The organism is Agrobacterium tumefaciens (genome assembly GCF_013318015.2).
Lineage (GTDB): Bacteria > Pseudomonadota > Alphaproteobacteria > Rhizobiales > Rhizobiaceae > Agrobacterium > Agrobacterium tumefaciens.
Window position 1 is genome coordinate 173,015 of the sequence record NZ_CP115842.1, and the last position, 57,671, is coordinate 230,685.

Consider the following 57,671-nt stretch of genomic DNA (forward strand, 5'->3'; position numbering starts at 1 on the left):
ATATCAGCCATGAGTTTTCCCGCCGCCGGGCCGATGCCGAAACCATGGCCGGAAAAGCCGGTTGCAACATGAAAGCCCGGAATGGCGTCGATATTGTCGATGACCGGAATAGCGTCGGGCGTCACATCGATCATGCCCGCCCAGCGCTGCGAAATTTCGGCCTTTTCGAAAACGGGGAAGGCCTTCTTCAGCTTGGCAAAGGCGCCGTCCGTCATGTCCATGGCCGGAACGGGATCGAGCACGCGATTATATTCGAAGGGTGAAGCCTCATCGAGCGCCCAGCGGCGCGGAATGCGCCATTCATCGTAAAAGCGGCCAGTCAGGCGCAGGTCGAGCGAGCGCCACTCATGCCGCAGAGCCGGCAGGAATTTCAGTGCATAACGGAAAGATGCGGGCACGATGTCGACGATGTTCTGGAAGCCGTTCGCGATCGTATATCCGCCGTCGAGGCGCTTGCGGATCGCAAAACCGTTCGACCAGATTGCCTCTTCCGGGCCGCCTTCCAGCGGCTTTGTGCGCAGCACGGAATTCATGACCTTGAGCTGCGGCAGATCGAGACCGTTGTTGCCGAGAAACAGGCTGGACCACGCGCCACCCGCCATGACCGCCGCCTTGCAGGCAATTTCACCGCGCTCTGTCACGACACCCGACACCTTGCCGCCGGAGAGCTGCAGACCGCGCACGGCGCATTCGGTCAGAATGAAAGCGCCGCGGTCGCGGGCAGCTTCCGCAATGGCAGGCGCGGCGCGCTGCGGCTCGGCCCGGCAATCACCGGCAGTATAGAGCGCACCGGCGACATCCATGTTGGAATGAGGATATTTCGCCTTGAATTCCTTTGCACTCAGCATGCGGCTTTCAATCTGGTAGCCTTCCAGATTGCGGTTCCAGCGTTCGTGCTCGGAAAATTCCTTTTCGTTTGCGCATGTAAAGACGATGCCGGAACGCTTGAAACCAGTCTCCCGCCCTGTACGACGATTGAGATCCGCCCAGATGCGCAGCGATTCTGCCATCAAGGGCACCTCGCGTGGATCGCGGCGGGAAATGCGCACCCAGCCCCAGTTGCGGCTCGACTGCTCGTGGCCGATACCGCCCTTTTCGCAAAGCGCAACACGTAGCCCCTGATCGACGAGTTCAAGCGCGGTGGAGGTGCCGATAATGCCGCCGCCAATGACGACGACATCGACTTCTTTCGGCAATTCCGCATCGCCATGGACGGGAACGACATAAGGACCGGGCATGTCAGAAAAACTCCTCAAGCTGGCAATTGATGGCGAATTCGGCGACGGAAGCCTCATTCGGTAAGGACAGCAGCATGGCAATGATGCGGGCAAGATCGGCGGGCTGGGTCATTTGATCCGCCGGCCGTTCGGATAAGGCGGTCGCCATATCTGTCGCAACGAAACCGGGGCATACGGCTGTCGCGCGCACGCCGCTTTCGAAGCCCGCCTGTCGGATGGCATGCGCAAGCGCGACCGCCGCGAATTTGGAGAGAGAATAGCTACCGGCAGATGCGGACTTCACCCGCTTGCCGGAGAGGGAAGCGAGGATGATGACCCGGCCACGACCGCTCTCGCTCAACGCCTCCCAGGCGGCCTTAACCAGCCTTCTCGGTGCCTTGACGTTGACCGCAAGCATGGCGTCGATGTCTTCGTCATCCGCTTCGATCACTGTCTTCGGTATCATGATGCCGGCATTGGCCACGACAGCGTCGATACGACCGAAATGCTGATACGCTTCATCGGCCCAGCGCTTCTCCGCACTCGCATCATTTGCGTCATAATGGGCAAGATGGACCTGTCCCTCGTGACCCACAGCCCATTGCGGCAGCGACGGGCTGCGCATACCAAGCGATACCGACCAGCCTTCGCCAAGAAGAGTAGCAGCGATATGGTCGCCTATACCCCGGCTTGCACCGGATATGAGAGCAACGCGTTTTGTCGTTCGTTCCATCATGCAAGCCCCACAATATGGCGGTAGGCGCGACGCAAAATGTCGATAACCTGCTTCTGCTCGTCTTCCGGGATGAAGCTGAAGAAATCGCGCGATTGCTGCGGAACGATCTCCCGGATTTTCGTTGCAAGTGCCGCTCCGGCTTCGGTGATGTAAAGCTCCTGGGCGCGGCTGTCCTCCTGCGACACTTCCCGGCGTATCAGATCGTGCGACACCATCTGGTCGATGATCCTGCCCATTGCAGACCGGTCCCGCATCGTCAGATGAGCTATCACTGAAGGACGGATACCCGGGTAGTCATCGACGAGCAGCAGGGTCGTGATCTTTCCAGTTCCCTTCGCCACATCCAGCCCGTCCAAGCGGGCATCGAGATCGCGCGATACGGCAAGGTTGATCGTGCGGATGTAAAAGCTCAGCGTGTCTTCAAGCACGTCGAGATTGATATCAGTTGGCGATGTCGGCGGGTTTTCAGTTGGTTTGGACATGGAGTTTCCGTTCGAATGGTCAAAGATCGACATTGGCGCACACGCTTTCCCGGCGTGCCGCAGTGCAGGTTTTCGGCCATGTCGTATGTCAGTTTCGTGACTGAATGAATGAAAGGATAATTAGTAGACAAACGCAACTACTTTTTATTCCTGAAATCATATTTTTATTATTTAAATCAGATATTTAAAAGGAAAACCTCTCGCGCCGCCGGATCCATGATAATCCGGCGGTGCAATCAGTCTTCGATGTCGCGCGATGCAAAGTCTGACGAGGTGTCCGGCTCGTCAGACTTCGATGTTATGTGCCGACGGCAGTTGCCGCAGGTTCCCAATCCGCACCGGGGATCGCAGCAACGAGTTTCCGGGTATAGGGATGGGCCGGCGACCGGAAGATTTTTGTCGGCGGCCCCTGTTCGACAACCGTTCCCTTGTGCATGACAAGCACATCGTCGCAAATCTGGCTTGCGACTCTCAAGTCATGGGTGATGAAGATCATCGCCACCTTCATTTCAGCCTGCACCCGCGCCAGAAGCTCCAGAACCTGCGCCTGTATGGAAACGTCGAGAGCAGACACGGCTTCGTCGGCCACAAGGACGACCGGATCAAACATCAGTGCACGGGCAATGCCGATGCGCTGGCGTTGGCCGCCGGAGAATTCGTGCGGGTAACGGTCATAGGCCTGTTCATCCAGCCCCACGAGCTTCAGAATTCCCAGAGCCTTTATTCTCGCCTCATGCAAAGCCATTCCGTGGGCAACGGGGCCGACCGTCAAGATCCTGCCGATCGTATGGCGGGGATTAAGCGACGCGAAAGGATCCTGAAAAATCATCTGGATATAGGGTCGCAACGATCGAAACGTCGTTTCGTCCATCGCTGCTATGTCACGGCCATCGAAGCATATTGAACCGCCATCCGCCTCCAGCAATTTCAGCAGGACACGCCCGAGCGAGGACTTGCCCGACCCGCTTTCGCCAACGATACCGAGGGTCTGGCCCTTGTGAAGCTTGAAGCTGACACCATTGACCGCCTTGACGATACGGGCCTTGCGGAAAAACGAGCCGGAGCTGCGATATTCCTTCTCAAGATTTTCGACCTTGAGAACGACGGGAGCTTCTTCGCTGACTGAACGCTCAGTGCTCCGCATCCGCGGAACCGCAGCGACAAGTCGCTGGGTATAGGGGTGGACAGGATTGACCAGAACCTGATCCGCCCTTCCCTGCTCCACAAGATATCCCTTCTCCATCACCACGACGCGATCGGCAATTTCGGCAACGACGCCGAAATCGTGGGTGATGAACATGACGCTCATGTTCTTGCGCTTCTGTATCTTGCGGATGAGCTCAAGGATCTGCGCCTGGGTGGTAACGTCGAGAGCGGTTGTTGGCTCATCGGCAATCAGGACATCCGGATCGAGTGCCAGTGCCATGGCGATCATGACCCGCTGGCGTTGTCCGCCAGACAGACGGAATGGATATTGCAGCCGCATCAGAGGCGGGTCGGGAAGACCGACTTCTTCAAGTAGATCCAGAACCTTGGTCTTGCGGGTTTCAGGCGTTCCATAGCCATGCGCTTCAAGCACTTCGGCGATCTGATCCCCGATTGTCATCAACGGATTGAGCGCGGAGAGCGGATCCTGGAAAATGATTGAGACCGCCTGACCACGCAGCGGCCGGATTTTATCTTCCCTGGCCGCAAGTATGTCCATTCCCTTGAAATGGATTTCGCCGGAGCTGACTTTTATCACGGGCGACAACAGCCCCATGATCGTGCTGGCAGTGACGGATTTGCCGGACCCGGATTCACCGATAATGCACAGGATTTCCCCTGCGTGGAGGTCGAAAGAGATATTCTTGACCGCGTGGGTGCGCTCCATTCCCGGCGGAAGATCCACCGTGAGATTGCGAACGGACAGCACCACGTCGGCTGACGTGGTTGGATGCGACATAAGTTCCCCTTGTTTTTTTGTAACTTTGTTCGCTTTGGCCGACGCTTCATACGTCGGAAACAATATGGTGGACTATGTCTACTATATTGTCCAGTGAGTGGCGGTAGCTGAGACGGTCGATACCGGCACCGCGTTGGCGCTGCCCAGCATTCTTGACCTTTATGATCTGCAAAATGCCAGGCTGTCCCGTTTGATGTTTGGTCAGTAGCGGACCGGCGTTTTGCGTTTCGGGACAAGTTCTCCAACTGTCCCGCTAGCGCCCACTTGCGGAGCAACTTTCGCGTGCTTAAAAGGCGTGCAGTTTCAAATCGCGTCGGAGAGGACCAATTTCGTGGAACAGGTAAATACCCAAACCGGTAAGGGCCGGACCAAAGCTTTATGGGCGGCGGTTGCGATTATTGCTGTTGCTGCTGCAGGCGTCATCGGGGGTAAGGCCTTCTACGAAGCAAAGGTCAGCGAACTCGTTGCTCGCACTGGCGCAACTGCCCGTTCCGTTGAGGTTGATTTCCTCGGGCAGATTCATATTCGCGAACTGGCCTTGCCGCTTGCCGATGGCAAGAACATCCGGATTGCAGCTATCGATGGACGTCCAAAATTTCCTTTCCTGGATGGCGCACTGGAGCTGAACGACATCAATGTTGATGTGCCAACCGGCAAGATCTCGATGGCGCATGCGCGTGTCGAGAATGCCGCGTTCACAAAACCGGATGCGGCTGAAGTATCCGGAGACGGAAATGCCAACTCTCTGCCTAAGCGCATAGAGCGTTTTGCAGCAGAGCGTATTTCCACGCCTGAGATGACATTCACGCAGTCCATCGCCACCACCGAGCAGAAGACTGTTTATAAGAACGTAGCCTTCTCGGACATCGCCAAAGGCCGGGTCGCCCGATATTCCATCGACAACGCCAGCTACGACATCCAGATGGATCTACCGGACAGCACTGGCGCGATGAAAAAGAAGCACTTGGTCGTATCGACCGGCGCCATAGCCGGACAGGACTTCGATGCCGCTTACCTCGCAAGGCTCTATACGGAAAAAGCGGGTCCCGAAGATAAGGACGCAAAGCTTCTCTATGGCCCGCTTTCCGTCAGCAAAATCTCGTTCTCGGACGGAGACGGTCATTTCACCTACGATGAAATACGCAGCGACGGCTTCAGCGCCCGCATGCCGGCCGAGCCGCTTCTGGAAACGATGAACGCGCTTTCGGCGGCCAAAAATACCGACGAGCTTTCACCTCAGGAACGCCAGGCAATTTTCGCCAAGGCCCTGTCCATTCTCGATATGATTGGCAAGAGCAACATGCAGTTGCTCGGGTTCAAGGCCGACGCGCCTGATGAAAGCGAAGGGGCTGCCGGCAAAAGGGTCAAGGTCGGCATTGATCGTATCGATATGCAGATGGACAGCCGTAAGCTCGACTTCGGCCTGAATGGCATGTCGATCGGAAATGGCGTCGACACGATCGAAGTCGCCGAGGCAAGCCTCAAGGGCTTTGACTGGAGTTCCACAATCGAGAGTCTCTCCAAAATCGTCGGGCTTGACGACAAGCAGATCGAGACTTTCCCGTTTAATCACCTGATACCGGAACTGGGCACCGTCCGCGTCGGAGGCATCAATGTTGATGTCGCCGCCCCGGAACAGACAGACGACGAGACTGGTGAAAAGACGGAGGGCGTGCCTGAGCGCATCAAGTTCACGCTCAGGAATTTCGAGATGGGTCTGACAAAGCCCTTCAACGGCATACCCACAGATATCGTGATCAGGCAGGATGACCTTTCTCTTCCGATCCCGGAAGATTCGACCGAGGAAGTTTTTGTCGAAGCCCGCAAACTGGGTTTCGAGGCGCTCGCCCTGTCTTATGCCCTTGCCGCCGGCTGGGATGAACCGAACAAGAACTTGGTGATCCGGGAAATCTCCATGCGCGGCAAGGATATTGGCAGCGTCAATTTTTCCGGTCTGGCGAGCGGGTTCACGGAGGAGTTCTTCTCCTTCGACACCAATCGTACCCAGGCCGCCCTCCTGGGGCTCGCGGGTCGCGAGGTAAAGCTGACGATCAAGGACGAAGGCATGATGGCCAAGGCTATCAAGCTGTATGCTCTGCAAAACGACATGACCGAGGATCAAGTGCGCGGTGTTCTGACACTCGTGGCAAGCGCGGGGTTGCAGCAGATCGCAGCTGAACAGCCCAAACTCAAGAGTGCGGTGGACGCGTTGCTTCGCTTCATCAACAACCCAGGTACTCTTACGGTTACCGCCCGCTCCACTGGACCAAATGGCCTTGGTCTTTTTGATCTGGTTGCAGCGTCTGAAAACCCGATGCTTCTTCTCGACAAGGTCGATATCCAGGCGACGGCCGAGTAAGTCGTCCGATCGCACCCCCAAACGGTTCAAGCTCCGGTTATCGGAGCTTGAACACACCGGGCGCGGAGCATCTAGCAAAGCTTAGATGCGCCGCGCCTTGATCGTGTTCATGACAAAGCTGGTCTCGATGGTGTCGACGCATTTCAGCTTCGCGATCTTCTCTTTGATGAAGCGCTCGTAGTCCTCGAGCCCACCGCACATGACCTTGAGCATGTAGTCCCTCGAACCCGTGACGAGGTGACATTCCAGAACCTCGTCCCAGTCCAGAACGGCCGCCTCGAACATCCGGATTTCGTCATCGTGCTGGCGACTGAGGCGGATGGATGCAAGCGCGGTCATCGTCCATCCCTCGATTGCCGGATCAACGATCGCGGAATAACCTTTGATCACCCCCGTCTCTTCCAGCCGTCGCAGCCTCCGCAGACATGCAGATGCCGACAGGCCGACTCGCTCGGCAAGTTCGTTGTTGGTGATCCTTGCGTCGGCAGACAGCTCCTTGACTATCCGCCGGTCGATCGGATCTGCAATTTTTTGCGACATAAAGCACAATTCTCCGCAATATATTGCTTCATCAGACATATCCACGCTTCAGAATGCAAGGTATTTTGACTTGATTGGATGTAAGCTGCGGACAGTTCAACGTCTGTTGAGGAGGACCTTCCGCAAATGACTGCACCGCATCCGTCTAAAACCCATATCGGCAACCACGCTCTCCATCCTGAAACCCAGATGCTCAATTACGGCTACGATCCGGAATTGTCGGAAGGAGCGGTGAAGCCGCCTGTGTTTCTGACCTCGACCTTCGTCTTCAAGTCGGCGGAAGACGGTCGCGACTTCTTCGACTATGTCTCCGGCCGCAAGGAGCCGCCCGCAGGCAGAGGTGCAGGCCTCGTCTATTCGCGTTTCAACCATCCCAATAGCGAGATCGTCGAGGACCGCCTTGCCGTTTACGAACGCACCGAGAGTTGTGCGCTCTTCTCGTCCGGCATGTCCGCCATTTCGACGACGCTTTTCGCCTTCGTCCGGCCCGGCGACACCGTACTCCATTCCCAGCCTTTGTACGGCGGCACTGAGACGCTGCTGGCAAAGACCTTCCACAATTTCGGCGTTTCGGCGGTGGGTTTCGCCGACGGTGTCAGCGAGGCCTCGGTAATATCCGCCGCAGAGGCTGCGATGGCGAAAGGCAGGGTGTCCGTCATCCTCATCGAGACCCCCGCCAACCCGACAAACAGTATTGTCGATATCCCCATGATCAGCCGCGTTGCCGACGTGATCGGCCAGAAGCAGGGGCACAGGCCAATCATCGCGTGCGACAACACACTCCTCGGTCCGGTGTTCCAGCGGCCAATCGAGCACGGTGCCGATATCTCGCTCTATTCGCTGACAAAATACGTTGGCGGGCACTCCGACCTCATTGCCGGAGCAGCGCTCGGTCGCAAGGATGTCATGAAGCAGGTGAAGGCATTACGCGGAGCGATCGGCACCCAGCTCGACCCGCATTCGTGCTGGATGCTCGGGCGCTCGCTTGAGACGCTACAAATCCGCATGGAGCGGGCAAACAGCAATGCCGAGGTGGTGGCCGAGTTCCTGAAGGCGCATCCCAAGGTCGAGAAAATCCACTATCTGCCGTTTCACGATCCGGCGTCCCCGGTGGGCAAGGTGTTTGCACATCAATGCACCGGTGCGGGATCGACCTTCTCGTTTGACATTGCGGGCGGGCAGGCAGCGTCTTTCAAATTCCTCAACGCTCTCACGATATTCAAACTCGCGGTCAGCCTTGGCGGTACGGAATCTCTCGCCTCCCACCCTGCAACGATGACGCATTCGGGTGTTCCGGCCGACGTCCGCCAGCGCATTGGTGTGCTTGATTCCACGATCCGGCTGTCAATCGGCATCGAACATCCCGACGATCTGGTCGCCGACCTGACCCTCTCTCTGGATGCCGCCTGATGAAGAGGCAAATGCCGCTCCTCACCGACTGCAATACGTATGGGTTTTTCAGTACATACGAAACACCGAAACCAACGTAGTGCAGGAAGGCGATAAGGGGAGCGGCGTTACCTTCCGCTACGATTGGAGCCAATCCCGAACCGGCAATATGATACAGAAGCGGCGAATGACGGGTTGAGATGGCGTCGGGCAAAGGGTATCAGGTGCCTCAATTCCAGGCGGACCTCCCGCAAGCAACAAGGCTTATCCTGACATGATCCCGGATTTTCTCGTCACCCATTCCGGTGGCTTCCACGCCGACGAACTGCTGTCCAGCGTCATCCTGACCCGACTTTTCCCGCAGGCCCGCATCGTCCGCAGCCGGGCGCCGGAATGGATCACCCCCGGCGTGGACCGCATCATCTACGATGTCGGCGGCGCCTATGACGCGACAAGCAGGATATTCGATCACCATCAGCGCGGCGCGCCGCTGAGGGATGACGGTCAGCCATATAGTTCATTCGGACTGATCTGGAAGCATTTCGGCCGGGACTATCTTGCCGCCTTCGGCATCCCCGATGAACATGTCGAAACCGTCCATACCTCTTTCGATGGCAGCTTTGTGCTGCCGGTCGATCTGGTCGACAATGGTGCGGTCAGCCCCTCCGTCGCCGGGCCGCTGGTTGCGCTGACGCTGCCTGTCCTGCTGGAAACTCTGAAACCTGTTTTTGACGAGACCGACCCCGAAGCCGATGATCGCAGTTTCCACGCGGCGCTCGTCATTGCCCGCAGCTTCGTCGAGGCGAAAATAGCCAAAAGCGCTGCGAAACTGCGCGCCGAGGCGCTTGTAATGCAGGCTATCGTCGATGCCGGTGAAGGTCATATTCTGGAATTGCCGATGGGTATGCCGTTTCGGCCCGCCATTGTGAAGGCGGGCGCAGACAATCTGCTGTTTGTCGTTCACCCGCGTGACAAGGACTGGTGTTTGACCGGTATCCGTCGCGCAGATGAAGGCTTTGAACTTCGGGCAAACCTGCCTGCGGCATGGGCTGGCCTTACAAATGGCGATCTGGAAGCCGTTTGTGGCATTGAAGGCGCGAGTTTCTGCCACAACGGCCGGTTTATTGCCGCCGCCAAAACCCGTGATGCCGCACTCGCCATGGCAGAACTGGCTGTGAAAGAGGCGATCTTACCTGCTCCCGTAGTGTAGTCTATTGAACAACGGAACATGAGTAGGAGATCGCCCGGAAGGCGGGCCGGCGAAGCATATCAAAGGATATGTCCGCAAATGTCCTTCGGCCCGCATCACTGGCCTCCCCTCCTCCACGCCCAATCGGGAACACCGTGTTCGTTCCCGATAATCTACGGAGCCGTCACCTTGTCGGCGACCGCAGCACTATTGGGCAGCAGGAAAAGGACTGCGATGGCGCATAGCGTCGTCACCGCGGCAAGCCACCAGCAAAGTGTCGAAAACGCAGTCTGATAGGCATCCCGCAACAGGTCGTCCCCGATGTGGGACGATATTGCCTCTGCACCCGCGAGGTCGCCCACTGCCAGACGCTGACCTGTCTGATTCAAGAGGGGCGTAGACAAAGGCGCCAGCCGTCCGAGGGATGCCGAGGTTAATGCCGAGAGGGCGGCGCTGACGACTGCAAGCGCGATGCCCTCACCGGCAACCCGCACGGTACTGAATATGCCGGTCGCCATTCCCGCACGCTCCACCGGCACGACGCCAACGGACAAGCCATCCATCAGGCCCCATGGCAGACCGGCGCCCACCCCGATGACGAGCATGGGCAGAACGATCATGGCTCCATCCTCTGCCGTGAAGCCGGCAAGCCAGACGAGGCCAGAGGCGGAGATCAGCAGGCCGATGCCGCAGAGCATGCCCGGCGAAACATGACGCGCGAACATCGTCGCGACTATAGGCACCACCAGCATCGGAGCCGACAGTCCCAACATGATGAACCCCGCCCCGATTGCTCCTTGTTGCTCGATACCGATGAGGCGCAACGGAATGATAACAAGAAGAACAACGAAACAGGCGCAGGTGGCGATTGGCAATAGCTGCACCCCCACGAACCGCGGATAACGGAACAGCGATAAGTCCAGCATTGGCCGCGCTGCCCGCATTTCGATCAAGACGAAGGCTGCAAGCGAAAACGCAAATCCTGTGCTGAAAGCGATGATACCGTTAGACCCGAGAACAGGCAGCTCGATCATCGCAACGGTGAAGAGGGTGAGTGTGAGGGTAAAGCTTGCAGCGCCCAGCCAGTCGAGTTCCGCCGCATTGGGATCCCTCGTTTCACGCATCCGTGGCGGGCCGAGGATCAGGGCAAGGAGGCCGATCAGGCCGCCGGCAAGGAATATTGCCCGCCATCCGACCGTTTCGATCATCAATCCCGTCAGCAGCGGACCAGATGCAAGACCGACGCCGAAGGTCGTTCCAAGCAACCCAAAGGCGCGCGTCCTAGCGTGGCCGTCGAATTCCTGCGCAAGTGCGGCCGTCCCTCCGGCCAGGGCAGCGGCGGCGCCCACGCCTTGACCGGCACGTAGCAGATCGATGATCCACACCGAAGGCGCAAATCCAAGCGCAAAGGAGAAGCCGGTAAACAGCGCAAGGCCGATCAAGAACACCCGCCTTCTGCCATATCGATCGGCCAGCGCGCCTGCCGCCATCAGAAGACTTCCGAAAGCCAGCATGAAGGCATTGGTGATCCAGGTCAGGGATGCAGGCGATCCCCCGAGGTCCTGCCCGATCGCCGGCGTGGCAACCGCACCGGCGGAGAAGTTCAAAGGAAGGGTCAAGGCGGCAAGACACACCGCCACCAATACCGAATTCCGGCTGGCTGAGGCTCTATGAGGGGCGTCGTTCATGCGAACTCCAATCGTGAAATGGGGTCGCGACACCAAGGTCGCGTATCGGCATCCATCCTCATCAGACGACATCAATTCGACAATCGGCCTCACGGGCCTTTCATTGCGGATTAAAATTCTCTAATCAGTGACAATGGATAAGTTGAGCGAGATCGATGCCTTCGTCCGGGTTGCCGAAAGGCTGAATTTTGCCAAGGCCGGGCAGAGCCTGGGCCTGTCACCTTCTGCTGTCGGAAAAAGCGTTGCCCGACTGGAGGCATCTCTGGGCGTACGGCTGTTCAATCGCACCACCCGGCAGGTCTCCCTGACCAATGAAGGGGCAATGCTGTTTGAGCGGTATCGGTCCATCCTGACCGATCTGCGCGACGCACATGAAGCAGTCATGGACAATCTGGCCCTGCCCCGCGGCAGTCTGCGCGTGACGCTTCCGACAATCGGATACCGCTTTCTGCTGCCGATAGTGCCTGAATTTCGCCGGCGTTATCCCGATATCGATCTGGAACTCGACTTTAACGACAGGCGCGTCGATCTGATCGAGGGCGGCTTTGATGCTGCAATCCGCAGTGGCGAGCTTGATGATTCCAGCCTGATAGCGCGGCGTCTTGGTCCATTCCGCTTCATTTTATGCGCGTCGCCGGACTATTTTCAACGAATGGGCACACCCCTGCACCCCAGCCAATTGCCAGAGCATGATGCATTGCGCTTCCGCTTTCCGACCTCCGGCAGGTTTCAGGAATGGCTGCTGGAAAACGGCGACAACCCCCTGTCGAGCATGCGTATCGCCCTTACCTGCGGCAATATGGAGGCGATAAGGGCGGCGGCGATTAACGGGATGGGGCTCGCTTACATGCCTGAATTCCTGGCGACGGACCCCATCAGGGATGGCCTGCTCGAGACGGTCCTGAACGAGCATCTCGCCGCACCAGGCCAGTTTTCAATTGTCTGGCCATCAGCCCGCTTCATGGCGCCGCGGCTGCGCGCCTTCATCGATTTTGCGATCGAAAAGCTCTTTGTCGAAACCTGACTGGAGTATCTGCGCATGACAGATGCTGGCGGGCTTATGCGCGCCGGTGGAGTTCGTCCATTGAAGCCATCGGCGGACTAATACGGTGCATTTCTTGACCAATAAGACAGTGGTGGGTAAATAAGGGATGCTGATGAGGAGTTTATGACCATGGACAAAGATCGCCGATAATCCGGACTTACGTCGATGACAGCGCAGTCTTTTTAAAACGACGCGTTGGCTAGCTCAGCATTTGCATCAAAGGAACATTCATGCCCAGACTTTCTGGAAAGACCGCACTCGTGACCGGCGCGGCACGCGGAATTGGTGCGGCTATCGCCCAAGCGTTTGCTGACGAGGGGGCACAGGTCATCGTTACCGATATAGACGTGGATGGCGGCTTGTTGACCGCAGGCTCAATCGGCGGGAGGTTTGTCCGTCTCGACGTCGCATGCGAGGCAGACTGGGCGAAAATTGCCAGTCAATTTCCCAAGATGGACGTCGTCGTCAACAATGCGGGAATAACAGGCTTTGAAGGACCATTCGAAGGGGCCCCGCCAGCCCATGATCCAGAAAATGCCCAACTTGCTGATTGGCACAAGGTCCATGCGGTCAACCTGGATGGCACCTTTCTGGGCTGCCGTTATGCAATCCGCGCCATGCGAGCAAATGGTGCGGGGTCGATTATCAACATTTCCTCACGCTCAGGGCTTGTCGGAATTCCAATGGCAGCGGCCTACGCCTCATCCAAGGCCGCCGTCCGCAACCACACCAAGAGCGTGGCCCTATATTGCGCCGGTCAGGGCCTGAACATCCGGTGCAATTCAATTCACCCTGCAGCCGTGATGACACCGATGTGGGAGCCGATGTTGGGAAATGGCCCGGATCGCAAAGATCGTGAAGCCGCGCTGGTCAAAGAAACGCCCATGCAACGCTTTGGCAGAGCCGAGGAGGTAGCCGCACTCGCAGTCCTGCTCGCATCTGACGAGGCAACTTATATGACTGGGGCCGAACTGAACATCGATGGCGGCATTCTTGCAGGATCAGCCGCAGCACCGGGAAACTAGAATAACGGGCTATGGAATGACCGCACCTTCTTGGTCCATTGCCCCCATTATGATGGAAGATAGTAAAGGTCGAACTTCCACCGACCAGTTCTGTGGCACTCCCGGCAAACGCGTCAAAACCTTGGATCATTTGGGAAGAGTTCGGCCCAAATGATTTATGACGGCAATTGGCGCAAACCGATCAATCTATGCGTTGACGATCGTCGCTAAAAACTCAAGACGCACCCAGATGGAAAAGGCCCTCCCGGTTCGGAGAGGGCCTGTTTTCATTACCATCGATAGTCGCGACGGTCTCGCCATTCGCGATGTTCGCGCCAATCTCTGCGCTCGCGCCATTCTCTGCGGGCCTGACGTTCACGCCACTCCCTGCGGGCTTCCCAGCGATCACGTCTGTCCCAGCCGCGCTCATATCTCGGCGGTCCATTGGGCCGGCAATATCCGCGCGGCGATAGATGAAAGCCGCGTCCGCAAGCATAGTCCACACTTTGAACGTTGGATGCCAAGGGTGCGGCCGGTTGACCGACAGGCATAGCGTTCGCGCCACTGCCGAACAGGGCACCGAGAATTATTCCAGCGCTTAAAATCATCTTACGCATTTCATCTCCCTCCTTCCGGGATGGAGGGATTTAGCGCCCTTTCCGGTGAACTGTGGCTGAATGAATCTTGATGTTTTCGTGGCAAAAACTCCACAATTGTGGCAGATGCCGGCTTCGCGTTTCGATCACTGCGAAAGGGTGAAGCGGCGTCAAGGCGGCGCGGCTCACTGCCCCGCCCCAGTCAATGCAGACCTGTTATTCGTTTATGTGCCAGTGGGTTGAAGGGGCGCGATGTATCCCCTCCGGTTGCAGTCCCGCGGTTTTCGTCATAGTCCTCAAGCGAATGAGGAGACGGTGATTGAACCCCAATCTGGACACAAAGCCCGAACCAAAGCCAAAGAGCAAACGCCTCATCTGGCCTTGGGTGCTGTTGGCCGTTCTAACGCTTGCAGCCGTTCTTGCGCTTGCGGGCATCTATATTTACAGGGAGCTGACATCGACGGCCGAGGATCTGGCTCGAACCTGGCGCGACCTCGTGCAATTGTTCTGGCTGATAATGCCGGACCGTCAGCCCTAGTCTTGGGTAACAGAAAGGCGCTAGTGGCAAAGCCTGAGCGCGGCATGGAATCCCAAAAAAATTGAAGAGTTTGCGGCGGCGGTGTATCGGATCGCAAACTCTGTTTTTGGGAACCTGAATGCAACCGTCTTTTAGATTGCCGCCGCTGGAGGCGCTTGTTGTTTTTGAGGCCGCGTCCCGTTTGGGCAGCTTCTCCCGCGCGGGCAACGAGCTGGGCCTGACGCAGAGCGCCGTCAGCCGGCAGATCGGCAAGCTGGAAGCGTTCATTGGCTCCAAGCTTTTCGAGCGCGTGCCGACAGGCGTGCGACTGACGACCATCGGCGAAAACTACTCGATCGATATATCGCGGCTGATCCTCGATATCGCAAGTGTCACGGACGGCGTCCGCTCGTGGACCGGCGCCAGCCAAATCACCATCGCCTGCTCTCGCGGGATTGCGGATCAATGGTTCATGCCTCGCCTGCAGAAACTGAAACGCGATATTCCCGGCATCGAATTGCGGGTGCGGGTAACTGACGATGTGGCACATCTGCGTCTGGATGAATTCGACCTGGCTATTTTCTATCGCAAGGAAAGACCGATTGGCGTCTGGCTATCGGAACTCGGCCAGGAGGAGGTCGTCCCCGTTTCTGCCCGCGGCATGACCAATCTTATGGAGCAGAGGGCACCGGTTTTGATCTCCATCGAAGATTCGATGCGGGAATGGCAGGATTGGAGCGACTGGTGGCGCTCGTCACACCTGTTGCCGCCACAGGATGCAATCCAGTGGAAACTCGGAGACTATGGCCTCTGCGTCGCGGCGGCATCGCAGGGGCTTGGTGCAACGCTTGGGTGGACCTGGCTCATCCGCGACCAACTGGATAGCGGAGCGCTCGTTCCTGTGCATTCCCATGCCATGCGCTCGGAAGGCAAATTTTACCTGATGCGACCGGCAGATCGCCACCAGCGTAAAATTGTGCGCGAGGTTTCCGATTGGCTGATTGCAGACAACCATAAAACCGCGCGCTGAAACCCGTCATGCCTGCGCAGGAGGTGTTTTGCGGCGCCGGTCCAGCAGGAACCGCGCGTAGCCGATGATGGTGAACAGCAGCCAGGCGACCTGTGAAATCAGCGAGCCGAGGTTGAAATTCCATATCAGCGAGTAGATCAGAAATACGCCACCCAGAACATTTAAGAGAGTGTAGCGCCAGTCTTCTATCGTCAGAAGTCGCAGCTGCAACAGGGCATAGGCGAAGAGATAAAAAAACGCTCCTGCAAGGCCGACAAGATCCGCTAGCCCCATTTGTATCCACTCCATAAACACGCCCGCCCGGCGAGCGCCTGCTACACCGGACCCGCTCCGGCGCATCCCTTTACTCCGCTTCGCAGATAACCGGATGCGCTCAGATTTCATGACCCCATGCGCAAAAATCATACCCCCCTGCGCGCATCGGTATCTAGTGCCGAACCGTCGAGTACGATACGCCACTGCCAGCCGCGCCTCGTCCGGCCCCGATAAAAAACAGGGAACCCAAACATGACATCCTCCCCCTTTTCCTTCTCGCTCGACCGGCGGCATTTTCTTGCCGGCGCGGCCAGCCTCGCGGCGCTTTCTGCCGGTTTCATTACAGACGCCAGTGCGCAAGGCGCGGACACACCGAGGAAGGGTGGCGTTTTGAAATTGGGTATCGGCGGCGGCAGCACCACGGATAACCTCGATCCCCGCATCCTGAAAGACTGGGTGCCGGTCAATCAGGCCTTCATGATCATGAACGGCCTTGTCGAGATCGATGCCAGCAATCACGCTGTGCCTGAATTGTTCGAAAGCTGGGAAGCGCAGCCCGGCGCCGTGGAGTGGGTCTTCAAGCTGCGTCAGGGTGTCACCTTCCACAATGGCAAGACCCTGACGGTGGAAGACGTCATCTACTCCATCAACCTGCACCGTGGCGAAACCACCTCTGCGGCACGCTCGGTTGCGTCTGCGCTTAAGAGCGTCGACAAGCTTTCCGACACCGAGGTCAAGATCGTCCTCGAAAGCGGCAATGCCGACCTTCCTTACATCCTGTCCGACTACCATTTCCTCGTTGTGCCGGAAGGCTGGACGGATTTCAGCAAACCTGTCGGCACCGGGCCATTCGTGTTCGAAAGCTACGATCCGGGCGTTCGTTCGCGCTTTACTCGTAATCCGAATTACTGGAAGCCGAATGCCGCTCACGTTGACGCCGTGGAAGTCATCGTCATCAACGATATCGCCGCACGCACCAATGCCATGATGTCGGGTCAGGTCCATGCGATCAACCAGCTCGACTTCAAGACAGTAGACCTGCTGCGCCGTAACCCCAACCTCAACATCGTCCAATCGGCTGGCGGCCAGCACTTCACATTCCTGATGGATTGCACGCAGGCGCCATACAAGGACAACAATATCCGCCTTGCCATCAAGCACGCCATCGACCGCGAGCAGCTTTTGAAAACCGCGCTGCGTGGCTACGGCCGCATCGGGAACGATCATCCGATCCCGAGTTCTGACCGCTTTTATGCCGCGGATCTGGCGCAGCGTCCCTACGACCCCGAGAAGGCGAAGTTTTATCTGAAGCAGGCTGGCCTCGATACGCTCAAGGTAGAGATTTCCGCTTCCGACGCCGCCTTCTCCGGCGCTGTGGATGCAGCGGCGATTTTCCGCACGAGTGCGGCCAAGGGCGGCATCGATGTTTCGATCAAGCGCGAACCCGCCGATGGCTACTGGGACAATGTCTGGATGAAAGCTCCATTCTGCATGTCATACTGGGGCGGACGCCCAACAGCAGACCAGATGCTGACCATCGCTTACCAGTCCACCTCGGCGCAAAATGATACGCACTGGAAGAACGAAAACTTCGACAAGAAACTCATCGAGGCGCGTGCACTTCTCGATGATGCGAAGCGCAAGGAAATCTATGCCGAGCTTCAGGCGCTCATCTCCAATGAGGGCGGCGCCATGATCCCGATGTTCGGAGATTATCTGGATGCGACATCCAAGAAACTGAAGGGCGTGACCACGCATCCGATGTTCAACTTCATGGGTGCCCGTCTCGCTGAAAAGGTCTGGTTGGACGCATAATGACTAAGCTTATCCTGAAGCGCATTGCTTTGGGTATTTTGACGCTTCTGCTGGTGTCGGCGCTTATTTTCGCCGGCACTCAGCTTCTTCCCGGAGATGTGGCGTCGGCAATACTCGGACAGAATGCGACTCCTGAATCTCTCGCCGTGCTGCGCGCCGATCTCGGTCTGGAGCAGCCCCTTCTGCAACGTTATCTTTCCTGGCTCGGCGGTTTCGTGACCGGCGACCTTGGAAATTCGCTGGCAAACCACCAGCCCGTTGCAGCTCTCTTATGGCCGCGGTTCTGGAACACCATGGCGCTGGCGCTTTATGCCGCCGTCGTGTCCGTTCCGGTTGCCGTACTTCTGGGTCTGTTCAGTGCCATCTGGCGCGGCAGCCTGTTCGATCGGGCTGTCAACATCGTTGCGCTGGGCTTTGTTTCCCTTCCGGAATATTTTCTGGGCCTGTTGCTGATCCTTTTCGTGTCCGTGCAGTACAATCTTTTGCCGAGCCTTGCCGACACTTATCCGGGTATGGGCTTTGCGGATTGGCTGAAAGCCACCACGCTTCCTGCTCTGACGCTGGTTCTGGTTACTGTGGCGCAGATGCTGCGCATGACCCGCACCGCCGTTCTTGCGGTGATGGATCAGGCCTATGTCGAAACAGCCTATCTCAAGGGATTGCGGACCAAACGCGTGGTTCTTCGCCACGCGCTTCCCAACGCCGCGGCCCCGATCGTCAACGTCGTATCGTTCAACATCGCCTATCTCATCACCGGTGTGGTGCTGGTAGAGGCCGTGTTCAACTATAACGGCCTTGGCCGTTTCATGGTCGATGCCGTTTCGAAGCGGGACCTTCCGCTGGTACAGGCAGCAGCCCTCGTTTTCGGCGCAACCTACGTCATTCTAAACATCATTGCCGATGTGTCGGCAATTGCGCTTAACCCGCGCCTGAGGCATCCCCGATGAAAATGCTCCGCACCATCACCCCAACCGCATGGGTCGGTCTTTTCATCATTTCGGTCAACATCGTCCTGTTCGCAGCCGGTCCGCATATCGCGCCTTTCGGGCAGGAGGAGATCGTCGGTTCGCCTTTCGATCCGCCTTCGGCAATGCACTGGTTTGGCCTTGATCAGAACGGACGCGATATGCTGTCGCGCCTTTTGGCCGGTGCGCAAATCTCCATCGGCGTTTCGCTGGCGGCGTCCCTGCTCTCCTTCACAATCGGGATCACGCTTGGTTTCATCGCGGCTATCTTCGGCGGCTGGCTCGATATGGTTCTCTCGCGCATCGTCGACACTATCATGTGTATTCCAGTGCTGATCTCGGCTCTTGTCGTGCTGCAGGCGCTAGGCTCGTCCATCCCCGTGCTGATAGTGACCATTGCGCTTCTGGATTCCACCCGCGTCTTCCGTCTGGCGCGCATTGTCGCCCAGGGCGTGAATGTGCTGGAATATGCCGAGACCGCGCGCCTGCGCGGAGAAGGCCTGATCTGGCTAGTGTTCAGGGAGATACTGCCCAATGCCCTGCCGCCGCTCATTGCGGAATTCGGCCTGCGTTTCTGCTTCACCTTTCTGTTCGTGGCCGGTCTGTCCTTTCTCGGGCTTGGCGTTCAGCCGCCTTTCGCAGACTGGGGCGGCATGGTGAAGGACAACCAGCAGGCCATTCTTTATGGCCTCTACGCACCGCTTTATCCGGCCGCTGCCATCGCCGTTCTCACCATCGGCGTCAATCTCGTCGTGGACTGGCTGCTGGCTGGCCGCAGCGCAATTCAGGGAGCAGACCGATGAGTAACAATGAGGTCCTGCAAATTCGCGGCCTGAAAGTTGCTGCGCCGAATGGAGCAATTCTGGTTGATGGTATCGATCTGGATCTCAAGCGCGGTGAGGTCAAAGGGCTGATCGGTGAATCCGGCGCCGGTAAATCCACCATCGGGCTTGCCGCCATGGGATATGGCCGAAACGGTTGCCGAATCGTTGGTGGAGAAATCGTCGTGAATGGCGTTTCGCTGATGACGGTGGATCGCGCCGGTCGTGAGGCGGCGCGCGGTGCGCGCATCGCTTATGTGGCGCAAAGTGCAGCTGCGGCGTTCAACCCTGCCATGAAGATTGGCGAACAGATTATCGAGGGGCCGCTTTACCACGGCGTCATGAACCGGCGGGAAGCCGAAGCCTGGATGCTGGAACTGCTGCAAGCGCTGCAACTTCCCGATTATCAGAATTTCGGCGACCGTTACCCGCATCAGGTCTCCGGTGGGCAGTTACAGCGCGCGATGGTGGCCATGGCGATGTCATGCCGCCCTGACATACTCGTGCTGGACGAACCCACAACGGCACTCGATGTCACCACGCAGATAGAGGTTCTGGCCCTGCTCCGCAGCCTCATCCAGCGCTACAATACCGCCGCCCTCTACATCACGCATGACCTTGCCGTCGTCGCGCAGATTGCTGACAGCATCATGGTCTTGCGCCATGGCAAAAAGGTAGAAGCCGGTTCTGCCGAGGATATCCTCGAGCACCCGCAGGAAGACTATACGCGCCGCCTTGTATCCGAACGCCAAGCCAGCATGTCCGGCGAATCCGTCCAGAACAGGGGTGGTGAAATCCTGCTGGAAGCGCGTGGCGTCACCGCCTACTACGGTCGCAAGAAGGTGCTGGACAACGTTCACTGCGAAATCCGAAAGGGCGAAACACTGGCAGTCGTGGGTGAATCCGGTTCGGGAAAATCCACTTTGGCCAGGGTTATTGCCGGGTTGCCGCCGCAATCCTCCGGAGTCATTTCGCTGGCTGGACACCGGCTTGCGGACAAGTACTCCAGGCGTTCGCGCGAAGATCTTCGCCGTATCCAGCTCGTTTACCAGCTTCCGGATGTGGCGCTCAATCCGCGCCACACCGTCGGCGAGATCATCGGCCGTCCCATGTCGTTCTATTTCGGAATGAATGACGATGAGCGCGCCTCCGAGGTGAACCGGTTGCTGGACCTGATCGGTCTGCCCCGGGAGTTTGCAGAGCGCCTGCCAAAAGCGCTTTCCGGGGGGCAGAAGCAGCGCGTGTGTATCGCACGCGCACTTGCCGCAAGACCCGATCTTATCATCTGCGACGAGGTGACATCGGCACTTGATCCTCTCGTGGCGGAAGAAATTCTCAGACTGTTGCGCTCGTTGCAGGATGAACTGGGCGTCTCCTATCTGTTCATCACCCATGACCTCGGCGTCGTTCGCCGGCTCGCCGACAGGACGATGGTGATGCAGCATGGCCGCATTGTCGAAACCGGCACGACCAAGGAGGTTTTTGCACCTCCTTACCAACCCTATACCGAACAGCTCATCACCTCGGTCCCCGAACTGCGGCGCGACTGGCTGGATGGCGTGCTGGCAAGACGTGGCCTCCCCGCCGCATGATCTGCGGGGCGGTTCACTCTTTGATGGGTGTCGCCTCGCATTCTTTCATTGTTGTCTCCCGGCAAAGCGATGCCCGCTTCAAATGACCCGACTGGAATACCCCAAATGACAATACGTGTTGAAGAACATATCTGGATTCCCATGAGCGATGGCGTACGCCTTGGTGCTCGCCTTTGGCTGCCGGAGGGCGCGGAACAATCGCCGGTTCCCGCCATTCTCGAGTATATTCCCTATCGCAAGCGAGACGGAACCCGCGGGCGCGACGAGCCGATGCACGGCTATTTTGCCAGCCAGGGATATGCCGCAATTCGCGTGGACATGCGCGGCACCGGCGAATCCGATGGCCACATGGCAGACGAATATCTGAAGCAGGAACAGGACGACGCACTCGAGGTGATCGACTGGATTTCCCGCCAGCCGTGGTGCACCGGCAATGTCGGCATGATGGGCAAGAGCTGGGGCGGCTTCAACGGCCTGCAGGTCGCCGCCCGCCGTCCGCCGGCACTGAAAGCCGTTATCACCGCCTATTCGACGGACAACCGTTATACCGACGACATTCACTACATGGGCGGCCTGCTGCTGAACGACAATCTGTGGTGGGGCACCATCATGCTTGCTTATCAGAGCCGTCCGCTTGATCCGGAGATCGTCGGTGACACGTGGCGCGACAGCTGGATCGAGCGCCTGGAGAAGCTCCCCTTCTTTCCCGCCCTCTGGCTGGAACACCAACGTTACGACGATTACTGGAAACACGGCTCGGTCTGCGAAGACTGGAGCGCAATTGAATGCCCGGTCCTTGCCATCGGCGCATGGGCGGACAGCTATACCAATGCCGTCCCGCGGCTTCTGGAGAACCTTCAGGTCCCGCGTCGCGGCATCATCGGTCCGTGGGGCCATATCTACCCCCAAGATGGTGTTCCCGGTCCCGCAATTGGCTTCCTGCAGGAAGCAACGCGCTGGTGGGACCATTGGCTGAAAGGCAAGGACACCGGCGTCATGGACGAGCCGATGCTGCGCGCCTTCGTCAGCGACACGATCGAACCGACCGGTACGCGCACGACGACGCAAGGCCGCTGGGTGGGTGAAGCAACATGGCCTTCGCCCGAAATTGCAACCCGCTCACTTTACCCCGGTGCAGCGAAGGAACTGCGCGATACGGCAAGCGAACCGGCAATTCTCAGCATTCGTTCGCCGCAAAGCCACGGCAAGGCGGGCGGGGAATGGATGGCGACCGGATGTCCCGGTGAACATCCAACCGATCAGCGGCTCGACAACGGTGGCGCGCTCGTTTTCGAAACCGCCTTGATGGAAGAGGATTTCGATATTCTCGGTGCGCCGGTAGCGCGTCTGCGTATTGCCGCAGATTGCCCTGTCGCGCAGATTTCACTGCGCCTCAACGACGTCCTGCCGGATGGCCGTGTCACACGTGTCAGTTATCAGGTTTTCAACCTGACCCACCGCGATAGCCACGAAAATCCGGAAGCATTGGAACCCGGCAAATTTTACGATGTCACAATCAAGCTCAATGATTGCGGTTATCGTTTTGCCAAAGGGCACCGGCTGCAACTCGCCATCGCCACGGCCTACTGGCCGATGGTATGGACATCGCCTTACGATGCGACGATCAGCATTTCCGTTGCAGAAAGCGCGCTTGACCTGCCCGTGCGTGCCACCTGTGACGACAAGCCTGTGCGTTTCGAGGCCCCTGCCCACGGCCCATCGACACCCATGACGCAGGTCGATCCCGGCACGGTCCGCCGCTGGACCGAACAGGACCATGAGACGGGTATCAACACCTATGTCACGGAAGGCGTGGGCGGCTTGTTCGGCGAGGGCGTGTTGCGGTTTGACGACATCGACACCGAACTCAGCCATAGCCTGCGGCGTGAATTGACCATTCGCGACGGAGATCCCCTCTCCGCGAAATACGTCCTCACCCAGACATATGAAATTGGCCGCGATGGGTGGCGCATCAAGATCGATAGCCGCACCGAGATGCACTCCGACAGGGAGAATTTCTACCTGACCGGAGAACTTTCGGCACTCGAAAATGGCAGCCTCGTCAAAACCCGGAAGTGGGATGAGCGCTACAAACGCGACCTCATCTGATGTTGCATGGCCCCTGCAGCTATTTGCGGGGGCCTAAAACATGCCATTGTCTCGGTACCGTATCTGTCAGCTTTCCTGTTTAGGAGCGATCAATGTCACGGTTGGGAAACAGGATCGATATCGGCCTACGTCTCGTGTCAGAAGCGGGAGACCTTGAACTGCGGCATGAGCCCCAACAAAAGAGTCTGGCAAAACGTCTGTGCGGGATCCGCCTGCACGGCGATACTGCGTGAAGACCTTCCCGCTAAAAACAATGCGGAGCGAGTAAAAGGGATGGCCAAGCACAACTTTTTGTCGAGACGCAAAAATTAGAAAAACTAATAGTTGACGCAACCGTGCAAGCACGCTATAACGAACCATCGAATTTGCTTGCTTAGCTTTGCTTGTTGCGCGATTGGCACCGCGTTCTGAACGAACCTTTCCTTTCAAAATCGCTATCAATGTTCGCAGCGCTTCTCAGTGCTGTGGGTCCTCTATCGCTATGAAAGGGTTCATCATGACCACTGGCACAGTTAAATGGTTTAATTCCACTAAAGGCTTCGGCTTCATTCAGCCTGACAACGGCGGCACAGATGCCTTCGTTCATATCTCCGCTGTTGAGCGGGCTGGTATGCGCGAACTCGTCGAAGGCCAGAAGATCGGCTTCGACCTGGAACGCGACAACAAGTCCGGCAAAATGTCGGCCTGCAATCTGCAGGCTGCCTAACGGGTTTTGCTTCCCTTTGACCACGGATGTACTGGCACTGCCGGAAGCACCCCGAACCAATCAAGGCCAGGCAAATTGCCTGGCCTTTTGTTTTCCGCTCGCATGTCGAGCCTTACCACCGGAACACCCATGACAGAAAAATACAGTATCTCGCGCCAGAAGGCCGAGGTTGCCTTCAGCAACATCCAGACGCCGTTCTTCGCAAAGGACAAAGCGCTCGACGAGCTTGATTCGATCACGCAGTCCCGCGACGCCAAGACTTTGCGGCTGCGGGAAGCACGTCTTGCAAAGGAACAGTCTGATCGCATTTCTGCGACATCCGCTCTTCTTGCCAAGCGTGCCCGTGCACGATGATGGTTTTGACGGCATCGTCAGAACAGGTGCCTGAAGCCAATTCGTATCGGACGGCTTCCTGACCACCCCGGTATATACAGACGCCGGGCCTTGAGCTGTTGCATGCCTGTCAACTCCCTGGCAAGCTTACGTTCCAGCTGCCCAAGCGCGGCGCCAGTTATATTAAATCACTAAATTAGAAGTATATTTAAAAACCGAAGCTATCGGCGTTTACGTCTCGCTCCAGGTCATCGTGTAACGCGTTCCCTTGGCCTGTTCCGGGTGCGTATGCGTTTGCTCGACGCGAGCACCAATGTTCTGAGCCATTGCCATAATCAGCTTTGTTCCGAGGCCAGTACCACGCGGAGATGCGTCGGGCTTTGAACCGACACCATCGTCTTCGACAACGAGAACAAATTGCCGATTTTCTTCCGAAAGTTCGACGCGAACCGTGCCGGATTGATCTGGATAAGCGTATTTCAGCGCGTTGGTCAGCAGCTCGGTGATGATGACACCCAGAGCTACGGCATGGTCTGCCTTGAGGCTGATGTCACAAAGCGATGTTTCGACGGTAATGGACGAAGATCCGGGAACCGCCTGAAACAACCCATCGATGATCGACGTCAGGTACGAATTGAGCGATACCAGACCTATATTGTCGGTATTGTAAAGGCTGCGGTGAACGCCGGCGATCGCCGAAATCCTGCTTTGGGTTTCCAGCAAGGCGACTTCGGCTTCCTCAGACTTGATGGTGTTTATCTGCAGGCGAATCATGGCGGATACCAGCGAGAGGCTGTTGGCGACCCGATGGTTCATCTCCTTCACCATCATTTCCGCATGTTCCTTGGCCTTTACCAGCAACCGGTCGGATTCCTCCTTCGTCTGACGCAGACGATGGTTTTCCAGCGACTGATCGATAGCCGTAAGCAACAGCGGGAAAAAGTCGTCACCGACATTCTTTATGACGTAGTCGGCGGCACCCGCCTTGAGGGCGTCGATCGCGATCTGGGCTTCGTTCGATCCCGTTACATAAAGAACGGGAACCCGCCCCGGCAAGGACTGAATCGCGGCAAGGAACTCCATTCCCGTCGATGTCTGGAAGTAATGGTCCAGAACGACGATATCGAACTGCTCGTCTTGAAACATCTTGAGCCCGGACGCCACGGATGCGGCATGGACCACCTCCATTCCGTGACGACCAAGGATCCGGCTGGAAAGCCGCGCCAGAGCCGGATCATCATCAACATACAAAACGCGCAATGCCATCATGCCTTCAAGGTACTTGAATTACGGAGAAGAACAGGCCGAGGTTCTTTATCGCACTCGCAAAGCCTTCGTAGTCGACCGGCTTGGTTATATAGACATTTGCACCAAGGTCATAACATTTCTGAATCTCGGTTTCGTCATCCGTCGTCGTCAAAACGACCACCGGCAAACGGCGCGTATATTCGTTACTCTTGATCTCCTCGAGAATTCGGATACCCGACATATCAGGGAGGTTAAGATCGAGCAAAACAAGAAGATATCGATCTTTGCTGACAACGCCATCGCGGTTTTCACCGAGGATGTAGTCGAGTGCCTTTGCACCGAGCGTAAAGGGCATGATCTCGTTATTCACACCTGCGCGACGTACGTTCTTCTCGATCAGCCGAGCATGACCTTCGTCATCCTCGATCATAATGATCGTTACCTCTTGACCGGTTGCCTTCATTTTTCGCCTTCTTTCGTCACTTTTCTGAGATCGCTCGGCAGCAGCAATGTAAATGTACTGCCTTTGCCAAGTTCGGAACTCACCTTAATGTCTCCTCCTAAACTTCTTATTAGCGACCGAACATGGGCAAGGCCGATGCCTTCCCCCGGTTGATCCTGATCACCGGCGCGGCGAAAGAGTTCGAACACCCGTTCCAGATCATGCTCGCCAATGCCACGCCCGTTGTCGCTGACTTCGATGCTGATGGCACCCCGCCCGGACGGATAAGCACGGGCAGTCAATCGCAGCGGTCGTCCCGGCATCTGGTATTTCACCGCATTGTCGAAAAGATTGCCAAGGATTTGGTCGAGAGAGATACGATCCGTCACGACTGTCAGCTTTGATGTCTCGACACTGATCTCGCCGCCATTGGCATTGATCTGGTGACGAACCGTCTCGGAGAGCGATGACAGCAATGTCTCTATGTCGACTTTTTCCGGCTGCAGCTTTCGCTGACCATCGCGCGATATCTTCAAGATCGCATTGATCAGCTGGTCCATCTTGCGTGTCGAAGAGCGGATGAAACTGATCGCCTCGGGAAGATCCTCCTCGACAGCCAGTCTGGCATCCCGAACCACGTCGTCGGAAGGCATTTTGCCGTCTGCGAGCACATAGGCGGTGACCGGCTTCAGGGACGTATCGAATTCGGAGAGGAACCCCATGATATTGACGAGCGGCGCACGCAAATCATGCGTGACGATATAGGCGAAGCGCTGAATTTCCTGATTGGCGCTGCGAAGATCACGGGTTCTTTCCTCAACCCGCTCCTCCAGATGGCGATTTAGCTCGTCAACATCTTCCCGAGACCGGTTCAACGCACGGATATATGTGAAAACCAGAAAAATTGAACCGCCGACAACAAGCAGGATCGCCAGCGTGCCGCCGAGCGTTACCCATTGCAATGTATTGGCGGCGCCAAGTTGGTCTCCGACGATGATGCGGAGCCGGTCGTCGGTCTGCGATTGCAGCTTCGACAAGATCGCCCTGATTTCGTTCATGAACCGTTTGCCGTCATTCTCACGGACGACTTCGACTGCCTCGGTGATGCGTCCTGCCTTTTGCAGATCGATGGTTTCCTGGGTTTCAGCCAGCTTGTTGGCGACGGCATTACCGAGATCCGTCAGATCCTGCTCGTATTGCTTCTGGTCCTTCAGCACTTCGAGAAGTCTGGACTGCCTCTGCGGCAACAGGCTCAAGGCCTCCTGATAAGGGCCCAGATACTCGATGTTGTTGGTCAGCAGATAACCCCTCTGCCCCGTTTCAATGTCCTGCATCGACGTCAGGATATCGAGAATGGCTGCCCGCACACGGCGCAACTCGGCTGTTTCTTGCGAGTACCGGTTGTTCACCTGCACTAGCCACAGCGAAGTGGCGACCATTCCGGTCAATATTGCAACACCCACAGCGAGCATAAACAGGCTTCGCTGAGCAAAAGGCGAAAAACTAATCACAGTTGTAAATTCCCGGCATGCACCTCATTCGCGCGCAAACTAGAATATGCGGCGCATTGAATCGAACGTTTTATTTTCGATTCATATGGGAACCACTTTTGACGACGCGCGTTAAGCTAGGCTGTAAAAATTATTCCGCTCAGAAAAGCGGATAGCTGTGCGAAACTTCACGGTTTTTCAATCCGGAATGCCAGAATTGCCTTAAACAACCTGAACCAGATGGCCCGGGGAAACGGTTTTATAGTTTCGCGTCGGCGTTTGAAATCCCATCGGCCGTATCGGGCTTTTCAGTTCATCGTTGGATATGCCGCGCTTTATTCCGCGTCGCGCCGGATCGGGTACCGGCACTGCCGCCATGAGTTTCTTCGTGTAGGCATGTTGCGGATTGTCGAAAACAGCAGCGCGCGGACCGATCTCCACAATCTCACCGAGATACATCACCGCGACGCGATGGCTGACACGCTCCACCACCGCCATATCGTGGGAGATGAAGAGGAAGGCGAGATTGAGGCTCTGTTGCAGGTCGAGGAGCAGGTTGCAGACCTGCGCCTTGATCGAAACATCGAGAGCCGACACGCTTTCGTCGGCAACAATGACCTTCGGATCGAGGGCAAGCGCACGGGCAATCGCGATGCGCTGGCGCTGGCCGCCGGAAAATTCGTGAGGATAGCGGCTCGCCATGTCGGCGGTTAGACCAACCTTTTCGAGGAGATCGGCAGTCTTTTCCTTCGCCTGCTTCGTGGTGCCCAGTTTGTGCTTGATGAAGGGTTCGGAAATCGCCGTACCCACCGTCATGCGCGGATTGAGCGACGAAAACGGATCCTGAAAGATCATCTGTACGGACTTACGCATATTGCGCAGGCCGACTGTATCGAGCCGCATCACATCGTAACCATCGAGCGAAACCTCGCCGGCCGTCGGTTCGACAAGACGCATGATCGAGCGGCCGGTCGTCGACTTTCCGCAACCGGACTCGCCGACCAGTGCAAGCGTCTCCCCCTGAAACAGATCGAAGGAGACGTTTTCGACCGCGTGAACCGCACCCGTCTGCCGGGCCAAAAGGCCGGAGCGGATGGGAAACCGCGTCACGAGGTTCTTGACCGACAGGACAGGTGTCTGTCCGCTCGCAACCGTTTCGGCCACTTCTACCGGCTCGGTCGACAGGCCGGTTTTCATGTCGAGGACCGGAAAGCGCGTCGGCCACTGCCGGTCGCGCATCGAGCCGAGCTTCGGCACCGCCGAAAGCAGCGCCCGCGTATAGGGATGCTTGCCGCGCTGGAATATATCCCCGGTAGGTCCGGTCTCGACCTCATCGCCCCGGAACATCACAATGGTGCGGTCGGCGATCTCCGCCACGACGCCCATATCATGAGTAATGAAGAGGACCGACATGCCCTCCTCTTCCTGAAGCAGTTTGATCAGATCGAGAATCTGGCCCTGAATGGTGACGTCGAGCGCGGTCGTCGGTTCATCGGCGATCAGCAGTTTCGGCCGGGAAGCGAGCGCCATTGCGATCATCACGCGCTGGCGCATGCCACCGGAAAACTGATGCGGATACTCGTCAAAGCGACCGGCCGCGTTGGGAATACGAACCTTTTCGAGAAGCCGGACCGTCTCCGCCCTTGCCTGCTGCTTCGAAAAGCCCTTGTGCCGGATGAGGACCTCGGAAATCTGGCGGCCGATCGTGAAGATCGGATTGAGCGACGTCATAGGCTCCTGAAATATCATCGAGACGTCGTTGCCCCGCACGCCCCGCATTTCCTTCTCGGAAAGCGCCAGAAGATTGCGCCCGTTCAAGAGAACTTCACCCTCAATCCGGCTGAAAGCGGGGCTAAGCAGGCGCATGATGGACAGCGAGGTGACGGACTTTCCCGAACCGGACTCGCCGACAATCGCGACGGTTTCGCCCGGAGCAACATCGAAGGAGACGTTTCGGACGACGCTCTTCCAAGCATCATCGACTAGAAAAGAAGTGGTCAGGTTTCTAACGGAGAGAACAGGTGTCGTATTCATGATGTCATCGTCCCACAGCATAGGCCTGCATCAGTCGCGGGGTTGCGGCGGCCCGCAGCAGGCCATCGGCATCCCGCTTTGCGGCAGTCAGGCGGCCCACCGACCACGCATCGGCAACGGTGACCTTGTGTCCGCGGCGGCGAAGCTCCTGCAGCGTGATATCACCCACGGTGCTTTCCACCATGATCTCGCCCGGCGAACTGGTGCGCGGATAAAACGAGCCCGGAAAATGCGAGGTATGGAACAGCGGCATGTCGATGGCCGCCTGCAGGTTCTTGCCGTGATGTGCATAACGCAGGAAGAAGGGCAGCTGCCACTGATCCTGCTGATCGCCGCCCGGAGTACCGAACACCATGGAAGGGCGTCCCTGATGCAGCGCAAGCGAGGGTGTCAACGTGGTGCGCGGGCGTTTTCCAGGTGCAAGCGAGGTCGGCAGGCCTTCCTTCAACCAGAACATTTGGGCGCGGGAATTGAGCGCAAAGCCCAATCCCGGAACAATTGGCGATGATTGCAGCCAGCCGCCGGACGGCGTGGTTGAGACCATGTTGCCCCAGCGGTCTATGACATCGATATGCACGGTATCGCCGCGTTTTTCGGTAAGATGCGACATGGTGGGCTCGTAGACGGTGCCCTTGCCGCTCATTTCGGCGAGCATGGCCATGGTGGCGTCCACCTGCTTCTCGTAACCCGGCACGATGCCGGGACGCAGATCGAGCGATGCCTCGCTGCCGATCAGTTTACGACGCCCGGCATTGTAGCTTTCAGAGAGAAGATATTCCGTCGGAATCTGGCCGAAATCAGGATCGCCGTAATAGACCTCACGGTCGGCAAAGGCGAGCTTCATGGCCTCAACGATGGTGTGGATGAAATCGGGGCCGGACGGGTCCATGGCCGCAAGATCGAAGCCTTTCAACAGGGCGAGCGACTGCAACAAAACCGGTCCCTGCCCCCAGGCAGGCGTCTTTGCAATCGTCCAGTCATGATAATCAAGCGTCTGCGGAGCTTCGATGGTCGCGCTCCAGTCCGCCATATCCTGCGCCGTCAGCACGCCCTTGTGCTTGGTGCCGCTTGCATCCATGACTTCAGCGGTCTTGACGTAAGTGTCGATCGCTTCCGCTACGAAACCCCGATAGAAAGCGTCGCGTGCGGCCTCAATCTGGTTTTCGCGACCCGAACGCGCTTCGGATTCAGTGACGATCCGCTTGTAGGTTTCCGCAAGTACAGGATTCCTGAAAAGGGCGTGGGGCTCGGGTGCGGCACCACCCGGCAGCCAGGTCTCGTAGGATGTCGGCCATTCCTTCTCGAAGAATTCCGCCAGCCCCTTGATGGTGGCGGAAACGCGCGGCAGGGTCGGATGTCCGTATTCGGCATAATAGATGGCTGGTTCCAGCACCTCGCGCACGCTCATCGTGCCATAGTCGCGCAGCATCAGCATCCAGCCATCGAAGGCTCCGGGAATGACGGTTGCAAGCAGACCATCGCCGGGGATCAGCTTAAGCCCCTCCGAGGTATAGTGCTCGATGGAGGCGCCACTCGGAGCAGGCCCCTGCGCGCAGATGACTTCGACCTTGTCCTTCTTCTTTGAATAAAAGACGGCAGGCATGTCGCCGCCGGGGCCACAGAGATGCGGTTCGACGATCTGCAGCACGAAGCCGGTGGCAACCGCTGCGTCGAAGGCGTTACCTCCCTTTTCGAGGATTGCCATGCCCACGGCCGATGCGATCCAGTGCGTCGAGGTGACGACGCCGAATGTGCCAAGGATCTCGGGGCGTGTGGTAAATTCGGTCATTCAGTCAGTTCCTTATGAGAAATCATGCTTCGCGCGGATCGAGCGCATCACGCAGGCCATCGCCCAGGAGATTGAAGCCTATGACGACGAGGAAAATTGCAATGCCGGGCCACATCGTCATCCACGGCGCCTGGCTCAGAAAGTTCTTCGCGGTGTTCAGCATGGAACCCCACGACGGCGCCGGTGCCTGCTGGCCAAGGCCGAGGAAGGACAGGCTCGCTTCCGCAATGATGGCCGTCGCAACCGTCAAGGTCGCCTGCACGATGATGGGAGCAAAGACATTTGGCAGGATGTATCGTGTCATGATGTCGAAGTGGTTGAGGCCAATCGACCTTGCCCCCTCGACATAATCTTCCATCTTGACCGCCAGCACCTGACCACGGGTCAACCGAACGAAAATCGGCATGGCGGAAAGCCCGATGGCGATCATCGCGTTGGTAAGGCTCGGGCCGAGGAAGGCCGCAAGGGCAATAGCCATGATGAGGAACGGCATAGCCAGCAGCGCTTCGGTGATGCGCGAGATGACCATATCCACCCAGCCACCGAAATAACCGGCGATCAACCCGAAGGGCACGCCGATCACCACCGCGATCATGACGGAGACAACACCGGCCATCAGCGAGGCCCGCGCGCCATAAATCATGCGCGAAAGGATATCACGGCCAAGATCGTCGGTGCCGAGCCAGTGGGCGGCGGACGGCGCCTTGCGGATGGCCGACCAGCTGGTCGCAATAGGGTCAGCAATCGGCAGGATCGGTGCTGCAACGGCAAGTACCGTGAAGAAAAGCACGATAATCAGACCGGCCAGCGCCGATTTGTTGCGCTTCATTTTCTTCCAGGCGCGGCTTTCTTGCCGCGGCACCGGTACGGACAGGTTTTGATCGAGAGCGGTCATGATATCAGGCCTCAGATCGTCGCCCTGAGGCGAGGGTTAAGCAGGACATAGGCAATGTCCGCCAGCAGGTTCATGAGGATGAAGCCGACCGCGGTGCAGAGCACGATGCCCTGGACGACGGCGTAATCGCGGGTGAAGACCGCATCGACGGTCATCTTGCCGAAGCCGGGAATGGTGAATATCTGCTCCGTCAGAACCGCACCGGCCAGCAACTCACCGAAAAGCAGTGCCAACAGTGTGATGACGGGCAGAAGCGCGTTGCGAAAACTGTGCGACAGGATGATCTCGCGCGGCGAAAGCCCCTTGGCGCGGGCGGTGCGGATATAGTCTGAACTCAAAACCGCAACCATTGCCGAACGCGTGTGGCGCATCAACGTTGCCGCAAGCGCATTGCCGAGCACGAAGGCGGGCATGATCATCGTCTCGATGGAGCGAACGGGGTCGACGAATATCGATTCATATCCGGATGCCGGCAGCCAGCCGAGCTTCACTGAAACCAGCAGGATCAGCATGATGCCGAGCCAAAAATTCGGGATCGACAGGCCGGAAAGCGCCACGATATTGGCGGTGTAGTCGATCCATGTGTTTTTCTTGACGGCGGCCAGAATGCCGATCGGGATACCGATGACCATCGCAAAGAACATCGCCATCACAGCCAGCTGGATGGTGACCGGCAGCTTCTGGCCGATCAGTTCCAGCACCGGCTGGTTGGTCCTCAGCGAAATACCGAAATCGCCGGTCACCACGCCGCCCAGCCAGTTGATGTACTGGAGCGGTACCGGGTCGTTCAGGCGATACTTCTCCCGCAGGAATTCAATCGTCGCCGGATCACGCTCCTCACCCGCCATGGCGAGAACCGGATCACCCGGCAACAGTTTCTGCAGCGAGAAGACGAAGATGGAGATGATCAAAAGCGTCGGGATCGCGACCAGCAGTCGCTTGCCGATATAGACAGGCATGGCATTGCCCCCGTTCGTGCACGTTCTGGAGGGCCGCACGGCAAGCCGTGCGGCGGATTTGAAGCGCTTAGTCCTTGCTGACGCCGAGAAGGCGGATCATGCCATCAGGCGAAGGCTCCCAGCCCTTGACCTTCTTGGAAATGGCATAGGCATAGGGCTGGTGGCCGAGATAGATGATCGGCATGTCGTCGTTTAGGATGACGCTTGCCGCATCGTATTTTTCCTTGCGGACCGCATCTTCAGTCGAGGCGCGTGCTTCGTTCAGCAGCTTGTCGACTTCAGGATTACAATATTTCACATCGTTGATGCCGCCCTTGCAGGTGACGAACTGGTGAAGATTGCCATCGGGATCGATACGACCAGACCAGTCGGAACGGCTGAGCTGATAGTTGCCGGCGGTCTGTTCGGAAAGAAGCGTCGCAAATTCGGTGGCCTTCAGCGTCACGTTGAAGCCAGCCTCCGCCACCATGGACTGGATCACCTGCATCATCTGCGTCTGCGTGGTGTTGTTGGCGTGCTGAAGTTCGATATCGAGCTTCTCGTAGCCAGCCTCCTTCATCAATTGCTTGGCCTTGTCGATGTCGCGGGGCGGCACCGGCAGGTTCTGGTTGAACCATGGGCTTGTCGGCGGGAATGACTGATTGCCGGCCTTGGACGTACCCTCAAACACGATCTGGCCGATCGCTTCGCGGTCAATCGCATAAGAGAAGGCCTGACGCAGGCGCTTGTCCTTGCCGAGCGGATTGTCAGCGCGCGCGCCGTTGTTGATGTTGACATACATGGCCATGTAGCCCGGACCGATCACGTCCGCATAGGTCAATTTGGGGTCATTCTTGACGGATTCCGCATCGGACGCCGAGATACGTTCGGCAATGTCGAGATCGCCAGAGCGGAGGTTTGCAAGCTTCACAGTGGTATCGGGAATTGGCAGGTAGACGATCTTGTCGACCTTGATCTTGTCCTTGTCCCAATAATCCGCGAATTTTTCGAGGACGATACGGTCCTGCTGGATGCGCTCGACGAATTTGAACGGTCCGGCGCAAACCGGCTTGGAGCCGAAATTCGCGCCCAGCTCCTTGGCGGCCTTCGGCGCGACGATCATGCCCGCGCGATCTGAAAGCTGGGCAAGCAGCGTGACATCGGGCGTCTTCAGCGTGAACTTGACTTCCAGCGGCCCGGTGGCCTCAACCTTTTCAACCGAGGACAACTCGCTCTTACGGCGGGATTCCGGAAGGGTCATGTTGCGCTCGATGGTGGCGACGACGGCGGCCGCATCCAGCGTCTCGCCGTCGTGGAACTTCACGCCGTCGCGAATTTTCATCGTCAGCACCTTGCCACCCTCGGACCAGGCCCATTCGGTGGCAAGCTGGGGAACGATCTTCATGTCCTGCGAGATATCCACCAGCTTGTCGCACATGGAGGTGTAGACGATACGGCCGACGAAGGTGCGCGATTGCGCGGGATCAAGCACGTCCGCGTCATCGTTGAGGCCGATGCGCAATTCGGAAGCCATGGCTGGTGCGGTCAGAAACGCGCTTGCCAATAGCGCCGCAGTCAGTGTGTAGATTTTCTTCATGTTCGATCCTCTGGTCTGGTTTTCTTTGACTTTTGTCATTGGCCAGCCCCGAAGGACCGGCGGGTTTTCGTCCGCGGCCTATGAGGCCGGAGTAAGCGGATTGTCGGCTTCGTTGATGCTCTTCGCCGCACGGTCTTCCGCAGCGCTCTCCTCCTGAAACCCGAGCGAAGTGGCGCGGATCAATCGTTCCTGATGCATGAGAAGGTGCTGGCGCATCGCCTCTCCGGCACGCGCCGGATCGCGATCGGCAATGGCATCGACGATGGCGACATGCTGTTCGAAAGACGCCTTGCCATTCGTGCCACTGCGCCGGGCGAGTTCGCGTATCGACTGCCAGGCATCGTCCTGGCGAATACGGTTCACGACATCGAAGATCGACAGGAACAGTTTGTTGCCAGCACTCTGGGCTATCTGGCGGTGGAGCGAGCCGTCCCACAATTCCTTGGCATCGGCATCCGTGCTTTCGCCGGTCTTCTTGACGAGCGCGCGCATGCGCTCTACCTCGGCGGGCTTGGCGCGCATGGCTGCAAGCTGCGCCAGTTGCGGTTCGATGCGCAGGCGGACTTCCATGATTTCCATGATATCGGTGCTGGCGACCATTTCGGTAACCTGGGTGGACCAATCGTCCGGCTTTTCACCCACAAAGGTTCCGGCCCCCTGGCGACGCCAGATAAGACCCTCGGCCTCCAGAACCTCCAGAGCACGGCGGATTGACCGGCGGCCGACATTGAAGGTCTCGGCAAATGCCCGCTCCGTCGGCAGGCGGCCGTCATTCGCGAGAGTCTTCGTCTGAATATACTCGCGAAGCTTTGCCAGAGCGTAGTTTGAATTGTCGTTAGGGTTTGTCGCCAAGCCGCACCATTTGCGTGAACCAATCGAACATTGGTTCATTTGGTGAGAAATTTCGGCAGACGTCAAGCCCAATTTTGAGCCTTGATCACAAGCGCTCAAAATATGGGCATACGCCGATTTTCAGGGACGGAAATGCATGCTTTCAGGGCAAGGAAGACAATGTCGGCGAGCAAATGAAATACGACCGAAATGCCACCGTTGTCCTGTACGCGTTTACGCCAGCATTGACATCATTCGGAGCTTTTGAGTCCGTTCAAAATCTCGTAAGCCACGGCAACACGATCCTCATTGGGATAGTTTTTATTGGCCAGAATGACGATACCGAGTTTTTGCTCCGGTATGAACGCCACATAGGCGCCGAAACCGTTGGTGGAGCCGGTCTTGTTGATGAAGACATCGCCACGCGGTTTCATCGGCGGCGAAATTTCCGATACCGGCACCGTCTTGAGCAAGGCGCCGGAGTTCGTTTCGATCAGTGTTTTCAGCGCGGCTGGGTAGGCATATTGCTCCCAGATCATATCCTGCGTCATCGCGCCAACGCTGAAATATCCCGTATGAGTGTTGGCGATCGCCTGCTGGAGTTTTCCGTCCAGCTTTTCCAGCCCCATATTCGCATTGACGAAACGGATCATGTCGGTTGCCGTCGATCTGACCCCGTAAGCCTCCGATGAGAGGATGGCTGGCGTCATGCGGGCCGGTTCGCCGGTTCTCTTATAACCCTGCGCATAATCGACCATCTTTGCCTTGGGCACCATGGTGAAGGTGCTCTTCAATCCAAGCGCCGGAAACAGTACGTCCTGCATAGCGCTGTCATAGCTTTGGCCCATGGCCTTTGCGGTGACGTATCCGAGCATTCCGATGCTGGGATTGGCGTAGGTTCTGTGCGTTCCCGCCTTGTATGCAGGCTTCCAGGCCTTGAGATAGGCCAAAAGCTGCGGCTCCGTCTTGACATTGTCCGGCACCTGCAACGGAAAGCCGCCGGCGGTGTGGGTGCCAAGATGCATCAGCGTGACATCGCCAAACGGTTTGCCCTTCATGGAGGGAAGATAGTCTTCGACCTTGCCTGATAGTGACAGTTTGCCCTGCGTCTCCGCATAGGTACTGAGCGTGACCGTGAATGTCTTGCTGATGGAACCCAGCTCGAAAAGCGTCTGCGGGGTAACCGGCTGGCCCGTAGTTTTGGACATGAGACCGTAGGTGAAGACGTGATTTTCGCCATCGACACTGATGCCAACGGCCAGACCCGGAATACCGTTCTTCTCCATCACCGGCTTGATCGCTGCATCCGTTATCGCTTTCAGCCTGGCATCATCAGCGGCAAAAGTCTGCGTGAACAGGCTCGTCGAGATCAATGTGGCCAACGCAATATGTCTGCGATTAAGTTTCATCTTTCGTGTTCTCCAAAACCTCAAGTGGATTTTCGGCGCCTGCGCCGTCCCCAGCGAAAGACGTTTAACCGCCCTACATTGCACGAACAAATCATGATATCTCGGACGAGGCATAACAAAATCTAGGTCTTGAATGGTTCGGCAATTTCTTCCACTGAACGGCTTGAGGGCATTTGAGGCATCAGCGCGGCACCTCAGTTTCACCCGCGCGGCCATAGAACTCTGCGTGACGCAGGCGGCTGTGAGCCAACAGGTGAAGGGCCTCGAAAAACGACTGGGGGTTTCCCTTTTTCAACGGCTTCCAAGAGGCCTGAAAATCACCGCGGAAGGCGAAGCCCTGCTACCGACGGTCACCAGCTCTTTCGATCAGATGGCGATCACGCTCGACAGGATCGAAGCCGGTCAGGTGCGCGAACTGCTGTTTCTGGGCGTCGTGGGAACCTTTGCCGTGGGCTGGCTGCTGCCGCGGCTGAGGGAATTTCAAAAGCGGCACCCGTTCATCGACGTGCGCGTTTCCACCAACAACAACCGCGTGGACATGGCCGCCGAAGGCCTGGATTTCGCCATTCGATTCGGTCAGGGCTCCTGGCATGGCACGGATGCATTCCGGCTTTTCGAGGCGCCCCTTTCGCCTCTCTGTACGCCGAAACTGGCGGAGACACTGAAATCCCCCGCTGATCTCGCGGACGCCACGCTGTTGCGCAGCTACAGGTCTGACGAATGGGCCACGTGGTTTGCAGCGGCTGGCGTAACACCGGTGGCGCAGGTGAATGCCGGCATCGTTTTCGATACCTCGCTCGGCATGATGGAGGCCGCATTGCAAGGGCTCGGCGTGGCGCTCGCCCCGCCATCGATGTTCTCGCGGCATCTGGCATCCGGGACTATCGTCCAGCCCTTCCCCGTCACCATATCGCTCGGCAGCTACTGGCTGACGAGGCTGCAATCAAAGACGCCGACACCAGCCATGCAGGCCTTCTCGGACTGGATGTTTACCAATATCGGTCCTGCGCAAGACGGCCTATGACAGGGCGAGCAGAACGCCACCAATCGCGCAGATGACCACCACGATCCATGGCGGCGTCTTCCACACCGTCAACAGGATGAAACCCGTCAGCGCAAGTGCAAAATCCTTCGGCATGAATATGGCGCTTGTCCACACCGGATCATAAAGCGCGGCCCCGAGAATGCCAACGACGGCGGCATTTGCGCCGCGCATGGCAGCCTGCGCCAGAAGGTGCTTGCGAAACCCCTCCCAGAAGGGCAGCGCACCGACGAGCAGTAGCATGCCCGGCAGAAAGATCGCGACAAGCGCAATGACTGCTCCCGCAATACCGTTCGGCTGCGGCCCCACCACAGCGCCGAGGTAGGCCGCGAAGGTGAACAGCGGGCCGGGAACGGCCTGGGTTGCACCGTAACCGGCGATAAACGCATCTTCAGTCACCCAGCCCGAGGAAATCACTGCCGATTGGAGCAACGGCAGCACCACATGGCCGCCACCAAAGACAAGGGCGCCGGCACGATAGAACGCATCGAACAATGAGAGGCCTTGCGAGCCGGCCATCGCCGCGAAGACCGGCAGGAAGGCCAGCAGGAGCGCGAAAGTGGCAAGCGCAATGTATCCGACACTTTTCGGCACCCGAAATGCGAGATGGGAAGCTTGACGCGCGGCCTCGGTGCGGCAGAAGAAAAGCCCCGCAATGGCACCCAAGGCAAGCGCCAGAATCTGGCCAAAAGCCCCCGCGACAAACACGACGCAGATGATGCCGACGAGCGCGATGCTGGCACGCTGTCTATCTGGGGCAAGGCTCTTTGCCATGCCCCAGACGGCCTGCGCCACCACGGCGACCGCAACGATCTTGAGGCCATGCAACAGGCCGGTACCGACCGGCCCTTCTATCGACGCGGCGACCATGGCGAAGAGAAGCAGGAGGATAGCGGACGGCAGGGTGAAGGCCGTCCAGGCCGCCAGCGCACCGAGCGGCCCTGCCCGCAGCAACCCAAGGGCAAAACCGACCTGGCTAGAGGCCGGCCCCGGCAAGAACTGGCAGAGCGCCACGAGATCGGCATAACCCGCCTCATCGATCCATTTGCGCCGCACGACCAGCTCATCGCGAAAATAACCGAGATGGGCGATGGGACCGCCGAAGGAGGTGACCCCGAGCTTCAGGAACGCCGTAAAAACTTCGCCGGGCGTGCCGCTTCGAGGGGTGGCCGCTTCAGTGCGGATGGTTTGCGTTGACGACTTCACGAAAAAGCTCCCTGAGCGTGCAACGGCTGTTCGTCTACACAATGTCCGTATCAAAAACGATATCGATATCAGACACTATTATGACAGGGATATGAAGAGGCGGAAGCGCATCCTCGATGAACGGGATCGTTCGACGCGCTCCATATCTTCGTTTTTACGTCATTTCGAGCCTCAGACGATCAGTCCCTTCATGGGCCGGATGGCCTCCGAACCGGGAAAGACCGCCTTGTCGAGCATGGCAGCGCTTGCGCCGAGATGATCGACCGCGAGACCCTTGATGATCGCGCGAATATCCGTCGTGGGCGCAAGGTCCCGCCCATCCCGCAACTGCGCGAGCTTGAGGCCGGGCCAATCGGCGATGACACGCCCGCCACGGATGCTGCCGCCGGCGAGAAAGGCCGTTGTTGCCGTTCCGTGGTCAGTTCCTTCCGTACCGTTGATACGGGCGGTGCGGCCAAATTCCGTGGCGACTAATATGGCCGTATCCTTCCAGACCGGCCCCAGCTCCTGCTCGAAGGCGGCAAGCGCATTGTCCAGCCCGCTCAACAATTTTGAAAGACGCTCGACCTCATGGGCATGGGTGTCCCAACCCTCGAAAGCCAGCGCCGCAACGCGTGGCCCTTCCGGGTGCGCAATCAGCCGTGCGGCACCCCGCGCCATCTGCTCCATGCCAACGGGATCACCCGGACCCCCGCGCGCCTTGATATCGACGCCGGAGGCGATCCTGCCGGTTTCGATGCCCTCGGCAAGCAATGCCGCCAGCATCGGGTCCGTCTGGCCGTAGAGATCGGCAAGGCGCGGGGCGAGATCGCCATCGGCGGGCTTGAGAACGGATGGCGCCCATCCCAATATCGGTGCCTTGCCGCGAATGACAAGCGGAGCGCTGGCGCCAATGGCAAGGCCGCTCACCCGCTGCCCGGCCGCAGCTGGATTGATGGTTTCACCCGCCGGCAGCTGTTCGAGCAGACGGTTCAGCCAACCCGTCTCGACATGGCCGGGGGTTGGAAAACCAGATTCCAGCACATCCTGGCCATCAAAATGCGAACGGTCACGATAACCGGTGGCGCTGGCGTGGACCACCGCTGCCTCGCCCTTCCGGTACAGCCGCTGGAAATTGCGAAGGGATGGATGGAGCGCAAAGAAACCATCGAGCGCGAGGGCTGGATTGTCGCCTTCAGTGCGCATGGCGATCTGTTGCCTTAGCGCCTCATAGTCGGGGTCGCCGACGGGCGGCACGGCGGTCAGCCCGTCGAGCGCGCCGCGCAGGATGATGGTGACGAAACGTGGGTCACGCCCGCCGGCAGCAAAAGCAAAGCGCGGCATGAAGGCCCAGGCAAAAAGCGCGCCGCCTGTGCCAAGAAGAGCGCGGCGGGTTGGAGAAAGATGTTCACACAGCATGGTCAACGCCTCTGGAATTCGGGGGAAAGGAAAGCAATCGTCAGTCCCTGCGGTTTGCTCTCAGCCCGCTGCACGGCCTTTTTCGTCTCCTCGGACAAAAGTGGCCCCAGCCGGTCTGCGACGAAGTCGCGCGGATCGATTGAACCCGCAGCCTGATGGGCGAACAGACTGGCGGCATCGATACGCGTTGCCAGGCCCTCGGAAGAACCCCAGCTATCGGTGACATCGGCAAAACCGTTCGGTCCGGAGGGGTTCCACAGCGGCTGACCCAACGCGTTGAGCACGGAAATTACCTGCTCGGGTTTTGGCACTATTCCACTCGCCCTGATGACGGTCGTCACGAAATCTAACGGGGGTCTGAGCTTGGTCAGCGCCGAACTCCAAGACTGTTCAGCCTCGATAAGCGCCATATAGGTGGCGGAAAGATCGCCGTGGCTCTTGGTGTAGGCGGCAGCAAGTTTCGCCACCAGGTCCGGTGGTGGATGGTCGCTGACGAAATGCCGTACCAGCTTGTAAGCGAGATGGCTGGCCGTCGCCGGATGATGCGCGAGATCTCGCAGCGCCCGCCGCCCCTGCTCTACCCCCGCTTCACCATAGGTGATGCCCATCACGGCATGGTCGCCGGGTTCATGGTTGTTGGCGTTGAAGGAAAATCGGCCAAGCGGACCCGGACGCTTCTCATCGCGATAGACGCTCCAGCCGGTGATGATGCGGGCAAGTGCTGTAACATCGGCCTGACTATAGCCGCCATCCACCCCAAGCGTATGCAGTTCCATGATTTCGCGCGCGAGGTTTTCGTTGAGCCCGCGCTTGCCGTTCCTGTTGGCCTGCGAATTCGGTCCGATCGATTGCTGATTGTCGAGAAAATACAGCATGGCGGGGTGGGTCTCGACTGCGACCAGCATATCCTCGAAATTGCCGAAGACATGCGGACGGATCGCCTCACGCTCGAAAGCGCCGGCGAGAATGTGCACATCACCGCCCTTGCCGGTGGCAACCGCGAAGTGGTTGGCCCAGAACATTGCCAACCGCTCGCCAAAACCGATCAGCGGCTGGCGTATTGTGCCGTTGAAGCGGGCGTCCGCCTCCGCAAGCAGTATCTGCTGGGGAAAATAGGGGCGCTTGGTGGCCGGCGCGTCCGGCTTCTTGTCCTGTGGAGCACTGGCAGGCGGCACCATGCCCGCATTGTCCATAGCGTTTGCGGCAATTGCCATTGCCGGCGATGGTGGGCTCATGGCCCCTGCGGTCGCACCCGCGGCGCCGGTGGTGGCCGCGACGGCAAGGACAGCAGGTTTTTCACGCTCGGCCTTGATCTCCCTGTTATACGCCATCAGCGATATCAGAAGATCGGCGCTGGAATGAAGCTGTGCGCCGACAGGAATTGGTGTGGCGCTTTCGGTAATTTCCAGCCGCAACAGATCGCGCGGGTCGTCTTTGATCGCCTGGATATCGCCTTCACGCGCGCCGAGGCCGAAACGCCACAGACAGAGTGCTGCATCCAATTCCCTGGAATTTGACATGGCCGATACGAACTCCGTTTCGTTATCGACCATTCAACGGGCGCCAGGGCCAAAATCCGTCGCTGTTGAAATGTGATTATTTCGTGGCCGGTTTCGGCGCCTCACGGGCGAGCAAGCCTTCCGCCAGCCGGCGCCGCGCCTCCAGCGACAATGTGCGGGCGAACTCCACGGCCTGCATCTCGGTTGCGGCGCGGACCTCATATTCCGCCTTGCGGGCACGCTCAAGCGCTGCGGACAATGCCTCCGGGTCAAGCGTTTCTGCCCCCATCAGGGACGCCGCCTCGATACGCGCCTGGCGCGCCTCGGCGGAGGTTTCCCGCATGGTCCTGCGTGCATCGCTAAGGCTGCGCCGGAAGGCCTCCCTTTCGGTCTTTGGCAATTGTTCGCCCGCAAGCGGCATGCGGGCAGCGGCAGCGGCCGGGTCGTTCCGCAGATAAACGAACCCTGCCCCGGCAAGCGCGCAGACAAGAAATGTATTCGCGACGAGAAGGACAACGACTATCCAGCGGAAATTCTGATCGCTCATTTCGTCTCCTCGGTCATTTCGTTTTCGGTTTGCAGGTTTCCGAACGCGGTCAACGTATCGCCCAATGTCAGGGCGGGCGGTGGCGTGAGGTTGATGACGGCAACCGCTCCCGTCAGCGCGCCCGCAAGGCTGATGCCGATCATGCTCGCACCCAGCCCGTACCGGACGATCCATCTGCGTCTGGTGGTCTGCGCCTTTGCCTGCGCCATGATCTTCGCGTTGAGCATGGCCGAAGGGTCGCGAAGACGATATGCCGACAGCGTAAAATCGAGAGGCGCCGCCTGCGCAATCAGGCGCCTGCCATCTGCCGTCTCCGCATAAGCCATGGCCTCCGGCCGCCGGTCTTCCGGCCAGCGTTGTGGATCGGCACCATAGGCCGCCACAAGATCGGAAAAAACCTTGTTATCCATGAGCGTCTTCTTCGCCCCGTTCATTGGTCGCCCTCATTCAAAATCGCATGGAGTGCCCGGCGGCCACGCGCCAGAAGGCTTTCCAGTGCGTCCACACTGACATGCATGACATCAGCCGCCTCGCGGTTCGACATCTCCTGATAATAGACCAGAACGATCGCCTCCCTTTGTCGCGCGGGTATGGCCTGCAAGGCGCGCGCCACGGCACCGCTCTCGTCACCATCATATGGCAGGCCGGCATCTGGCAGCACACTGCCGTCAATCTGTTCGGGCGGCTCAGCAACCGATATTTCCCGGCGCTTTCGCAACCGGTCGTAACAGAGGTTCAGCGCCACCCGGTGGATCCATGTGTCGAATTTCGCACGCCCCTGCCGCCACGTGCCTGCATGTTTCCATATGCGCAGGAAGGTCTCCTGCGCGATGTCTTCCGCCTCTGCCGGATCACCCAGCATACGCGTGGCAAGCGCCATGATCCTCGGCAGTTTGGCCGTCACCAGGGCCTGCATCGCGCGGACATCTCCCGCAGCGACATCCGCCACCAAATCTGCATCCGGATCGCTTACCATGTATCGGGCTTTGTCTCCGTACTGTCCTGTCGGACACGGGCGAAATCCATGCGGAATGACGGCGGCTTCAGTGAGGATGTCCCGCACCTTGCCACTTTAACGCAGACCCGCGCAAAATCCGTCGCCGATTTCTGGGAAATATTCGCGTGCATTTTACGGCAGACCGCGGCACCGCCAGAACACATTGGAACGGCTGTTTCAACCGTCCACAGACACCCCGGCAAGCCTGTCCGGCCCGAACGCTTCAAGCAATCCGCGATAGGGCTTGGCGAGTGGCGTGGCATAGGCGCCGCGCTTGGCGGTCGAAAGCCCCATCGATACCAGCGATTCTGCCTGTTTCACCGCCGCAGCGACTCCATCGATAACAGGCACGCCGAATTCGCTGCGCAACTCGGCGGTGAGATCCGCCATACCGGCACAGCCAAGCACGATCGCTTCGGCGCGATCTTGACGCAGGGCCAGTGAAATCTCTTCCCGCAGCCTCTCCCTGGCATTTGATGCCGGATCTTCCAGCGACAGGACGGGAATATCGGCGGCACGCACATTGCAGCGGGCAGACATGCCATAACGGTGAACGAGATGTTCGAGCGGCAGCCGCGAACGCTCCATCGTCGTAACGATCGTAAACCTCTGCGCGATGAATGCCGTGGCTGAAACCGCCGCTTCGCAAATCCCAATTACGGGTATGTCGGCGAGCGCGCGGGCCGCATCGAGCCCGGTGTCGTCGAAACAGGCGATGACGGCTGCCCTGGCACCAAGCGTCGGCGCCTTGGCAAGCTCGAGCAGCAGGCCGGGTACCGCGAAAACCTCATCGTAATATCCTTCGATGGAGACAGGCCCCATGGAAGAGGTCACTGCGAGGATTTCCGTATCGCAACTGGCCGCCCGCGTCGCCGCGTCGGCGATCGTCGCCGTCATGGATTGCGTCGTATTCGGATTAATGACGAGGATGCGCATGTTCTGTTTTTTCATCAACGCGAATGGCGACGGTTCAGAGTGACGATCAGGCCAAGCGTGGCCGCAATAACCAGAAAGGAGAAAAGGGTCGTGACGGCTCCGAGCGCGTAAAGCACCGGCGTCGTGACGTTGGTGGTCATGCCATAGATTTCCAGCGGCAAGGTGTTGTAGGTGCCTGACGTCATCAGCGTACGGGCAAATTCGTCATAGGAAAGCGTAAAGCCGAACAGGCCGACGCCTATCAGGCTCGGTGCAATCATCGGCAGCACCACATGGGCAAAGGTCTGCCAGGCGGATGCCCCGAGATCGCGGGCGGCTTCTTCATAGGATGGAGAAAAGCGGTTGAAAACCGCCAGCATGATGAGCACGCCGAATGGCAGCGTCCAGGTCAGATGCGCGCCAAATGCTGATGTATACCATGAAGGTTCCAGCCCAAGCTGTTGGAAAAGAACGCCGATACCGAGTGATATGATGATCGATGGCACCACGAGGCTTGCGACGGAAAGATAGAATAGCGGCGTCGCGCCGATGAATTTGCGCCGGAAAGCGAGACCCGCCAAAAGCGAGACGAGCACCGTGACGACCATGACCATGACGCCAAGCCCGAAGGAACGGCGGAACGAGCCGCCAAAATCGCCGACCGCCTGCTGTTCGAAAAGATTGCCGAACCAGTGCAGCGAAACGCCGTTGAGTGGAAAGGTCAGTCCGCCATTCGGCCCCTGAAAGGCAAGGATGAGGATAGCCGACAGCGGGCCGTAGAGGAACAGCACGAAGAGCAGAAAAAAGAAGGCGAGGACATAGAATTCACGGCCGCGTTTTTCCGAATGCATGGGTCACAGCTCCTTGCGGATATCGACGATGCGCAGGATGCCCGCGACCATCAGAAGAACGAGGATGAGCAGGATAACGGCATTTGCGGCCGCCGCGGGATATTGCAGCAGCGACATCTGGTTCTTCATCATCAGTGCCACCGACGCGCTCTGCCCACCGGACATCACCTGAACCGTGGAGAAATCGGCCATGACAAGCGTCACGACAAAGATGCTGCCGATCGCCATGCCGGGTTTGGCAAGCGGAATGATAACGTTCCAGAGGGTCTGCCAGCCAGTCGCCCCGGCATCGCGCGCCGCTTCGATCAGCGATTTGTCGATGCGCATCAGCGTGTTGAAGATGGGTGTGACCATGAAAAGCGTATAAAGATGCACCATGGCCAGCACCACGGCAAAATCCGAATAGAGCAGCCATTCGATTGGCGCAGGTACGATGCCGGCGCTGACCAGCGCGCTGTTGACCAGCCCGTTGCGCCCGAGAACGGGGATCCAGGAAATCATGCGGATGATGTTCGAAGTCAGGAAAGGCACGGTGCAGACGAGGAACAGAACCATCTGCATGGTGGTGGTGCGGATATGAAAAGCGAGGAAATAAGCGACCCAGAAACCGCAGAACAGCGTGATCGCCCAGACGATGGCGGCGAATTTCAGCGTGTTGATATAGGTTTGCCACGTGACCCAGGAACCGAGCGTCTCGGTATAGTTGAAGGTCACGAAACCCGGATACATCTGGGCAAAATCATAATCCCAGAAACTGACGACGGCGATCATGACGATCGGTAAAAGCAGGAAAAAGCCGAGGATCAGGAAAAGCGGTGTGGCCTGAATATAGGACACAAGCTTCTGCGGCAGGGCGAAGCTGCGGGACGGCTTGTCCTTTTTTTCGCTCACGCCGATGAATCTGACTGTCACCAAGGCTTTTCTCCTGCTGGCTGCCTGTGAAAGAGAGGCCGCGTCGGCGCGGCCTCATGTCTGCGAAAGGCGAGAAGATCAGGCCGCGATGAACTCGTTCCAGCGACGAACCATGTAGCGGTCCTCGTCCATGACGGAGTTCCAGCAGGCGACCTTGCCCATGCGCTCCTGGAACGAACCGCCGTCGCGCACTGCACCGGCCTTTTCCATGACCTTGCCATCAGGCGCGATGATATCGCCCTGCGCGGGCTTGCCTTCGACCCAGTAGCCCCACTCGTCGGCCGACATATGTTCCTTGGCCGTATCCATGGCGGCGGAGTAATAGCCCTGACGATTGAGGTAGGCGCCGACCCAGCCGGAGGTGTACCAGTTGATATACTCATAGGCCGCATCCAGCTTGGCACCGGAGAGGTGCTTGGCAAGGCCAAGGCCGCCACCCCACGAGCGATAGCCTTCCTTGAGCGGCTGATATTTGCAGGCGATGCCCTTGGAGCGAACCGCGGCGACGGCGGGCGACCACATGGACTGGATCACGACTTCACCCGACGCCATGAGGTTGACGCTTTCATCGAAGCTCTTCCAGAAAGCGCGGAACTGCCCGTCCTTCTTGGCCTTGATGAGGAAGTCGATGGTCTTGTCGATCTCCTCCTTCGTCATGTTGCCCTTGTCGGCATATTTGATGTTGCCCATGGCTTCCATGATCATCGCCGCATCCATGATGCCGATGGAGGGGATGTTGAGGATAGAAGCCTTGCCCTTGAACTTGGGGTCCATGATATCGGCCCAGCTGGTGATATCGCGGCCGACGAGATCGGGGCGAATGCCGAGCGTATCGGCATTGTAGATGGTCGGAACCATGGTGAAATAATCGGTTTCGCTTTTCGCAAACTTCTTGTCGCCGGGCTTTTCGACGAAACCGACCGTGTGCGGGGCGGTACCCTGGGCCACGACGCTACCGGGCGTCAGCTTGCCGTTTTTAAACAGCGGAACGATCTTGTCGTAATATTTCAGCTTCTTGATTTCCATCGGCTGAATGACACCCGCCGGGTAGACCTTCTTCAGGATCCAGTATTCGATATCGGCGATATCGTAGGAGTTCGGCTGGGTCACGGCGCGCTGCGCGGCCGCATCCGAATCCGTCGCCGTCATCTCCAGTGTGATACCGAGATCAGCCTTGCACTTTTCGGCAATCGCATTGAGGTTCGAAACACCCGTGCCGAACTGGCGGATCGTGATCGGGTTCTGCGCCCATATGGTGGGGAAACCGGTGACAAGGCCGGAGCCGATGGCCGCGCCTGTTGCGGCGGCACCTGCTTTAAGAAGGCCGCGGCGGGACAGGCCCTTGTTGCTGTTGGAGTTGTCGGTCATTTCAAAGTTCTCCTCTGGTTATTTTTGGGGTCACTTCTCTACCCGGCCGAGCACGATGGCATCGGCCGCATTCCATGAAAGCGGTATGGCGTCGCCGGTCTTTACCGGCTTTTCGAAGAAGGCGACGTCGCTGAGGATGGCGTTGAAATCCTCAATGCCCGCGCCGGTCACGGCGATCTTCACGCTTGCACCGCGATACTCGACATTCGAAACGATGCCGGTAAAACCGAAACCGGGTTGATCCGCCTCGCCGACGCGCACACGGTCGGTACGAACGGCGATATCGACCGCGCCGTCATCCGGGGCAACGCCGCCTGCCGTGAAGGTGCCGCCGCCCGCAACCTCCAGCGTGACGAGATCGCCGTTCTTTTCCTTGAACCGGCCGGAAATGACATTGTGATCGCCCATGAAGCGGGCGACGAAAGCGGTGGCCGGGCGCTCAAACAGCTCGCGCGGCGTCGCTGCCTGCTCGATGCGGCCATCATTCATGACGACGATGACGTCGGCCAGCGCCATTGCCTCTTCCTGACTGTGTGTGACGTGAACAAAGGTGATGCCGAGCGAGGTTTGCAGCTTCTTCAGCTCGGCCCGCATACGGATCTTGAGGAAAGGATCGAGTGCCGAAAGCGGCTCATCCAGCAGCAACGCCTCGGGGTCGGTGATAAGCGCGCGAGCCAACGCCACGCGCTGCTGCTGCCCGCCGGAAAGCTGGGCCGGGCGCCGGGTGGCATAGGGTTCGAGCTGCATCAGCCGCAGCATCTCCAGCGCCTTGGCGCGGCGCGCTTCCTTGTCCACCCCCTTCATCTTGAGGCTGAAGGCAACGTTGTCGACAAGATCGAGATGCGGAAACAGCGCATAGGACTGGAACATCATTGCCGTGCCGCGTTTGGCGGGCGGCAGATCGGTGACGACCACATTACCAAGCCTGACATCGCCGCTTGAAATGCTTTCGTGGCCGGCGATCATTCGCAGTGTCGAGGTCTTGCCGCAGCCCGAAGGACCAAGCAGGCAGCAGTAACTTCCTGCCGGTATCTTGAGGCTTATGGCATGCACCGCGGTGGTGTTGCCATAAATCTTGGAAACGGAAGCGATGTCGATTGCTGCGGCTTTGCTCATGAACACTCTCCTGCGACGTCTTTGTCATGCAGGAGCCGTGCCAATCGGCTTTGCCATTGATATAAAAAGTGAATTTCGATGTGCCCACCGGTCCCGTCACCGGCCTGCTCAAATTTACATCGATTGTTTTCGATTTGGTGCGGAAATTGTATGCGATCTGAGCGACCGACAGCGAAACATGAAATCGGGAAAAGAGTGCCATCGAAACGAACTGGCTGACACCACTGGAATGGCGGACATTTTCCCGGCAAACACAACATAAATGCTACTGCCGACGCACGCACCGCTCCGGTCGCGTGCGTCGGTACTTTGCTTAGATCATGCCAAGGAACTGCTTGAGTTCCGGCGTCTGGGGATTGGCAAAAACATCTTCCGGCGGCCCGATCTCGTGCACGCGGCCCTGATGCATGAAAACAACGCGCGAGCAGACGTCGCGGGCAAACTTCATTTCATGCGTCACCATCAGCAGCGTCATGCCTTCCTTTGCCAGTTCGCGCACGACGGCCAGCACCTCAGACACGAGTTCGGGGTCGAGCGCCGAGGTAATTTCGTCACAGAGAAGGGCGATAGGCTGCATGGCAAGGGCGCGGGCAATCGCCACGCGCTGCTGCTGGCCGCCGGACAGTTCATCCGGATAGGCATCGAACTTGTGCGCCAGCCCGACACGCTCCAGCATCCTGCGCGCCGTCACCTCGGCCTCCGGCTTGGTGACCTTTTTCACCACCATCTGCGAAAGCATGACATTGCCGCCGGCCGTCAGATGCGGAAAGAGATTGAATTGCTGGAAGATCATGCCGACCTTCAGCCGCAATGCCTTCAGATGCAGCTCATCGTCCAGCAACTGCGCACCTGCCACCTGGATCGAGCCGGCGCTGATCGTCTCCAGTCCGTTGATGCAGCGAAGCAGCGTCGATTTTCCGGAGCCGCTTTTGCCGATGATGGCGATCACCTCGCCGGGTTCGACATCCAGATTTATGCCCTTCAGCACCTCATTGTCGCCAAAGCTCTTGTGGACTTCAGTGATTTCGATGAGCGACATTGAGCTTCCTTTCTAGGAACTGGCTGGATTTCGACAGCGGCCAGCAGAGGGCGAAATAGATGAGAGCAACCAGCCCATAGACGGTGAAGGGCTGGAAGGTGGCATTGGTGACGATCGTGCCGGCCTTGGACAGTTCAACGAAACCGATGATGGAGGTGAGTGCTGTGCCCTTGACGACCTGTACGGAAAAACCGACCGTTGGCGGAATGGCGATCTTCAGCGCCTGCGGCAGGATGACGTAGCGCATCTGTTGCAGGCGGCCCATGGCAAGGCTGGCGGACGCCTCCCACTGGCCCTTCGCAATCGCCTCAACGCAGCCACGCCAGATTTCCGCAAGGAAGGCAGCGGTCCAGAGGATAAGCGCCACGCCAGCCGCAAGCCAGGCCGGAACATCGACCCCGAGGAGACCGAGGCCGAAAAAAGCGATGAAAAGCTGCATCAGCAGCGGGGTGCCCTGAAAGACTTCGATATAGATGCGGGCAGCGCGGTTCAAAGCCCGGCGCGGGCTGATGCGCAACCACAAAAGCACGATGCCCACCATACCGCCGCCGATGAAGGAAACGAGCGATAGCAACAGCGTCCAGCGGGTGGAGAGCAGCAGGTTGCGCAGAATGTCCCAAAAGGTGAATTCAGTCATCGTGCCGCCCTCCTCGGGAAAAGAAAGCTGCCGAGCGCCAGCATGCCCTGCCGCAACAGGATGGCGAGCAGCAGGTAGATGACGGTTGACAGGATGTAGGCTTCGAAGGCGCGGAACGTGCGCGACTGGATGAAGTTCGCCGCAAAGGTCAGGTCTTCCACCGCAATCTGCGAAACGACGGCCGAGCCGAGCATGACGATCACCACTTGCGAAGAAAGCGCCGGCCAGATGCGTTGCAGCGAGGGTGTAAGCACCACATGGCGAAACGTTTCGAAGCGCGTCATGGCAAGACTCGCACCCGCCTCGAACTGGCCCTTCGGCGTCGCCTGAATACCGGCGCGGATGATCTCGCAACTATAGGCGCCCAGATTGACGATCATCGCCAGATTGGCCGCGGTCAGCTCTGTAAGCTTGAAACCAAGCGATGGCAGGCCAAAGAAGATGAAAAACAACTGGATCAGAAAAGGCGTATTGCGGATGAGCTCCACATAGGTGCCGACGATGGGCTTCAACCATAAAGGTCCGAGCGCCCGGGCCCATGCGCAGGCGATGCCAAGTGAAACGCCGACCACGCCGCCGACCAGCGTGAGTTGGCTGGTAATGGCGATGCCTTTGGCAATTTGTGGCCAATATTCGCCAAGCCACAGGAAATCAAATTGATAGCTCAAGAAACAGTCCCCTTGCGCCGGTGGAGAAAGGCGTCATCCCGGCGGATCCGGGATGACCATGGCAGACGATGATCAAAGGTCTTTCGGCAGATCCTGGCCAAGCCACTTGGTGGCGATCGCATTCAGCGAGCCGTCGGCCTTGGCCGCAGCTACGGTGGCGTTAACCTTTTCCAATAAGGCCGGCTCGTTCTTGTTGAGGCCGATGTAGCAGGGAGAGTTCTTGATGAGGAACTTCAATTCTGGACGCTTCGGGGGGTTCTTGGCGAGGATGGCGGCTGCAACCACGTTGCCGGTCGCGACAACTTCCACCTGGCCCGAAAGGAAGGCCGAGATGGTGCCGTTATTGTCCTCGTAACGCTTGATGGTGGCGTCCGAAGGCGCGACCTTCGTCAGTTCCAGGTCCTCGACGGCACCGCGCGTGACGGCGATGGTCTTGCCCTTAAGGTCTTCGGCCTTGGAGATCGCGACGTCGGCCGGGCCGAAAACGCCGTTGAAGAAAGGCGCGTAAGCATCAGAGAAATCAATAACTTTTTCACGATCTGCATTCTTGCCGAGGCTGGAGATAACGAGATCGACCTTGTTGGTCTGGAGATAGGGAACACGGTTGGCACTGGTGACCGGGACGAGTTCCACCTTCACGCCCAGCTTGTCGGCGATCATCTTGGCCATGTCGATGTCGTAGCCCTGCGGGGTCATATCAGCAGCAACGCTGCCGAAGGGCGGGAAATCCTGCGGTACGGCCACACGCAGCGTGCCGCGTGCGGTGATGTCGGCAAGGGCATCCGCCTTGGCGGGCGCGGAAAGACCAAAGGCGGCAGCCATGGCGGCGGCAGCGATGAGGGTCCGTCTGAAGATCATATGTCATTCTCCTTGTGTTGATTGTGTTGCATGTGAATTTTATCCGGATCGCCGCCATTCATTTCCGGTAGGGCGAGCGACCGGCGAAGGCCGGCGAGAGGATCGGGGCGTCGTGTGAGGTCGAGGCCGGTTTCCACCTCGTCCAGATGCTCGATGGAAAGCTCCGCCGCCCTCACGAAATCGCCCGCAGCCATCGCGTCGAAGATACGGCAATGCCCCTCATGGGACTGGAGGGCATGAAACTCCGACTGGTAGAGCATGGAGATCAGAATTGTCCGGGCGGTCAGATCGCGTAGCAGCTCGATGAGCACGGCATTGCCGCAAAGCTCGGCGATGCGGATATGAAAATCGCCCATGAGGCAGGTAAGGCGCTGGCGGTCACCTGCGGCTATTGCGACTTTCTCTTCCTCAAGATGCGCGACGAGGACCTTGCGCCCCTCCTCCGACAGCATCCGCATGCTGCGAAGCAATCCGGATTCGATAATCCGCCGCGCCTCATAGATGGTCATCGCCTCCTCGGCGGAGGGCTCGACGACGAACCACCCCCGCCGCGCGCTGACATGGACGATGCCACGTGTTTCCAGCCGCATCATCGCCTCCCGTACCCGCGTACGTGAAACGGAGAAGAGTCCAGCCAGCTGATTTTCGCTGAGCCGCGTGCCCGGCCGGATGCGCGCTGAAAGAATGCCGGAAACGATGGCTTCTTCGATGTTTATCTGACGGTCCTGCTTGGTATGTAAATCTTGCATACAAGACTGAAAGCAAGGCCCGTGCCAGAACCGATATTGTTTTAAAATCAAAATGCAGCGAAAAAGCTCGCGCCTACCCGCTCAAATTTTGAGCAAGAAAATCGACAAACATCAAAAAAAACGCAGAGCTGTGCAAACTTGACGGTACGGCCGTCGCGGTTTCGTTCTAACCGGCTTTGAACCGGTCGAATGCCGTCAGATACTTGACCGTGGGATCGGCGTCCCAGCGGTAAATTTCGGTTCGGAGGAAATGCAGCTCTTCTTCGAGCTTTTCCTCCGCCAGTTCCACCCACCAGGATTTCGGCCGGCCATCGGAACCATCAGACCAGCGATAGCCCCGCTTTTTCAGATGATCCTTCATGTCGAACGGGCTGTTCTCCGCGTAAATGCGAACCCGGGAGTGCTGGCTGGCTTCATGGAGTTCCATGAAGGGCGTCCCGCTTTGGCCGGCGCGTACCTGTTCCAGCACCTCCAACAGAGCGAAACAATCGTCGACTGCTCGGTGGCCGTCATGGAAATAGCCGGATTGCCCGATGAGGTAGGCGAGCTTGCTGCCCTCAAAACCCCGACCACTCCAGTCAACCTCAGAGACGGAGCAGGCCCAGGCCTTATTGCGGAAGATCGGCGAGAAGGCCTCGCAAAACGGACGATCGAAGCCGGCATTGTGGGCAATGATCAGATCAGCACCTTCAACCAGGGAGGTCAGCCGGTCGATGTCTATCGTTTGTCCGGCAACCATTTCATCGGTGATACCCGTCAGGCGCGTGATTTCTTCCGGAATGGAAGTGCCCGGCTGTCGCAGACCGCCATAGACCCCGGTGACATCGCCGATCGTGCCCTGATCGTCGAATGTGAAGGTAATGACGCCGATTTCGATGATCTCGTCAGTTCGGTGGTTGAGGCCCGTGGTCTCGGTGTCGAGGATCACGCCCTGACGTGGAAACCCCGGTCGCGGCTGCTCGCATATCGCGCGCGCCTGCAACTTGCGCAGGACGCGGTAATTCCCTGTGGATTCGAGATGTGCGGCCAGAGCCTCATCTTCAGGAACCGATTTCAGCGTCGTTTCACGACCACCCGCTTTTCGCCCGCGCTCAGCCTGAGGAAGCCGCGCCGTCGCGGAAGCGAAAAAATCCAACTGGGAGGTCATTGTTCTTCTGTCCGCTTTGACCGGAAATCGATATTGAGTTTTCCAACATATGCGCAGAGGCTCACACTAACAACAGCGGTTGCCGTGATCCACAGAAACCGGGCGGCGTCCGTTTGGCATTGCCCGCATCGGATTCAGAAAGGGGGCGGAATGTTCCGCCCCCTTTCTGCATTACCGTTATCGATTGAAATACCCGTGGTCAGCGTGTGTGGTGAACCGGTTGCAATGCATAGACAGGTGTAGGAAGCCCCTCCATGCGCGCTTTCAACTGCAAGGCGAGATATTGCGAATAATGCCGCGACTGGTGCAGGTTGCCGCCGTGGAACCACAGCGCCTCCTGCTGCGTCGGCTTCCACATGTTGCGCTGCTCGCCTTCCCACGGCCCCGGGTCTTTCGGCGTGTCCGAACCGAGACCCCAGACCTTGCCGACCCTGTCTGCCGTTTCCTGATCGATGAGATCGGCGACCCAGCCATTCATCGAACCATATCCCGTCGCATAGACAATGACGTCAGCAGGAATCTCCTTGCCGTCAGCGAGCTTGATCGAGTTTTCGGTGATCTCGTCCACCTGACCGGCGGCAAGCTTCACCTTGCCATCGATGATCAGCTGCGAGGCGCCGATATCAATATAATAACCGGAGCCGCGCCGCAGGTACTTCATGAAGAGGCCGGAGCCATCCGCACCCCAGTCTAACTGGAACCCGGCTTTCTCCAGTGCGGCGTAAAAATCGGCGTCGCGCTCCCGCATCTTGTCGTAAAGCGGGATCTGGAACTCATGCATGATCCGGTAGGGCAGCGACGCGAAGATGAGATCGGCCTTCGCCGTCGTCACCCCATTCGCCAGGGCCTGTTCGGAATAGAGCGCACCGAGCCCTATATCCATCAGCGTATCGGATTTGACGATATGGGTGGTCGAGCGCTGGATCATGGTCACATCGACACCCGCTTCGTGGAGTGCGGCGCAGATATCATGGGCCGAATTGTTGGAGCCGATCACGGCGACCTTCTTACCCTTGTACCCATCCGGCCCCGGATGCTGCGAGGAATGGTGCTGATCGCCGTTGAAGCGCTCGCGCCCCTTGAAATCAGGAATATTAGCCTTGCCGGACATGCCGGTGGCAAAGACCAGTTGCTTTGGCCGGAGCACGACTTCCTCGCCATCGCGATCGACGACGATCGACCATTCCTTCGCCGCCTCGTCCCACTTGGCGGATTTGGCAGTGGAGCGGGTCCAGTAGTTCAGTTCCATCACCTTGGTGTAGAATTCGAGCCAGTCACCGATCTTGTCTTTGGGGGCAAAGACCGGCCAGTTCTTCGGAAAATCGATGTAAGGCAGATGGTCGTACCAGACCGGGTCATGCAGGCAGAGCGACTTGTAGCGCTTGCGCCAGCTGTCACCCGGCCGCTCGTTCTTTTCGAGTATGATCGTCGGCACGCCGAGTTGGCGCAACCGGGCGCCGAGCGCGATGCCGCCCTGTCCACCGCCGATGATGACGGTATAGGGCTGCTTGTCATAACCGAGCGTGCGCGCTTCCTCCTCGCGCTCCTCCATCCAGGTTTTGGCACCAAGGTTCTGGCCGTGCCTTGCGCCGAGCGGGCGGGTGAAGCCCGATTTTTCCTCATGGCCCTTCAGTTCGGAAAGCGCCGTCAGCAGCGTCCATATCTGCCCGTTCCTGAAGCGCACGAGGCCGTAGCCGCGCCCTGTCGCCGTCTCGAAGGTGATCCAGCTTTCAAGCACACCATCCGCCTCCGTTGCCTCCTCGCCGGTAGCGATGCGCCAGTTTGTGGGTCTGGCCGTCGAAAGCTGCGCCTGCAGCATGTCGCGCACCTGATCGCGACCTTCAACGGTCTTGATGTTCCAGGTAAAGGCAACGAGGTCGCGCCAGTAGCAATCCTCGGCAAACAGATTAACGGCATCATCGATGCGGCCAGCTTCGAGTGCTGCCCCGAACGTATCGAGAAGCGCCTGAAGGCGGGTGGTGGGGGTCTTGTCGAGCATGTATTCCTCCTCCTGCTCAATGTGGAAACGGGACGGCTCCTCAACCGCCCCGCACTTCAAATCGGCCTATCGCGACAGGTCGATCAGGATCTTCAGATGTTTGCCGGCCGGGTCGAGCAGCTGGTCGAACCCTTCCGTGACCGCCTCGCTGAGTGAGACGTTTTTGGTAACGATCCGGCTCGCCGGGATCTGGCCGCTGGCGATCAGCCGGGCAACACGCGGCCAGTAGTGAGTCGGATAGGCCCAGGAGCCGCGGATATCGATGTCCTTGAAGGTCACGTCGAACCAGTTCAGCGGGTTTTCGCCGGGGTGGAGGCCGGTCTGCACCACAACGCCCTGCTTGCGCACGGCATCGGCGCAGTTCTTCAGCGCATATTCATTGCCGACGCATTCGATGGCGACATCGCAGCCAACATTGCCTTCGGTCTCGGCGCGGATGACATCGCCCACCTTTTCCGTCTTGGGATTGATCGTGCGCACCTCGCCAAGCGCCGCCCGCGCCAGCGCCAGACGCGTGTCGTTGAGATCGGAAAGAAATATCTGCGAGGCACCGGCCGCCCTGGCGGCCATGGCGACGAGAATGCCGATCGGCCCGGCACCGGTCACAAGCACGCTGCTGCCGGCCGTGACACCGCCACGGTCGCAGGCATAAACCGCGACTGCCGTCGGCTCGATGAGGGCCGCTTCCTGATCGGAAAGCGCATCGGGTATCGGCTGGACGTTATAGTCGTTGAGAAGAGCCGCCTGCGCCATGCCGCCGGAATGCCAGGACAGACCGGCGAGAGCGAGATTTGTGCTCAGGTGATAAAGACCGCGATCAGCATAATAGTCGCCATGACGCGGCATGATGAGCGGCTGGATCGATACCCGGTCGCCGGGCTTTACATGGCTAACGCCCTCGCCTACGGCCTTTACGACACCGCCGAATTCATGACCGAGAATTTGCGGCCCGTGCGCGCCGGTGAAAGGATGCGGCTCCTTCGGCACGAAGATCGGGCCATAGGCATATTCGTGCAGGTCCGTGCCGCAGATGCCGCAGAACTTGTTTTCGACGAGCACCTCACCCGGACCGGGCTCGGGTGGCGTATCCACATCCTCGATGCGTAGGTCCTTGGCGGCGTGAAAGCGCAGTGCCTTCATTGCATTTCCTCCTGTAGTTCTTGCACAGAAGGATCAGCAAGCGGCATGCCAGAATGGCTTGCGCCATATCTTGAAGTATTTTCAATTGGTTACAAATTCAGCTCTTAGGCTCGCCGGCAGAATGCAACAGGTTCCGTGCAACAGGTGTTGCAATGGTCGCACCGGTTCGGACGCAGTCAATTCAGGCGTTTGAGACGGCGGTGAATGGTGGAGCGGTTGACGCCGAGGCTTCGCGCCAGCGCCGAGACGTTGTTGCCGCAGTCCTTCAGCGCCCGGCGCAGATCGTCGTCATCGCGCAAAGCATCATCGGTGGCGACTTCGGCAAAGAGGTGTTCAGGCAGGCAACCCGGATCGATCTTGCCGCCATCGGAAAGCGCAGCTGCAACCCGCAGTGCATTGAAGAGTTCGCGCAGATTGCCCGGCCAGTCATGGTCAAGCAGAATTGCCCGTGCCGCCTTATCGATCCTGTAGGTCTCGCCGTTTTCCTTCTCGATGCGGCGGAGAAACTGATCGATCAGCCAGCCGAGATCCTCGCGCTCCCGCAGCGCCGGCAGCGTCACCGTTGCGGCGTTCACGC

The 57,671-nt window shown here is 58.4% G+C and carries 53 protein-coding genes and 1 pseudogene (2 of these 54 running past the window's edge); 15 read left to right on the forward strand and 39 right to left on the reverse strand.

What is annotated here, in order from left to right; all coding sequences use genetic code 11:
- The 4 genes from G6L97_RS14390 to G6L97_RS14405 form a co-directional block, all read right to left on the reverse strand.
- On the reverse strand, positions 1-1,238 hold the 5' portion of the coding sequence (locus G6L97_RS14390) for an NAD(P)/FAD-dependent oxidoreductase (RefSeq protein WP_035199278.1). The gene continues 94 nt to the left of window position 1, outside the view; 1,238 of the gene's 1,332 nt are visible here — the first part of the coding sequence; it begins with the start codon at positions 1,236-1,238; its stop codon lies off the left edge, out of view.
- A gap of 1 nt (position 1,239) precedes the next feature.
- Positions 1,240-1,950 (reverse strand): SDR family NAD(P)-dependent oxidoreductase, encoded by a 711-nt coding sequence (locus G6L97_RS14395; RefSeq protein WP_025596016.1) that lies wholly within the window; start codon positions 1,948-1,950, stop codon positions 1,240-1,242.
- Entirely contained in the window at positions 1,950-2,435 is a 486-nt protein-coding gene (locus G6L97_RS14400; RefSeq protein WP_026330963.1) for a MarR family winged helix-turn-helix transcriptional regulator, read from the reverse strand. Before G6L97_RS14400 ends, G6L97_RS14395 begins: the two co-directional genes overlap by 1 nt.
- A gap of 298 nt (positions 2,436-2,733) precedes the next feature.
- Complete coding sequence (locus G6L97_RS14405) at positions 2,734-4,380, reverse strand: ABC transporter ATP-binding protein (protein ID WP_112192405.1); 1,647 nt, start codon at positions 4,378-4,380, stop codon at positions 2,734-2,736.
- A gap of 331 nt (positions 4,381-4,711) precedes the next feature.
- On the opposite strand from G6L97_RS14405, the gene G6L97_RS14410 reads away from it, so the two are divergent.
- Positions 4,712-6,739, forward strand: a complete 2,028-nt coding sequence (locus G6L97_RS14410; RefSeq protein WP_111801536.1) for a hypothetical protein — start codon at positions 4,712-4,714, stop codon at positions 6,737-6,739.
- A gap of 81 nt (positions 6,740-6,820) precedes the next feature.
- On the opposite strand, the gene G6L97_RS14415 is transcribed toward G6L97_RS14410, so the two are convergent.
- Positions 6,821-7,279, reverse strand: coding sequence for an Lrp/AsnC family transcriptional regulator (locus G6L97_RS14415; RefSeq protein ID WP_097100317.1), 459 nt, complete (start codon positions 7,277-7,279; stop codon positions 6,821-6,823).
- A 126-nt stretch (positions 7,280-7,405) separates the two neighbouring features.
- Here G6L97_RS14415 and G6L97_RS14420 point away from each other — a divergent pair, with 126 nt between their 5' ends.
- Together G6L97_RS14420 and G6L97_RS14425 are read left to right on the forward strand one after the other, a co-directional pair.
- Positions 7,406-8,689, forward strand: coding sequence for a cystathionine gamma-synthase family protein (locus G6L97_RS14420; RefSeq protein WP_111789112.1), 1,284 nt, complete (start codon positions 7,406-7,408; stop codon positions 8,687-8,689).
- Between the two features lie 253 nt (positions 8,690-8,942).
- Positions 8,943-9,878: an MYG1 family protein gene (locus G6L97_RS14425; protein WP_065705373.1), complete on the forward strand. Its 936-nt coding sequence runs from the start codon at positions 8,943-8,945 to the stop codon at positions 9,876-9,878.
- Between the two features lie 152 nt (positions 9,879-10,030).
- Here the strand turns inward: G6L97_RS14425 and G6L97_RS14430 are convergent, their stop codons facing one another.
- Entirely contained in the window at positions 10,031-11,545 is a 1,515-nt protein-coding gene (locus G6L97_RS14430) for an MFS transporter (RefSeq protein WP_236773626.1), read from the reverse strand.
- Positions 11,546-11,678: 133 nt separating this feature from the next.
- Between G6L97_RS14430 and G6L97_RS14435 the strand changes: the two genes are divergently transcribed.
- A complete protein-coding gene (locus G6L97_RS14435) occupies positions 11,679-12,569 on the forward strand; it encodes a LysR family transcriptional regulator (RefSeq protein WP_174003125.1) in 891 nt (296 codons plus the stop codon).
- 251 nt (positions 12,570-12,820) lie between these two features.
- Positions 12,821-13,615, forward strand: coding sequence for an SDR family oxidoreductase (locus G6L97_RS14440; RefSeq protein ID WP_065660088.1), 795 nt, complete (start codon positions 12,821-12,823; stop codon positions 13,613-13,615).
- A 269-nt stretch (positions 13,616-13,884) separates the two neighbouring features.
- On the opposite strand, the gene G6L97_RS28230 is transcribed toward G6L97_RS14440, so the two are convergent.
- A complete protein-coding gene (locus G6L97_RS28230) occupies positions 13,885-14,211 on the reverse strand; it encodes a GCG_CRPN prefix-to-repeats domain-containing protein (RefSeq protein WP_013761339.1) in 327 nt (108 codons plus the stop codon).
- Positions 14,212-14,509: 298 nt separating this feature from the next.
- Here G6L97_RS28230 and G6L97_RS14445 point away from each other — a divergent pair, with 298 nt between their 5' ends.
- Together G6L97_RS14445 and G6L97_RS14450 are read left to right on the forward strand one after the other, a co-directional pair.
- Positions 14,510-14,728 carry a hypothetical protein gene (locus tag G6L97_RS14445; RefSeq protein ID WP_076844823.1) on the forward strand — a complete coding sequence of 73 codons (219 nt, stop codon included), beginning with the start codon at positions 14,510-14,512 and terminating at the stop codon, positions 14,726-14,728.
- 118 nt (positions 14,729-14,846) lie between these two features.
- Entirely contained in the window at positions 14,847-15,737 is an 891-nt protein-coding gene (locus G6L97_RS14450) for a LysR substrate-binding domain-containing protein (protein WP_013761341.1), read from the forward strand.
- Between the two features lie 6 nt (positions 15,738-15,743).
- Here G6L97_RS14450 and G6L97_RS14455 read toward each other — a convergent pair whose 3' ends face one another.
- A complete protein-coding gene (locus G6L97_RS14455) occupies positions 15,744-16,010 on the reverse strand; it encodes a CBU_0592 family membrane protein (RefSeq protein WP_003517727.1) in 267 nt (88 codons plus the stop codon).
- Between the two features lie 234 nt (positions 16,011-16,244).
- Here G6L97_RS14455 and G6L97_RS14460 point away from each other — a divergent pair, with 234 nt between their 5' ends.
- The 5 genes from G6L97_RS14460 (at position 16,245) to G6L97_RS14480 (ending at position 23,294) form a co-directional block, all read left to right on the forward strand.
- On the forward strand, positions 16,245-17,807 hold the full coding sequence (locus G6L97_RS14460; protein WP_174003128.1) for an ABC transporter substrate-binding protein: 1,563 nt from the start codon (positions 16,245-16,247) through the stop codon (positions 17,805-17,807).
- The gene (locus tag G6L97_RS14465; RefSeq protein ID WP_003517729.1) at positions 17,807-18,754 is read left to right on the forward strand and encodes an ABC transporter permease; all 948 of its coding nucleotides are present in this window, start codon (positions 17,807-17,809) and stop codon (positions 18,752-18,754) included. Before G6L97_RS14460 ends, G6L97_RS14465 begins: the two co-directional genes overlap by 1 nt.
- The gene (locus G6L97_RS14470; protein WP_112673890.1) at positions 18,751-19,575 is read left to right on the forward strand and encodes an ABC transporter permease; all 825 of its coding nucleotides are present in this window, start codon (positions 18,751-18,753) and stop codon (positions 19,573-19,575) included. The genes G6L97_RS14465 and G6L97_RS14470 overlap by 4 nt, the downstream gene beginning before the upstream one ends.
- On the forward strand, positions 19,572-21,185 hold the full coding sequence (locus G6L97_RS14475) for an ABC transporter ATP-binding protein (protein ID WP_065705364.1): 1,614 nt from the start codon (positions 19,572-19,574) through the stop codon (positions 21,183-21,185). Before G6L97_RS14470 ends, G6L97_RS14475 begins: the two co-directional genes overlap by 4 nt.
- A gap of 105 nt (positions 21,186-21,290) precedes the next feature.
- Positions 21,291-23,294: a CocE/NonD family hydrolase gene (locus G6L97_RS14480; protein WP_111789110.1), complete on the forward strand. Its 2,004-nt coding sequence runs from the start codon at positions 21,291-21,293 to the stop codon at positions 23,292-23,294.
- 66 nt (positions 23,295-23,360) lie between these two features.
- Here the strand turns inward: G6L97_RS14480 and G6L97_RS14485 are convergent.
- Positions 23,361-23,566, reverse strand: a pseudogene (locus tag G6L97_RS14485) (type II toxin-antitoxin system VapC family toxin); the annotation flags it as partial.
- Positions 23,567-23,790: 224 nt separating this feature from the next.
- On the opposite strand from G6L97_RS14485, the gene G6L97_RS14490 reads away from it, so the two are divergent.
- Positions 23,791-24,000 carry a cold-shock protein gene (locus G6L97_RS14490; protein WP_003517737.1) on the forward strand — a complete coding sequence of 70 codons (210 nt, stop codon included), beginning with the start codon at positions 23,791-23,793 and terminating at the stop codon, positions 23,998-24,000.
- Between the two features lie 129 nt (positions 24,001-24,129).
- Positions 24,130-24,354 (forward strand): hypothetical protein, encoded by a 225-nt coding sequence (locus G6L97_RS14495; protein WP_003517740.1) that lies wholly within the window; start codon positions 24,130-24,132, stop codon positions 24,352-24,354.
- A gap of 210 nt (positions 24,355-24,564) precedes the next feature.
- Here the strand turns inward: G6L97_RS14495 and G6L97_RS14500 are convergent, their stop codons facing one another.
- The 10 genes from G6L97_RS14500 to ampC form a co-directional block, all read right to left on the reverse strand.
- Positions 24,565-25,602 carry a sensor histidine kinase gene (locus G6L97_RS14500; protein WP_038493696.1) on the reverse strand — a complete coding sequence of 346 codons (1,038 nt, stop codon included), beginning with the start codon at positions 25,600-25,602 and terminating at the stop codon, positions 24,565-24,567.
- Positions 25,603-25,606: 4 nt separating this feature from the next.
- Positions 25,607-26,044 carry a response regulator gene (locus G6L97_RS14505; protein ID WP_003517744.1) on the reverse strand — a complete coding sequence of 146 codons (438 nt, stop codon included), beginning with the start codon at positions 26,042-26,044 and terminating at the stop codon, positions 25,607-25,609.
- Positions 26,041-27,495 (reverse strand): sensor histidine kinase, encoded by a 1,455-nt coding sequence (locus tag G6L97_RS14510; protein WP_003517745.1) that lies wholly within the window; start codon positions 27,493-27,495, stop codon positions 26,041-26,043. The genes G6L97_RS14505 and G6L97_RS14510 overlap by 4 nt, the downstream gene beginning before the upstream one ends.
- A gap of 240 nt (positions 27,496-27,735) precedes the next feature.
- Positions 27,736-29,547, reverse strand: a complete 1,812-nt coding sequence (locus G6L97_RS14515; protein WP_065705520.1) for an ABC transporter ATP-binding protein — start codon at positions 29,545-29,547, stop codon at positions 27,736-27,738.
- Between the two features lie 4 nt (positions 29,548-29,551).
- Positions 29,552-31,336, reverse strand: coding sequence for a gamma-glutamyltransferase family protein (locus tag G6L97_RS14520; RefSeq protein WP_174003131.1), 1,785 nt, complete (start codon positions 31,334-31,336; stop codon positions 29,552-29,554).
- Between the two features lie 22 nt (positions 31,337-31,358).
- On the reverse strand, positions 31,359-32,231 hold the full coding sequence (locus G6L97_RS14525) for an ABC transporter permease (RefSeq protein WP_013761355.1): 873 nt from the start codon (positions 32,229-32,231) through the stop codon (positions 31,359-31,361).
- A gap of 11 nt (positions 32,232-32,242) precedes the next feature.
- Positions 32,243-33,190, reverse strand: coding sequence for an ABC transporter permease (locus G6L97_RS14530; RefSeq protein WP_003499573.1), 948 nt, complete (start codon positions 33,188-33,190; stop codon positions 32,243-32,245).
- A gap of 67 nt (positions 33,191-33,257) precedes the next feature.
- Positions 33,258-34,766: an ABC transporter substrate-binding protein gene (locus G6L97_RS14535; RefSeq protein ID WP_112959735.1), complete on the reverse strand. Its 1,509-nt coding sequence runs from the start codon at positions 34,764-34,766 to the stop codon at positions 33,258-33,260.
- 78 nt (positions 34,767-34,844) lie between these two features.
- Positions 34,845-35,657 carry a FadR/GntR family transcriptional regulator gene (locus G6L97_RS14540; protein WP_174003134.1) on the reverse strand — a complete coding sequence of 271 codons (813 nt, stop codon included), beginning with the start codon at positions 35,655-35,657 and terminating at the stop codon, positions 34,845-34,847.
- 191 nt (positions 35,658-35,848) lie between these two features.
- Positions 35,849-37,006 (reverse strand): class C beta-lactamase, encoded by a 1,158-nt coding sequence (ampC, locus tag G6L97_RS14545; RefSeq protein ID WP_174003137.1) that lies wholly within the window; start codon positions 37,004-37,006, stop codon positions 35,849-35,851.
- A gap of 133 nt (positions 37,007-37,139) precedes the next feature.
- Between ampC and gcvA the strand changes: the two genes are divergently transcribed.
- Positions 37,140-38,030 carry a transcriptional regulator GcvA gene (gene gcvA / locus G6L97_RS14550; protein ID WP_174003140.1) on the forward strand — a complete coding sequence of 297 codons (891 nt, stop codon included), beginning with the start codon at positions 37,140-37,142 and terminating at the stop codon, positions 38,028-38,030.
- Here gcvA and chrA read toward each other — a convergent pair.
- The 20 genes from chrA to G6L97_RS14650 form a co-directional block, all read right to left on the reverse strand.
- On the reverse strand, positions 38,025-39,254 hold the full coding sequence (gene chrA, locus G6L97_RS14555; RefSeq protein WP_174003143.1) for a chromate efflux transporter: 1,230 nt from the start codon (positions 39,252-39,254) through the stop codon (positions 38,025-38,027). The genes gcvA and chrA overlap by 6 nt on opposite strands.
- A gap of 171 nt (positions 39,255-39,425) precedes the next feature.
- A complete protein-coding gene (locus G6L97_RS14560) occupies positions 39,426-40,652 on the reverse strand; it encodes a DUF1501 domain-containing protein (protein ID WP_019566424.1) in 1,227 nt (408 codons plus the stop codon).
- Between the two features lie 2 nt (positions 40,653-40,654).
- The gene (locus G6L97_RS14565; protein ID WP_174003146.1) at positions 40,655-42,205 is read right to left on the reverse strand and encodes a DUF1800 domain-containing protein; all 1,551 of its coding nucleotides are present in this window, start codon (positions 42,203-42,205) and stop codon (positions 40,655-40,657) included.
- A gap of 43 nt (positions 42,206-42,248) precedes the next feature.
- Entirely contained in the window at positions 42,249-42,698 is a 450-nt protein-coding gene (locus tag G6L97_RS14570; RefSeq protein ID WP_003517770.1) for a periplasmic heavy metal sensor, read from the reverse strand.
- Positions 42,695-43,108: a hypothetical protein gene (locus tag G6L97_RS14575; protein ID WP_236773627.1), complete on the reverse strand. Its 414-nt coding sequence runs from the start codon at positions 43,106-43,108 to the stop codon at positions 42,695-42,697. The genes G6L97_RS14570 and G6L97_RS14575 overlap by 4 nt, the downstream gene beginning before the upstream one ends.
- Before the next feature lie 20 nt (positions 43,109-43,128).
- Positions 43,129-43,674 carry an RNA polymerase sigma factor gene (locus tag G6L97_RS14580; RefSeq protein WP_127966351.1) on the reverse strand — a complete coding sequence of 182 codons (546 nt, stop codon included), beginning with the start codon at positions 43,672-43,674 and terminating at the stop codon, positions 43,129-43,131.
- Between the two features lie 198 nt (positions 43,675-43,872).
- Entirely contained in the window at positions 43,873-44,631 is a 759-nt protein-coding gene (locus tag G6L97_RS14585) for an aspartate/glutamate racemase family protein (RefSeq protein WP_038493729.1), read from the reverse strand.
- A 14-nt stretch (positions 44,632-44,645) separates the two neighbouring features.
- Positions 44,646-45,461 carry an ABC transporter permease gene (locus tag G6L97_RS14590; protein ID WP_003517782.1) on the reverse strand — a complete coding sequence of 272 codons (816 nt, stop codon included), beginning with the start codon at positions 45,459-45,461 and terminating at the stop codon, positions 44,646-44,648.
- A gap of 3 nt (positions 45,462-45,464) precedes the next feature.
- Positions 45,465-46,376: an ABC transporter permease gene (locus G6L97_RS14595; protein WP_019566429.1), complete on the reverse strand. Its 912-nt coding sequence runs from the start codon at positions 46,374-46,376 to the stop codon at positions 45,465-45,467.
- 75 nt (positions 46,377-46,451) lie between these two features.
- Complete coding sequence (locus G6L97_RS14600; RefSeq protein ID WP_174003152.1) at positions 46,452-47,741, reverse strand: ABC transporter substrate-binding protein; 1,290 nt, start codon at positions 47,739-47,741, stop codon at positions 46,452-46,454.
- A 30-nt stretch (positions 47,742-47,771) separates the two neighbouring features.
- On the reverse strand, positions 47,772-48,857 hold the full coding sequence (locus G6L97_RS14605; RefSeq protein ID WP_019566430.1) for an ABC transporter ATP-binding protein: 1,086 nt from the start codon (positions 48,855-48,857) through the stop codon (positions 47,772-47,774).
- A gap of 313 nt (positions 48,858-49,170) precedes the next feature.
- The gene (locus tag G6L97_RS14610) at positions 49,171-49,896 is read right to left on the reverse strand and encodes an amino acid ABC transporter ATP-binding protein (RefSeq protein WP_019566431.1); all 726 of its coding nucleotides are present in this window, start codon (positions 49,894-49,896) and stop codon (positions 49,171-49,173) included.
- The gene (locus G6L97_RS14615; protein ID WP_019566432.1) at positions 49,874-50,533 is read right to left on the reverse strand and encodes an amino acid ABC transporter permease; all 660 of its coding nucleotides are present in this window, start codon (positions 50,531-50,533) and stop codon (positions 49,874-49,876) included. The genes G6L97_RS14610 and G6L97_RS14615 overlap by 23 nt, the downstream gene beginning before the upstream one ends.
- Complete coding sequence (locus G6L97_RS14620; RefSeq protein ID WP_111802988.1) at positions 50,530-51,201, reverse strand: amino acid ABC transporter permease; 672 nt, start codon at positions 51,199-51,201, stop codon at positions 50,530-50,532. Before G6L97_RS14620 ends, G6L97_RS14615 begins: the two co-directional genes overlap by 4 nt.
- 72 nt (positions 51,202-51,273) lie before the next feature.
- Positions 51,274-52,059 (reverse strand): transporter substrate-binding domain-containing protein, encoded by a 786-nt coding sequence (locus G6L97_RS14625; protein WP_060642688.1) that lies wholly within the window; start codon positions 52,057-52,059, stop codon positions 51,274-51,276.
- A complete protein-coding gene (locus tag G6L97_RS14630; RefSeq protein WP_003517798.1) occupies positions 52,056-52,808 on the reverse strand; it encodes a GntR family transcriptional regulator in 753 nt (250 codons plus the stop codon). The genes G6L97_RS14625 and G6L97_RS14630 overlap by 4 nt, the downstream gene beginning before the upstream one ends.
- Before the next feature lie 166 nt (positions 52,809-52,974).
- Positions 52,975-53,955, reverse strand: coding sequence for a 3'-5' exonuclease (locus G6L97_RS14635; protein WP_174003155.1), 981 nt, complete (start codon positions 53,953-53,955; stop codon positions 52,975-52,977).
- Between the two features lie 199 nt (positions 53,956-54,154).
- Positions 54,155-55,954 carry an NAD(P)/FAD-dependent oxidoreductase gene (locus tag G6L97_RS14640; RefSeq protein ID WP_003517801.1) on the reverse strand — a complete coding sequence of 600 codons (1,800 nt, stop codon included), beginning with the start codon at positions 55,952-55,954 and terminating at the stop codon, positions 54,155-54,157.
- A 66-nt stretch (positions 55,955-56,020) separates the two neighbouring features.
- Complete coding sequence (locus G6L97_RS14645) at positions 56,021-57,094, reverse strand: 2,3-butanediol dehydrogenase (RefSeq protein ID WP_112681980.1); 1,074 nt, start codon at positions 57,092-57,094, stop codon at positions 56,021-56,023.
- Between the two features lie 176 nt (positions 57,095-57,270).
- Positions 57,271-57,671, reverse strand: the final stretch of a protein-coding gene (locus G6L97_RS14650) for a sigma-54-dependent Fis family transcriptional regulator (protein WP_174003157.1). It continues 1,474 nt past the right edge of the window; 401 of the gene's 1,875 nt are visible here — the last part of the coding sequence; its start codon lies beyond the right edge, outside the window; the stop codon is at positions 57,271-57,273.

Bases quoted from the DNA above. Each gene is read 5' to 3' on its own strand.
- G6L97_RS14425 (WP_065705373.1), top strand. From the start codon at position 8,943: ATGATCCCGGATTTTCTCGTCACCCATTCCGGTGGCTTCCACGCCGAC.
- G6L97_RS14540 (WP_174003134.1), bottom strand. From the start codon at position 35,657: ATGAACCAATGTTCGATTGGTTCACGCAAATGGTGCGGCTTGGCGACA.
- G6L97_RS14615 (WP_019566432.1), bottom strand. From the start codon at position 50,533: ATGACTGAATTCACCTTTTGGGACATTCTGCGCAACCTGCTGCTCTCC.
- G6L97_RS14415 (WP_097100317.1), bottom strand. From the start codon at position 7,279: ATGTCGCAAAAAATTGCAGATCCGATCGACCGGCGGATAGTCAAGGAG.
- G6L97_RS14455 (WP_003517727.1), bottom strand. From the start codon at position 16,010: ATGGGGCTAGCGGATCTTGTCGGCCTTGCAGGAGCGTTTTTTTATCTC.
- G6L97_RS14600 (WP_174003152.1), bottom strand. From the start codon at position 47,741: ATGACCGACAACTCCAACAGCAACAAGGGCCTGTCCCGCCGCGGCCTT.
- G6L97_RS14575 (WP_236773627.1), bottom strand. From the start codon at position 43,108: ATGGATAACAAGGTTTTTTCCGATCTTGTGGCGGCCTATGGTGCCGAT.
- G6L97_RS14635 (WP_174003155.1), bottom strand. From the start codon at position 53,955: ATGACCTCCCAGTTGGATTTTTTCGCTTCCGCGACGGCGCGGCTTCCT.
- G6L97_RS14470 (WP_112673890.1), top strand. From the start codon at position 18,751: ATGAAAATGCTCCGCACCATCACCCCAACCGCATGGGTCGGTCTTTTC.
- G6L97_RS14645 (WP_112681980.1), bottom strand. From the start codon at position 57,094: ATGAAGGCACTGCGCTTTCACGCCGCCAAGGACCTACGCATCGAGGAT.
- G6L97_RS14570 (WP_003517770.1), bottom strand. From the start codon at position 42,698: ATGAGCGATCAGAATTTCCGCTGGATAGTCGTTGTCCTTCTCGTCGCG.
- G6L97_RS14405 (WP_112192405.1), bottom strand. From the start codon at position 4,380: ATGTCGCATCCAACCACGTCAGCCGACGTGGTGCTGTCCGTTCGCAAT.
- G6L97_RS14585 (WP_038493729.1), bottom strand. From the start codon at position 44,631: ATGCGCATCCTCGTCATTAATCCGAATACGACGCAATCCATGACGGCG.
- G6L97_RS14435 (WP_174003125.1), top strand. From the start codon at position 11,679: ATGGATAAGTTGAGCGAGATCGATGCCTTCGTCCGGGTTGCCGAAAGG.
- G6L97_RS14460 (WP_174003128.1), top strand. From the start codon at position 16,245: ATGACATCCTCCCCCTTTTCCTTCTCGCTCGACCGGCGGCATTTTCTT.
- G6L97_RS14525 (WP_013761355.1), bottom strand. From the start codon at position 32,231: ATGACCGCTCTCGATCAAAACCTGTCCGTACCGGTGCCGCGGCAAGAA.
- G6L97_RS14625 (WP_060642688.1), bottom strand. From the start codon at position 52,059: ATGATCTTCAGACGGACCCTCATCGCTGCCGCCGCCATGGCTGCCGCC.
- G6L97_RS14505 (WP_003517744.1), bottom strand. From the start codon at position 26,044: ATGAAGGCAACCGGTCAAGAGGTAACGATCATTATGATCGAGGATGAC.
- G6L97_RS14530 (WP_003499573.1), bottom strand. From the start codon at position 33,190: ATGCCTGTCTATATCGGCAAGCGACTGCTGGTCGCGATCCCGACGCTT.
- G6L97_RS14500 (WP_038493696.1), bottom strand. From the start codon at position 25,602: ATGATGGCATTGCGCGTTTTGTATGTTGATGATGATCCGGCTCTGGCG.
- gcvA (WP_174003140.1), top strand. From the start codon at position 37,140: ATGGTTCGGCAATTTCTTCCACTGAACGGCTTGAGGGCATTTGAGGCA.
- G6L97_RS14560 (WP_019566424.1), bottom strand. From the start codon at position 40,652: ATGCTGTGTGAACATCTTTCTCCAACCCGCCGCGCTCTTCTTGGCACA.
- G6L97_RS14480 (WP_111789110.1), top strand. From the start codon at position 21,291: ATGACAATACGTGTTGAAGAACATATCTGGATTCCCATGAGCGATGGC.
- G6L97_RS14590 (WP_003517782.1), bottom strand. From the start codon at position 45,461: ATGCATTCGGAAAAACGCGGCCGTGAATTCTATGTCCTCGCCTTCTTT.
- G6L97_RS14515 (WP_065705520.1), bottom strand. From the start codon at position 29,547: ATGAATACGACACCTGTTCTCTCCGTTAGAAACCTGACCACTTCTTTT.
- G6L97_RS14630 (WP_003517798.1), bottom strand. From the start codon at position 52,808: ATGCAAGATTTACATACCAAGCAGGACCGTCAGATAAACATCGAAGAA.
- G6L97_RS14495 (WP_003517740.1), top strand. From the start codon at position 24,130: ATGACAGAAAAATACAGTATCTCGCGCCAGAAGGCCGAGGTTGCCTTC.
- G6L97_RS14605 (WP_019566430.1), bottom strand. From the start codon at position 48,857: ATGAGCAAAGCCGCAGCAATCGACATCGCTTCCGTTTCCAAGATTTAT.
- G6L97_RS14510 (WP_003517745.1), bottom strand. From the start codon at position 27,495: ATGCTCGCTGTGGGTGTTGCAATATTGACCGGAATGGTCGCCACTTCG.
- G6L97_RS14440 (WP_065660088.1), top strand. From the start codon at position 12,821: ATGCCCAGACTTTCTGGAAAGACCGCACTCGTGACCGGCGCGGCACGC.
- G6L97_RS14420 (WP_111789112.1), top strand. From the start codon at position 7,406: ATGACTGCACCGCATCCGTCTAAAACCCATATCGGCAACCACGCTCTC.
- G6L97_RS14400 (WP_026330963.1), bottom strand. From the start codon at position 2,435: ATGTCCAAACCAACTGAAAACCCGCCGACATCGCCAACTGATATCAAT.
- G6L97_RS14395 (WP_025596016.1), bottom strand. From the start codon at position 1,950: ATGGAACGAACGACAAAACGCGTTGCTCTCATATCCGGTGCAAGCCGG.
- G6L97_RS14465 (WP_003517729.1), top strand. From the start codon at position 17,807: ATGACTAAGCTTATCCTGAAGCGCATTGCTTTGGGTATTTTGACGCTT.
- G6L97_RS14450 (WP_013761341.1), top strand. From the start codon at position 14,847: ATGCAACCGTCTTTTAGATTGCCGCCGCTGGAGGCGCTTGTTGTTTTT.
- G6L97_RS14610 (WP_019566431.1), bottom strand. From the start codon at position 49,896: ATGTCGCTCATCGAAATCACTGAAGTCCACAAGAGCTTTGGCGACAAT.
- G6L97_RS14640 (WP_003517801.1), bottom strand. From the start codon at position 55,954: ATGCTCGACAAGACCCCCACCACCCGCCTTCAGGCGCTTCTCGATACG.
- G6L97_RS14430 (WP_236773626.1), bottom strand. From the start codon at position 11,545: ATGAACGACGCCCCTCATAGAGCCTCAGCCAGCCGGAATTCGGTATTG.
- G6L97_RS14565 (WP_174003146.1), bottom strand. From the start codon at position 42,205: ATGGTCGATAACGAAACGGAGTTCGTATCGGCCATGTCAAATTCCAGG.
- ampC (WP_174003137.1), bottom strand. From the start codon at position 37,006: ATGAAACTTAATCGCAGACATATTGCGTTGGCCACATTGATCTCGACG.
- G6L97_RS14535 (WP_112959735.1), bottom strand. From the start codon at position 34,766: ATGAAGAAAATCTACACACTGACTGCGGCGCTATTGGCAAGCGCGTTT.
- G6L97_RS14490 (WP_003517737.1), top strand. From the start codon at position 23,791: ATGACCACTGGCACAGTTAAATGGTTTAATTCCACTAAAGGCTTCGGC.
- G6L97_RS14580 (WP_127966351.1), bottom strand. From the start codon at position 43,674: ATGGTAAGCGATCCGGATGCAGATTTGGTGGCGGATGTCGCTGCGGGA.
- G6L97_RS14520 (WP_174003131.1), bottom strand. From the start codon at position 31,336: ATGACCGAATTTACCACACGCCCCGAGATCCTTGGCACATTCGGCGTC.
- G6L97_RS14475 (WP_065705364.1), top strand. From the start codon at position 19,572: ATGAGTAACAATGAGGTCCTGCAAATTCGCGGCCTGAAAGTTGCTGCG.
- G6L97_RS28230 (WP_013761339.1), bottom strand. From the start codon at position 14,211: ATGCGTAAGATGATTTTAAGCGCTGGAATAATTCTCGGTGCCCTGTTC.